Genomic DNA, 56,667 nt, shown 5'->3' with positions numbered 1-56,667 from the left:
CGTGAGGAATATATAGCTGTAAATGATACAGAAGAAGCCGAAGAAGAAGTACCTGTACTGCTAACGGCGCAACGCAGGCGCAGCTACCCGTACCTTAAATATGCAGCCTTGTTTGCCGTTGCTTTAACCGCAGGCGGCGCAGTCTACAAAACATGGTACGAACAGCAGGTGGCTAAAGAAACGCTTTTAGTGCAGCAGCAGGTACAGGAAGAAGTGCAGCAACGCATACAGCAGGCTACCTTTTTTATAGAAAACCCATTGCCTGCGGTACAACTTACCGTAAAAGAAGAAGTAACCGTTATGCCTTACCATATAGTGGCAGGCGCTTACCGCAGCGAAGCTAATGCAGCCACGGCAGTTGCACAGCTTAAAGATAAAGGCTACACAAAAGCACGGGCTTTAGGAATAAACAAATTCGGGCTTTACCCGGTTATTTACGGAAGCTACAGTGATGCTGCCGAAGCGCAGAATGACATGAATGCCATAAGGAGAGGCGAAAACAGCGAAGCCTGGTTACTCATAAAAGAATTATAAAAGCATCCTCCGCCACGGAGGATTTTTTATTTACTGTAGTATCTTTGCCACAAAAATATCAGTATGCAGGTAAAATATCCTTCAGACTCGGTTTGCATAATGACCGATATGGTGCTTCCCGGCGAAACCAACCCACTTAACAACCTTTTTGGCGGCGAGCTACTGGCCCGTATGGACCGTGCCGCAAGCATTGCCGCACGCAGGCATTCGCGCCGAATTGTGGTAACCGCCTCTGTAAACCATGTTGCTTTTAACCGCTCTATACCTTTGGGAAGTGTTGTTACGGTAGAGGCTAAGGTTTCACGTACCTTTAAAACCTCTATGGAAATTTTTATTGATGTGTGGACAGAAGACCGCGAAAGCGGGACAAGGGCCAAAGCAAACGAAGCTATTTATACTTTTGTTGCCGTAGATGAAACAGGACGCCCGGTTGAAGTACCGCCAATAGAACCGCAGACAGAACTTGAAAAGCAGCGTTTTGATGCCGCCCTGCGCCGTAAACAGCTAAGCCTTGTACTTGCCGGCAAAATGAGCCCGCATGATGCTACAGAGCTAAAGGCATTATTTGTATAGGGTTAATCCGAACCAATAATAGTTAAAAATTCCATTTCTTCACTTGTTGCAGCAGAAATGGAATTTTTATTTTAAGTCATTTTATTTTATAATCCACTGTTCAGGGTTAAGCCTGCTGGTGTTGTGGGTTATCATCAGCTTTACCACAGTTTTACCGGTAACCGGATTGGTGTGCACTGTACCAAGATTTTGTTTTACAGAAACCTTTTCGCCAATATTTACACTGGTGCTGCTAAGGTTAAAGTAAATGGATATATAGTCACCATGCTGCACAAAAACAGCTTTTGTACCTGTTCCCTGTATCAATTGGATGTCTATAACCTCTCCGGAGAATATAGAGCGCACAGCAGCGCCTTTCTCGGTGGTTATCTCTATCCAGCTATGGTCTACCTCCACGGTAGAGGCGAACGGACTGCGTTGCAGGCCATAACCCATACTCATATAACCTTTTTCAACAGGCCATGGTAATTTACCTTTGTTAGCTTTAAAGTTATCTGCTATTATTTTACCTTCTTTGGTCAGCACAATCTTGTTAGGCGCTGCCGTAGCGGCAGAACTTTTGCTTGCCGTTGTAGCGCCTGATGCTGCCGCTTTTTTGTTTGCAGCCGCAATAGCATCGCGTATAATTTTGTCAATCTTACGCTCAATATCTTTGGCTTCGCTCTGCTTTTTCTTAATATCGGCAGTGTAGCGCTTTTTATCTTTCTGTATCGCCTTTACCAGTTTCTCCTGTTCCTTTTTCTCTTCCTCAAGCTCTTTTTTAACCTTAAGGTTTTCTGCCAGCAGTTTTTCTTTTTCTTTTTTCTGAACGTTCAGCTTGTCCTGCAATCCTTCAAGTTCGGTTTTGGTAGCCCTTATTTCTTCAGCCTGAATTTTGCGGTAGCTGGCATATTGCTTCATGTACTGCATGCGCTTGTATGCCTGCAAAAAGTTATCTGAAGACAATATAAACATTATCCGGCTTTGCTGCGAACGGTTCTTGTATGCCTTTACCAATGTTTGTGAATAATCATCTTTAAGAACTTTAAGCTCGCGCCCCAGCTTGTTTATCTTTAGCTGGTTAAGGTATATTTCATCTGTAAGTATACGGGTTTGCTTTTGGGTATTGTTTATCAGCTTTTCACTAAGCTGAATTTTTGCCTGGTTATCGGCAATCTGGGTAAGTACCGACTTTTCCTTTTTGTTCTCCTGGCTTAGCAGATTGCGAAACTCTCTGATTTCTTTTTCTATCTGCGCTTTTCGCTGCTCCAGGATTTTTTTCTGGTCCTGGGCAGAAGCCATAGTGGTGCAGGCTATAAGAAGTATGGTAAGGATCTTTTTCATCAGCAAATTTCAGTTAGTTGATAAAAACCTGCTCAAACCCTTCGGGAACATCATAAGGGAAAGAGAAATCTTCGTCAAAGGTAACGCTATTGTAATCAATATTAATATTCACTTTATCATTTTGAACTGCCTCAATTTTTATAGAAGCAGGCATAATCCTGCTGCCAAACTCCCTGTGGGCAGGATATTGTATGTCGAGGCTTCGGGGTTCTTTACCTTCCTGGTATATATTTTCTTTTTTAAGCAGGTAATTCGCACCCTCAAACAAAAACTCTTTATTAACACCGCCTGATTTCGAGAAAAGCCTGTATAAGCCATCTTCTATTTTTGCGGTTAGCTGTTCTTTTTCAAGGTTGTAAAGCGCCTGCGCGGTAAAAAGGTTTTGTACTTTCTTATAATCAAGCTCAGTGCCCAACCACCTGCTCAGCATGGCATAATCTCCCTCAAAATAAGTATTGCCCAGCTTTTCATAATAACTAACCCTGTCGGGTGTTATTAGCGCCTTTGCCATTGTTATTCCTAAAAATTTTATACTAACCAGTATCTTCTCGTCCTTCTTTATACGGATGTCTGCCGATACTTTCTGCGCCAGGTTTTTATCCGTATAACGCGCATCGGCTTTTATGTAGAGGGTTTTAAAGTCTTTGTTGTTGGCATAATGCCCCTTTACAATTTCTTTTGCAGTACGGTCTTCTTCGGCACCCTGCTCGCTCAGCACAGCCTGTTTTGGCTTGCATGAAGCAAGCATTGCCACAGCAAATAATACGGCTGCGATTTTTCTCATCGGGTTCTCTTCTGTTTTAATACTTTCTCTGCCCTTGTTTTGTAATCATTTGATTTTTTTGTGTCGCCAAGTCCTTCATAGGTTTTGGCAAGCTGCGTGTTAAAGCCTGCTTCCAGCTCGGGGTCTTCCACTACAAAGTCGGCCCCGCTTTCTAAAAAGTCCTTTGCTTTTTTAAACTGGCCTGTTGCATTGGCACCCACACCGGCAAAATAGTATAAGCGCGCGTGTGTAGGGAAAAGATCTATATAATCGGCTGCTTTTTTAAGCAGCAATTCATTTTGTGCATTGTTTTCATACGTATAAAGCAAAAGCTCTACAGCCTCTATATCATCATTGTTAGCGGCAAGCGATTTAGTAAAGTAATCGGCTGCCCTCTTGTAGTCTTTTTTATTGAAGAAAAATTTACCTACCTCTTTCGGCACGTTTACATTTTTATCATCTTCAAGATACGTCACAGCCTTATCGAGGTCGTTATTGTATTTCGGGTTGTTGTTTACAAAAATCAGGAACTCATTAAAAGCCCTGTGCTTAATCTTCCCGTCAATTTTTTTACTTTCAAGCACCCTGAATAATGACTGCACGGCTTTATCGCCCTCGTTATTATTAAGATGGAATTTAAAAAGGCTTACCTGTGCCCAGTCCGAACCCGGTATTGCCTTCTCCAGTTTTTTCGCTACCTCCTCAGCCTTTTCTTCCTGATTGCTTTCAGAGTACAGGTAAATAAGGTTAAGGTAATTTGATTCTTCTTTGGGATTGTTACGGATTGCTTCTTCAAGCTCTTCTTTACGTGGCTTACGGTATTGCTCCTCACCCATTATCTGGAGCCTGTACATTTCACGTTTATCCGATTTGCCTACTTTTTCATCAAGCTCGTTCATCAGCGCAATTGCCTTATCAAACTGGTTGGTGTACATATACAGTGAAACGAGGTCTTCCTGGTAGTATTCTTTTCGCCATTCGGTAAGCTTTTGCACTATTGGTATAGCGCGGTTCCAGTCCTGCATGGCATAATAAACATCATATAATCCCTGCCAGTACCACCGGTTTTGAGGGTCCAGTTCTGTAGCTTTTTTAAAAGCGCGTTCGGCCTCCGGGTAATTTTTTAGTGAAAGGTAGTTTTTACCAAGCTCATTATAAGCAGCAGCGCTTTCCGGCTTAAGCCTGATGCACTTTTGAAGTGCCGTTACCGCCTTATCATAGTTTTCGATACCCTTTTGTTTGAGTGCCTCATAAAAACTGTTTTCAAACTCATCATTGGCAAGGGCAATCTGGTCGGGTTCCTCCTGCTGTGCCTGCATAGCTGCGGGGCAAAGCAAAAGGCCCAATAATACCAGAATGCCTAAAAGGGTTCTTTTATTCATATATCTTATTCTAAAACCGAGTAGTCGCCAATGCTTATACTGGTAAATTTACCGTTAAACACGGCATTGCTGCCAATCATCGCATTATCTAACACGGCATTTTTTATAACCGAATTGTTTTGCACAAGGCTATTTTTTATGGTACTGTCTTCTACCCTTGTGCCTTTGCCTAACGAAACATCCGGGCCTACTTTTGCGTTTTTAAGCACTACGCCCTCGCCAATAAAGCAAGGATGTATAATTTCGCTGTTTTCTATAACGGCAGAAGCGTGTACCATGTTTTCGCCATCGGCATGTAAAAAGCCCAGCATGCGGGTGTTGGTTTCTACCGTTACGTTTTTGTTACCGCAGTCCATCCATTCATCCACCTTACCGGGAACAAATTTCATGCCCTTTTGTTTCATGTTCTCAAGGCCATCGGTAAGCTGGTACTCGCCGCCTTTCATAACATTATTATCTAAAAGATATTGCAGTTCTTCCCTTAGCGTTTCGCCGCTCTTAAAGTAGTAGATACCTATAATGGCAAGATCTGATACAAACTCTTTGGGTTTTTCTACAAAATCTACTATCTCATTTTTATCATTAAGCTGCACCACGCCAAACGCGCTTGGGTCATCTACCTGCTTTACCCATATTACGCTGTCGGCTGTAGTATCTAACGTAAAATCAGCACGGAAAAGTGTGTCGGCATACGCCACTACTATCGGCCCCTGAATACTTTCCTTCGCGCTCATTATGGCATGGGCGGTACCCAATGGCTGCTCCTGATAATAAATACTGCCTTTTGCCCCCAGCTTTTCAGCTATGGCTACAAGGTCGGTCTCTACCTGTTTTCCAAAATCTTTATGTATGATAAAGGCTATTTCTTCTATTTCCTGGTTGATAACACCTGCAATATCTTCTACAAGGCGGTGTACAATAGGTTTACCTGCAATAGGTATTAACGGTTTTGGTACGGTTAGCGTGTGCGGGCGAAGGCGTGAGCCGCGGCCTGCCATGGGGACAATAATTCTCATTTTTACGGTTTTGGTTTGTGTTTATTGTATATTGATTCCGTTGTTTTTTGCAGCCTCTTCAAAAATTTCAAATTTCCCTTTCTCTTTAAGATCAGTATAGAATGATGCTAATACTTGTTGGGCATCATTTACATATGGTGATTCTGTCTCTAAATATATTTTATATGCTTTAAACATATTATCTACCCCTTTTGAATAATCACCTGCTAAATAACTTGCGCGTCCTGAGCCAAAATATCCCTCCGGATCTTCAGGGTGAAGCTTAATAAACCTATCATATACTTCTGCTGACTTTTTAAAATCGTTCATTAGTCCGTAGGCAACCGCCATGCTTTGTAAAGGCACAGCGCCGTTAGGATCAATTTCAAGTGACTTTTCATAACATTTAATAGCTTCTTTAAAATTGCCTCTTTTACGATAACTAATACCTAAATTATCCCATGCAAAAGCAAAATCAGGATCTTTTTTTACTGCTTTGTTGTAGCTCACAATAGCGAGATCATACTGCTCACGGGCACTGTAATCCTGTCCTTCCTGATAATATTCTAAAGCTTTTTTATTAGTTGACATTGATTTTTTACCTTTTACATCATAAGCTGACATCAACGTCTTTACAGAAGGGCAGTTTTTAAGCATATATGCTTGTATCTCCTCAAAATTTTGCTTTGCATATATCTTTATTGTCCTTTCTTTTACAGTATCAGATTTAGTTTCAGCACTATCTTCTTCAGCTTTTTGAAGGTTACCTAAAAGCTTAGTCATCTGGTCTTTCATAATTTCAGCAGATATGCATGAATTTATTTGGCTGATTATTGAATCTTTTACCTGAAAAGTACTTATTTCACGTGTACACTCGCACGCGTTGTCACTTAATTTCTTTATAGTGGCTTCGGTACCTGCTTCTGCTGTATCCTGTGCCATGACCAACATCGGCATTAGCATCAAAACAAAAGTTAACCGTAAAATAGCTGGAAATTTCATATGGTTGGTTTATTGGTTTACTTAACCCCTGTACTGCCAAAGCCTCCAGCACCGCGGGTGGTTTCGGTAAGTTCTTCGGCTACTGCCCACTCGGCACGCTCGTGTTTTGCAATTACAAGTTGTGCTATGCGCTCTCCGTCGTTTATGGTGTAAGCCTCATTACTGATGTTTACCAGTATAACACCTATCTCCCCTCTATAGTCGGCATCCACTGTGCCCGGGCTGTTTAATACGGTTATCCCTTTTTTGGCGGCAAGCCCGCTGCGCGGACGCACCTGTGCTTCATACCCTATGGGAAGTTCTATAAACAATCCGGTTTTTATAATGGCACGGCCAAGCGGACTCAATACTACAGGCTCATCAAGGTTAGCCCTTAAATCCATACCGGCACTTGCAATGGTTTCATAAGTTGGTAAATCGTGCTTAGACCGGTTGATAATCTTAATTGTCATTTTGTTTGTTTTATCTCTCAAATATCAAAATACTATCAGTAATAACCAAGACTTTAGCCCGATTATTTGCTATCGGCGCCTTATAATGCGCAGCAGTTTGTCTTTTTCGTTAAAGTAAATAAACACCCCGAAAAACAACAGCATGGCACCACCAACAATATAAGAACCCCTGAACTGGTAAAAGTAAACCAAAGAAAATAATATGGAAATACCCAGATACAGGCTTATCATTTTAATATCATAAGGAATTGGGTAATACCTGCTGCCAAGCATAAAGCTAAGCCCCATCATGGTGCCGTATGCCGCTATGGTGGCAATAGCCGAGCCCATATAGCTGTACTGCGGTATTAAGGCATAGTTAAGGGCAAGCGTTATTACAGCGCCCACAATAGAGATATATGCCCCCATTTTGGTTTTATCGGACAGTTTGTACCAAACTGAAAGGTTGTGGTAGATGCCGAGAAAGAAATTTGCTATAATAATAAGCGGCACCACCTTCATCCCCTCCCAGTAGGCTTCATCGCGAATGATGAGTTCTTTCAGAAAATCTGAAAAGACAACCACCACCAGTAAAATAACTGAACCGAATACTATAAAGTATTTGGTTATCATGGCATAAGTTTGGGGGGCATTCTCATTTTTGGCATGGCTGAAAAAGAATGGTTCTATACCCAGGCGAAAAGCCGTGGCAAAAAGCGTCATAAATATGGCCAGCTTATAACATGCTGAATATATACCTACTTCGGCTTCGGCATAGCTTTCTCCTGATATTGCAGTTAAAACATTTTGCAGAATTATCCTGTCGAATGTTTCGTTTATGGCAAAGGCAATACCGGCAACAAGCACCGGAAGGCTGTAGCGCATCATGCGCTTCCAGAGTTCTTTATCAATATGCCAGGAAATTTTAAAGTAATGCGGAATCAGCACGATAAACGTGAGCAGGCTGGCAATTAAGTTTGCGATAAATATATACCCTATCTGGAAGCCAGGCACATACATGGTTTCTATTATACTGCCCGGATAGGCCTGTGCCAGCTTAGGCAGGTAAACCAGAAAGAACACGTTAAGCCCCAGGTTAACTGCTACATTACCAATTTTGATAGCCGCATAATACATGGGCCTGCCTTCTGCCCGCAGCTTAGAGAATGGTATAATAACCAGCGCATCGAGCACCAGCACCCAAATGGTATAGATAATGTAGTTGACATCAATACCCGAAGCTTCAGCCAAATAATCACGTGCCAGCAGTGCACCACCTAAAAATAATACAGATGACCAGAACAGTGATACTGTAGAAGTAGCCTGAACCTTGTCTTTATCCTCTGCATTGGAGTAAAAACGGAAAAAAGAGGTTTCCATGCCATAGGCAAGGATAACATTAAAAAGTACCATCCACGAAAAGATGATAGAAACCTCTCCGTACTCATCTTTTGGGAGCAGATCAGTATACAGCGGCGTGAGCAAAAAGCTGAACATGCGCGGCACCACCGTGGCTATGCCGTATATGGCTGTCTGCTTAAAAAGGTTTTTGTAGAGGCTCAAAGGTTTACAAGTTACTTTTTATAAGCACAAAAGTAGAGAATATTTCGGGTAGGGATAATATATTTCAGGATTAGGTTTAATCACACTGATAAAAGTATTTAACTTTTTTATCGTGTGCATCATAAAACACATAGAGATACATGTTTCCAACATGCTCAAAAAGAAGTTCCAATTCCAGTTGACAAATAAAATTATATTTATCGCCTAAAGAATTAAATGGTGTCAGGTCATTCTGTAACCAATCCGGCTCTTTTGGTGTTCTTAAAAATTCTAAGATGTCCTTTTTATTGTCTTTTAACTGTCTATATAGTTTCTCAGTTCTCTCAAAGTGAATTCTGTATTGCTCAGTAATTACAAGTGCATTAGTAGAAAAACTTGGCTTGTATAAATTGTCTGGGTTAATATCAAATGTGAAATTACCCATGCTTTCTTCTGGTGGAAAGTTTTCGTCTTCAGGACGTCCATTATAATTAAAGCTGACGTAAATTATATGTATTTTATCCATAATACCCTTGTGTGATAAGTCAAGAGTGACTAAAGGGAAGAAGTTATCAAATCCAGCATAATCAGGACAAAGTACATTTTCTTTTTCCGGGTAAAGCATAAATTTATGATACGCTTTAAAAATTGACATTAATCGCAACATAGTGTTCTATCTATAACAAACGCATATCCCATGTAAAATCTTCTGCACGGAGTAATTTTACTTTTTCCGGAAAATCAGGGTGGTGGGTGTTAATTACATAATTAAATTCCTGCGGCACTATTGCCGAGGGCACTTTAAGCAGCAGGCTTTTTACACCCCAGTACCAAACAGAACCCATATCCTGCAGGTGGGAATAGGCTTCCAGCGCACGCCAGTTTTTGGGTAGTTTTGCAGCAGGTATTTCCTGTATCGTGGCATCGTCGGCAACTTCAATAGCCATTAGCTTATAGGGTTTCTGTGCCATTATGCTGCTACGGTGGGCCACCATCTCTAATGTGGCGAGCGATATACTGCTGCCGGCATACAGCACAAATTCGTCTTTTCGGTTCCAGCGGTTGGCAACGCCCGATGCGGTTAGGCTTTGGGCAAACTTGTCGCGGCAAATTTTATAAACAACCATGTGCCGCCTATACGTTATCCCCGTGCTCTATGGCCGTAAGCCTGTCGTCTATAAACTTGATGCCCGAAATGGTATCAAGAAAATCTGTTGGAGATTTCATATCCAGTGTATAGTTGGGTGTAGTAAGCCACCTGTCGAAGTTGTCCTGCCCTTCAAACACATCAATACCGTGCTTGTAAAGGGCAATAAGCGCCACCACATGCTCTTTTGTGTTGTGTTTAAGGGAAGCGCCCGCTTTTCGGTAATTGCGAAAGGTGCGCGCGTTTATACTCAGCCAGCCCGAAATGATATCATCGCTAAGATTGGTAAGCGCCTTAAGGAAGTTAAGGTAGCGCGCGTTTATATCATGGCTGTTTACATACAGGAAAAGCTTGGTAAGGTCGGTTATTTCGGGTACGCCCTCTATGCCTTTTCGTGTGGCTAAGTCTATCGCTGCATTCATCTTCAAAATTTTATGTAAAGATATGGAATATTTTCCATTCAGCAACGGAAAATATTCTTTAGCGTTTTAAAGTGTATTTATTTTATATTTTACTGAACAGAGCATTACCTTTTTCAAATTCAAGAACTACTGTATTAGTATATACCTCACAAAGAATGTTCGACCTTTTATCATCAAGATCTCTTATAACGACTGCTTCTAATATTATAGGCTCCTTACTATTATGCCCTGTATTTAAAGTGGCTGCTATATCCGGCCAGTCATTTTTAATTGCATGGTATAAATTAAGCTGGTATTTTGTTACAGCCGAATCATAAAGGGTGAAAGTCAGATTAAAATCTCCCAATTCATTTGAAATCTTTCTTGAAGCCACATTTCTTCCTTCTTTGCGTGAAATTATAAATTCACCAAGCTCAGGTATAATTAAAGTTTTCTTTTTACTGAAAATATGGAATATACTCATAGTGATTGTCTTGCTATCAAAATAACTAAGCCTCTACCTTTAAGGTTTGGTTGTATAAATTAAAGTGCTTCTTCATTAATTTCAGTAATTCAGCGTGAGAAATCATTAAAGTATTTGCAGATATATGACTTGGCATTCCTGTCATTCTGTAATTCAGTAACATTAATTTCCGTTTGAATAGACTGGTTTGTGTATTTATATATTTTTCAGGATGCTTTAATTCTACTCCTATAAATTGTTGATTCACGATAGAGTATGAAGTTATTGCTTCTACATCTTTCCATAAGACCTCCCCTAAAGAAGCAGCAGAGGATTTATCTATAAAGCAATTTTTATCTATAACTAATCCGATTTGTCGACTTAGCAATTTCTTGGTAGCGATTATTGCACAAGTTCCAAAAAAAAGCACTGATGAAATACCTGATATAATAATGGCTTCCTTAGAAGCACGCCAGCTTGCATAAGTTGCCGTATTTCTAATAAAATCAATTCCAATAAATACAAACAGCAAAGAACCTAATATTGCTAGTATTATCTTTTTTTTACTTAAAGGAATTTCTATTGTATCCATGGATGATATCAGAATGTTTGCTAAAATTAAACAAAAAAGGCCGCCTAACGGCAGCCTTCCCTTCTTTATGCTTGTTTGTTTGTAACCTTAGTTATTTAAAGCCTCGGCACCACCCACAATTTCTAATATCTCGCCTGTAATAGCAGCCTGGCGGGCTTTGTTATAGGTAAGCTTAAGCTGGTTGCGCAGCTCGGTAGCGTTGTCGGTTGCTTTGTGCATAGCCGTCATACGGGCACCATGCTCTGATGCAAAAGAGTCGCGTATGGCTTTATATAGCTGCGTTTTAAGCGACAGCGGAATAAGGCTTTCTACAATCTCTTCTTTAGAGGGTTCAAAAATATAATCTGTTTCACCCGTAGCGGTATCATCGGTAGCGGCAGGAACCAGCGGCAAAAACTGCTCTGTAAGTACTACCTGTGTTGCTGCATTTTTAAAGTGGTTATATACCAGCTCTATCCTGTCATAACTTCCGGCGGCAAACCTGTCCATAAGGTCCTGTGCCACATCGGCAACATTTTCAAATGTAAGCTCATCAAACAATGCGCTTTGGTTGCCTACAATTGTGCAGGTTTTTTTAAGCACATCGTTACCCTTTTTACCAACGGCAAGCACATCTACCTTTTTGCCGGCATAAGCTGCCTGAAGCAGTTTTACCTGCTTTATAACATTACTGTTAAAGGCACCGCACAAACCCCTGTTAGAGGTAATGGCTACAATAAGCACATTGTTTACAGGGCGCTGCTCAGCAAATGCACCACCGTTATCACCCTCAAGCGTAGCGCTAAGGTTTTGCAGTAGCTCGGTAAGCTTTTCGCTGTACGGCCTCATGGCTGTAATAGCGTCCTGTGCTTTTTTAAGCTTTGCTGCCGACACCATTTTCATGGCGCTGGTAATCTGCATCGTAGATGAAACGGAAGCAATCCTGTTACGTATTTCCTTTAAGTTTGCCATTGTATAATTTGAAAATTAGGCAATTTGAAAATTTGAAAATGCACTTGGCACATCTTCAAATCTTCAAATTATCAAATTAAAATCTTAGTATTTTGCAGCGATTTCGGCAGCGGCTTTTTCAAGCACATCTGTAAGTTCGTCGCTAAATTTACCTGCCTTAAGTGCATCAAGGGTATCCCTGTGCTTGGCGTTAAGGTACTCCAGGTAATCTCTTTCAAATTCTTTTACTTTACTTACAGGCACTCTCCTTAAAAGGTTTTTAGTACCGGCATATATAATAGCAACCTGGTCTTCAACCTTAAATGGGTCGTTAACAGCCTGCTTAAGTATCTCTACGTTCCTGCGGCCTTTTTCAATTACATTAAGCGTAGCAGCATCAAGGTCAGAACCAAACTTGGCGAAAGCCTCAAGCTCGCGGAACTGGGCCTGGTCTAGCTTAAGCGTACCCGCTACTTTTTTCATCGACTTAATCTGAGCGTTACCACCCACACGCGATACCGAGATACCCACGTTAATTGCAGGGCGCACACCAGAGTTGAACAGGTCTGACTCAAGGAATATCTGTCCGTCAGTAATCGAAATAACGTTTGTTGGGATATAAGCCGAAACGTCACCCGCCTGTGTTTCGATGATTGGAAGCGCAGTTAAAGATCCGCCACCTTTCACGATTGGTTTAAGCGACTCAGGAAGGTCGTTCATGTTCTTAGCAATATCATCGTCACCGATTACCTTAGCAGCACGCTCCAGCAGCCTTGAGTGAAGGTAGAATACGTCACCAGGATATGCTTCACGTCCCGGTGGGCGGCGAAGTAGTAACGATACCTCACGATAAGCAACAGCCTGCTTAGAAAGGTCATCATAGATGATAAGCGCAGGACGTCCCGTATCACGGAAGTACTCTCCGATAGCGGCACCGGCCATTGGCGCATATACCTGCATCGGTGCAGGGTCAGACGCGTTAGCGGCAACGATAATGGTATAGGCAAGAGCACCTTTTTCTTCAAGGGTCTTGGCTATACCTGCCACAGTAGATGCCTTTTGGCCTACTGCAACATATATACAGAACACAGGCTTGCCTGCATCATAAAATTCTTTCTGGTTAAGGATGGTATCGATACAAACAGTAGTTTTACCAGTCTGACGGTCACCAATTACAAGCTCACGCTGGCCACGGCCTACCGGAATCATGGCATCGATAGCCTTAATACCTGTCTGTAGCGGCTCGGTTACCGGCTGGCGGTAAATTACACCCGGCGCTTTACGCTCCAGCGGCATCTCATAAAGATCGCCACCAATAGGGCCTTTACCATCAATAGGGTTACCAAGGGTATCTACCACACGGCCAACCATTTCTTCACCTACTCTAAGTGAAGCAATACGCTGGGTACGCTTAACGGTAGAACCTTCCTTAATACCTTTTGAAGGGCCAAGCAATACTACGCCCACATTGTCTTCCTCAAGGTTTAATACAATACCTTCCAACCCGTTATCGAACTCTACCAACTCACCATACTGTGCGTTAGAAAGTCCGTAAACACGGGCAATACCGTCACCTACATTAAGAACGGTACCTACCTCTTCTAATGTAGCACCCGATTCAAAACCGGACAATTGTTTCTTTAATATTGCTGAAATTTCAGCAGGTTTAATTTCTGCCATGTCAAATTATAATTTAAACACTTATGTGTGGTAAATATTAATTACTTAATTCTCTTTTTAAAGCGGTAAGGCTGTGTGCAACAGATGCGTTATACTGCCTGTCTCCCACTTTTAATATAAACCCGCCAATGATAGAAGGGTCTACAATATTTTTTAGCACAAGCTCTTTATCCGAAAGTGTTTTTGCCCTGGCAAGCACTTTGGCTTCAAGCGCTGCACTTAGCGGCACTGCGGTAGTTACAAAAGCATCTTCCCTGCCGTTAAGCTCATCAAACTGTACAGCATACTGCTCTGCAACCTGGCCCAGTATACCAAACCTTTTGTTTTCCTGAAGCAGCCTGAAAAGCCCCTGAGTAATATTTTGCGAATCCGCAAATATTTCTTTAAGCGCCGATTCTTTCATTTCGGCCTTAACGTTAGGGCTTGCTATAAAGTCCTGAAGCTCTTTATTATCCTTAATTGTTTTTGCTATAAGGGCCATATCGCCGTTCACCTGTGCGGCATTGCCTGCACCGTGTGCCATTTCGAGTATTGCCTTTGCATAGCGTATAGCGGCTCTTGAACCTTTCATTACCTTACGGTTTAGTTAAGTTTTACGTCGTCAAGCATTTTATCTACCAGGCTTGCCTGTGCCGCAGCATCAGAAAGCTGGGTTTTAAGTATCTTCTCTGCAATCTCTACAGAAAGAGTTGTAACCTGGTTTTTAAGCTCTGCCATAGCAGCTTTCTTCTCGCTGTCTATAGTAGCTTTTGCCTGCTCTATCATCTTTTCGCCCTGTGCCTGAGCTTCGGCCCTTGCATCAGAAACTATCTTATCTTTAATCTCACGGGCTTCTTTCAGCATGGCATCCCTTTCAGCCCTTGCTTCCTGAAGTATCCTTTGGTTATCAGCCTGCAGGTTCTGCATTTCTTTGCGGGCAGCCTCTGCAGCTGCAAGCGCAGCGGCAATACCGGCCTCTCTTGCAACAATGGCAGTCATAATAGGCCTCCATGCAAATTTAACCAGCAACAGTACAAGTACTATAAAAATAAGTGCCTGCCAAAAAAACAGTCCGAATGAAAAATCATTTACTAACTTTTCCATTATATCTCAGTTATAAGAGTTTTTAATTAATTCAGGATTTTTAAACAATACCTGCAGCCAACCGCTGCAGGTATGTTTGTTCTTGTTATGCTGCGAAAAGCGCTGCGAAAGCAACACCTTCAAGAAGTGCAGCGATAATGATCATCGCAGTCTGGATTTTACCTGCAGCCTCCGGCTGACGGGCAATAGCGTCCATAGCAGAACCACCGATTTTACCAAGGCCAAGACCTGCACCGATTACTACTAAACCTGCTCCAATAATTCCTGGAATTTCCATGCTTAATTTAATTTAAAATGAATAAAAAATTACGTTTTATATTATAATAGGCTCTTCTTCTGTATGGGCATCGTGGTCTTCTTCATGGTGGTGTTCCTGTACCGCCATACCGATAAACAGCGCTGACAGCATGGTGAACACAAATGCCTGAAGGAAGGCAACAAGGATTTCTATTACAGAGATGAACAATGTTAATCCGAAAAATGAAGGGCCTGCAATCCAGTTCTTGAATACGAATATAAGGCCAATAAGGCTCATTACCACTATGTGTCCTGCCGATATGTTAGCATAAAGACGTATCATTAGTGCAAATGGCTTTGTTAGTGTACCCAGTATCTCAATTGGTATAAGTGCTATCTTCATAAGCACAGGTACATCAGGCATCCAGAAAATGTGCTTCCAGTAATCTTTGTTAGCACTAAACTGGGTGATGAAGTATGTTATTAATGCAAGGCATGCTGTAATAGCAATATTACCCGTTACGTTTATGCCAAGTGGTGTTAAACCAAAAAGGTTAAGGATAAGTATAAAGAAGAATACCGTTAGCAGGTAACCCATAAATTTCCTGTATTTTTTCTCGCCTATGTTTGGCAGGGCAACCTCATCTCTTATAAAAACGATAAGCGGCTCAAGCAGCCTGCCCATACCTGTAGGTATTGGGCCTTTTTTGTATGATTTTGCAAGGCCTACAAATAAAAGGAACATAATAACAGATGTAAGAAGCATTGTCATTACGTTTTTAGTTATAGAGAAATCTAACGCTTTTTCGTTAGTAGGGTGGTGGTGCTCGTCAAAGTTAAGTGTTCCCTCTGCATCTGTTTTATATATCTTGTCATGATACATTGCATAATGCTGTCCGTCTTTTTCAACTATTTCTTCTCCGTGACCAAACTCTGAAGCAGAGAAAACTTTAAGACCATTATCTATTAATATTACAGGAAGGGCAAAACCATAATGCTTGCCGGTTTCTTCATCTGAGAAAAAAGTAAAATAATGTGAATCCTGAAGGTGATGGTCTATAAATGCCTTAATCTTGGTTTTCTTGTCTGCCGGCTCATGCGCTTCAGCGTGAGCACCTTCAGCCGCATGGGCTTCGGTTGCCGTGTGTTCCTGCTGTGGTTCTTCAGAAGGATTAGCGAAAGAAAGCAAAGGAAATACAGCGATAAGGGCTGTTAATGTATTCTTGATAAATTTTCCGGAAAACACCATCTTATTCTATATCTTAATTTTACAGTCCTGAAATTTTGTGCAAAGGTACATTTTTAATCGACATTGCAAGATGATTGCAGAAAAAATTTTGGGATTATTTCAGCAAGATTAATTGTTTGTTACTTATTGTTTAATAAACGTGCTGTATAATAAGCTTCTATTGCCAAAAACAGAATGAATACCGCAAAAAAGTTAATCTTCTCGGTTGGGTCATCAATCGTTTTAGTAAGTATGGGGCGGGCCATAAAATAACTTGCCGCCATTTTTAAAGCTGTTAAAAAAAGAAACGCATAACCTACCTGCTCTTTGTTTTTAACGCTTATTTTAAGAAGTACTGCCAGTATTATAACTGTAAAGCCAAAGAAGAAAAGATACACAAGCCAAAGCGGGTAAACAAAGTTATCTGTAGCGGAACTTAGTTGTGGAAACCTGTATAGTAAAGTGTTGGCTATAACAAGTATCAGGGCGGCAATGGTAATGCCTGTAAAAAGTTTAATGCTGTTTTTCATTACAGTTATTTATTGAGCTGGTTTACCTGCCTTATTACATTATACAGGGCTATAAACACCCCAAGCAGCGTAAATATAATGCGGTAAATGTTTTTAGGGTTTGGGTATTCATCATCCAGCCAGCCCCCAAACCAGGAGAACAGGAAAATGATTATACCCATTTGTATAGGGATATTGATAAGTATAATCCATTTGTGGCGGTTATTGTTATCCCGCTTGTTGCTCATTTACTTTAGATATTTGCTTTACCGCATTTTTCATAGAACAGGTAGCGGTAAACTCTGCACCCGGCTCTACCATAAGTTTGCCTGTTATAACCTCTCCCATAATAACGGCAGTGCTTTTAAGGCTAAGTAGTTCTTCTACTTCTATCCTGCCTTTAAAGCGTCCTTCTATATCGGCATTTTTGCATATAATATCACCTGTAACCTTACCGGCAGGGCCAATAACTATTTTACCCCCCGAAGTAAAATTACCGTTCAGTTCTCCGTCAAGCCTAAAGTCAGCTTGCGAGGTTATGTCTCCTGTTATAACGGTGCCTTCTACTATCCTGTTGGTTTTGCCAAGGTCGGGGCTTGTTTTAGGTGTTTTTTCGAACATGGTGTGGTGTTTTATTTTATGGCTGTAAATTCTGTAAAATTTTTCTTTACCTGTACCACCTTATAATCTTCACTTGAAATTACATAAGGGGTTTCGGCAATTTTATAGTCTTTATAGTCTTTCAGTACTGATATGGCATCCTCTGCGGCTACTTTGCTGTTAAAACCGTGCATCACCAAAAAGTCAGATTCCGCCGTAAACACATCCTGTGTAAGGGTAATTTTATTATTAAGCCCTTCCTTAATATACTTCTGTATCTTTTCTTTCAGCGGCTTTATGCGCGGGTCGTTAGGATCATCAAATTTAAAGATTACCTTCCAGGTTCCTGCCGGTGCGCCAAAGGCCAGCTTTTCGAGTGCGGGTATATCTGTTTTTAAAGTAGCCTCGGCTTCTTTGCCTTCCTCGCTGTTAGGGTAAGTGAGCGCAACATAATTAAGCCCCTGCTTGTAAGCCTCTATACCTGCAAGCCTACCGTCGGCACGCGCCTTTAATAATTCAAATTTAGATACTATAGGCTCTCCTGTATAAATATCTACAGCTTCTTCGGTAAGCGGAAGCACTTCGCGCACCTCGCCGTTCTCATATCTTTTAAACAAGGCTGCATAAGCCGCTTCAGGGCTTTTGGTTTTACCGGCACCTAATTCAGGGTTCCTGATAATCTCAGCATACCTGCTGTCAGGATATTCCGCCAGTATCTGGTTTTTGTAAAGCTCGGCCCTTTCAGGGTTTATGATTTCATAAATTTTATACAGGTTGTATTTAGAAGGTAACACAAGCCTTTCTTCCGGGTTGCTTACCAAAAGTTTTTCGAGCTTATCAGCAGCACGCTGGTATTCTTTAAACTTCTCTTTATATATAAGCCCTAACTGGTAGTATGCAAAGTTACGGTCTTTTGCAAGGCTGTCCAGCACGGTTTGCGAAGTCGGCAATTGGCTTATGTAAAATTCAGGTGTAAATCTTGGCTCGGCTAATGCGGCATCATTATCTGCAACGGTAGTAAGCGTGTCTGTATCATCAGTCTGATTATTGCGGGACACATTGCGCAACTCTGACGCCCAGCGCCAGTTATCGGCCTGCGGGCGATTACCCCATTTCTTCTGGAATTCTATTTTACCGTATGAAACGTTTGCTGTATTATAGAAGTAAAATTTACCCCCACCGCCACTTGTGCTGCCTGTTGCGCCGGGCGCAATGCTGCCGGGCTGCCTGCGTGAAAGCTGCCCTTCCCTGCCTGCCTGTTTCTGGCCGCTCATGCTACTGCCTGCATTTAAAGGGACTGTAGAGCCCATCAGCGGGTCGTTACCACCCGGTGTGCCCATAGGCTGAATACCGCCGGAACGCGCTATATTCGCCTGCCTTTGTGCTTCCTCTTCAAGCCTTTTGCGTTCGGCTTCTTCCTTCGCTTTAAGCCTTTCTATATATTCTTCATAATAGGTTACCCTGCCTGCTTCAGACAATGAAACAACATGCAAAATACTGTCATTGCGTTGTGCTATGCCTTCATATTTGATTACATCGGCAAGGTTATCCCTTTTCTTTTTGATGCTCCTGAACTCCCTGCTCATTTTATCGAGGTAGGTCATGGTACTGTCATAATAAAAGCCCGCAACAGGATATTTGGCATTCTCAAAATTTATCTCGGCAATATTCCTGTAGTTGGAAGCCCTCATATAACGGTCCTGCGATGTAGCCCTTAACGACTTGTTGTAGTAATAAACCGCTTTATCATCTATATCCTGCCGGTCGTAAAATAAAGCCACCTGATGGTTTATAATATCAAGGTACGGCCTGTTCTCCCTGTCTTCCAGCAGGTCGCGGTATTTTTCCATAAAGGCAAGGGTATCGCCTGCCTTATAGTCAAACTGGCCTGCCTGCATGGCATGTGCCTGTATTACATACCTTCTCGGCGATTTGCGCTTCATGTCTATCACCTGCTGAAAGTAAGCATAAGCGCTGTCTGGCTTTTTAGTCTTACCATACAACTGGCCTATTATAAAGCGGTAGCGCGCTTTTTCTTCATTCCGGGTAGTATATTCCACTGCTGTTTTAAGCGCTACTATGGCGCTGTCAGGCATTTCTGTTTTAAGGTACCCTTCGGCAAGCATGGCATTTGCGTCTGCAAATACCTGGTCGTCAAACTCTTTATCCTGTGCTAAAAGCTCCCTCAGGTTTTTAATGGCTATTTCATCATTGCCCAGGCGCATGTTAGTCTTTTCACGCCATACTTTGGCAAGGTCTATCTTATCACTGGTGGGGTATTTGTACAGAATGTAGTTAAAAGCCTCTAATGCAGGAACAAAACGGTTATCGTAGTAGCGTGACTGCCCAAGCAAAAGGTGCGCCTCGTCCATTTGCGGGTTTTTTTCGCTGCCGCCAATGTACATAGAGTGCTTTTGTATGGCTTTGGTAGCCTTGGTTTCGGCCCTCTCAAAATTGGCATTCTTTTTACCGTCGGGGCCCATTTCTTCCTTAGTAGGCTGCATGCGCTCTACCGGAAGCACCTCCCAAAAATTATCGTTATAGGTGCCGTTAAGTTCTTTAACGCCTGCATCAAGCGCTATGTTGCCGTTATATAACACATTATATTCTGTAGTAACCGCATGGAAATTACGGTTAACAAAACCATTTTTTTTAGTAGAGCATGCCAAAAAGGCTCCTGCCGCACCAAAAAGGAGAATATATTTATAGGTACTGGTTTTCAATTGTATACAATTTTTATCCTTTTAACTGCCAAAAATGCATTTTAGTATAAAGAGGGGTAAAAATACATTTCTTTTTGATAAGAGGGAAATTGTGAGTGCCAAAATTGCAGAAGGATAAAAAATCCCTGCCGTATGGCAGGGATAACTGTATTTTAAGCGGCAAAGAACGCTTCAAGTTCACGGAGTGTCTCGGCCGATGTTTTTATATCTTTTACCACCTCGCCTTTTTGCAGTGCTACTATGCGGTTGCTTACTTCTATCGTGTGGGCAAGGTCGTGGCTCGATACCAGTATGGTAACTTCAGGGTCGTCTGCGAGTTCCTTAAGTACTTTTTTAAGCCTGAACTGCGTGGTAGGGTCTAAATTGGCAAAAGGCTCATCCAGTATAATTACTTCCGGCTTGCCTATAAGTGCTGCAATAATACCCACTTTCTTCTGGTTACCCTTGCTCAGGTCGCGCAGGTATTTCTTTTTCTGGAGTATCTCGTCATTAAAAAAGTCTTCATATTGGGTAAGGAAAGCATCTACGTCAGCTTTATTAAGCCCGCGAAGGTCTCCTATAAAATAAAAATACTCTTCAGGTGTAAGATACCCTATAAGAAAGGTTTCATCAAGAAAAGCAGATGTAAACGGTTTCCAACCTTCGCTTTCGCTTATTTTGATGTTGTTGGATGTTATATAACCTGCTGATGGCTGAATAAGGTCGAGCAACAGGCTGAAAAAGGTTGTTTTGCCTGCGCCGTTATTACCCACAAGCCCAAAACTTTCTCCTTTAGGTATTTCAAGGCTTGCTATGTTTAAAACTGTTACGCCGTTATATGCTTTTTTAAGATTATGAACCTGTATCATGATTTGCGTGTTTTAATTTTTTTGTTTGTATGAATGCAGCGTGGCATATTTTTCTGCCTTATATACTTTTTCTATCATATAAAATACCTTGTCGCGGAAGGCAAACCCGGCAACACCTGCCAGTATAACCAGTATGCTGCCCCACCATTCGCCAATCAGCTTTTCACCTATTACATACAGCAGCATGGGTACAAGCATTTTAGGAAGCGATATCAGCATGGTTTTTATATTAAATGCTTTTTTGTCGCCAAAAGCCTGCTTGCTCGAAGCAAGGTCTATAGGAGTTTTTATATAAGCACCTCCCAATAGTACAAGGTGCGAGTTTACCCCGATATTAAATACTGCACCCGCAATAATCATTACATAAATTTCCCAACCGAAGTACAGGTAAAAAGAAGCTACAAGCGTAGAAGCAACAGTACCTATTACCACCAGCCACCATTTTGCTGAAATGTACTCGCGGTATTGTATGTTCTGGCTCATCATCAGCGGGTAGTAGGCGCTGTCCCAGCTTGGCACAAACTGCCCGAATGTAAACAGGAATCCCCCCGTTACAAATATGGCAGCAAACATATGCATCATGCTATTGTCATACATTTCTAATGCACCGGTAAAGAACAGCAGCCCGTAAAACAGGAATACCACACTCATTATTACCGTTGTTTTAGAACGCTTGTTGCGCCTTATAAGCCTTATATCGTTTTTAAGGAAGGTACCCAGTGTGCCATAGCGGTTAAGCCAGCTGTAGTTTTCTGTGCGTGCCTCTTCCTCTTTTTTAGAAAGGCCTGTATCAAGGTGCAGGTTACCGTAAAAGTATTTATATGTGAGCACCCACAATACAGCCAACGCAATTACAGGTATAGCAACCATGTAGTAGGTAGAATAGAGCCCGTGGTAAAAAACGCTGGTATAGGTGGTAATATCAAAAACACTGTAATACTGCAGCGCGCCAAAGCCCAGCAACAATACTGTAAATACTGCCAGGAGACTGTCTTTATTGTTTAAAAGTATATTAAGGAAGTTATTACAGTAAATAAGAGCGAGTATACCTGTAAACCACAACATGGCATTTAGCGGATCGTAACCCTCTTTCATCAAAACAATTGTAAACGGCAGCAGGAAAAACAGGTGCGACCAGTTAAAAAAGGAAAGCAAGGTTTTGCCTATTGCAAAGTTTACGATAGTGCTTCGGTTTATGGGCAGCGGCAGGAAGGGCCGGATATTAATTACAGGCAGCTTTTGCAGGAACAGCCTGAACACGAGGTCGAAAACAAGGTAGTACAGCATGTATTTGCTTACTACCGCAAGCGGGTCGGAAGTAATGTCAAGCAGCAGGTAGTACCCCCCAAAGCCAAACGCAAGGAATATGGCTATAAAGTATAGTGCACCAAGAACTTTAAAAACGGTTAGCACCACATTACCTGTAAGCGCTGACGACCTTATAAAAGCTTTCCACTCGAGAGCGATAAATTTTCTGAACATTTTCTGGTGGTTTTATAGTGTTAGTAGCAAAAGGGCACCAAAAGTTACAAAAATTTTCTGCTACAACTGTAAAAGCCTGTATTCAGGGTATGTTTCGGTAAGGTGTTTTGCTGCGTTGCGCGGCAATATGTATAAAGCTGTATATTCAAGAAGCACGACTACCACTATAAAAACAGCAAGCCCCCATTTTATCGGTTCTGAAAGATAATAGCCTTCCATGTGCAGGTTTATTTGCATAGGTAAGTACAGCATAGGGCCAATGCCGCCACAGCTAAAGATAATATCTTCTAAAAGCCAGCGCTTTCCGGTAGACTGCGTCTTCTTGTGGTACATTTTCTTTATCTTAAAAAGCCGTACCACGCTAAAAACCATAATAATAAAAAGTAGTGCGCTGTAAATATATGCTGAGAGCCCAAGCAGTAAATATACCGCCACAACTGCCGCAAGGGTGCCCAGCACCTGCGGAAGCCTGAAAAAGTTTTTAAAGTAACCCCAAAGCAGTTTGTAGTATTTCTTGGTGAGGGCATTCTGGCGTTTCTCCACAATATCAGAGAAACCGAAAACACCAAACTTTTTAAATTCGGCGGCAAGAGCATCTTCAAAGCTCAGTGCTGGCTGCTGCTGCCACCGCTCTTCTATGGCATTTGCAAGATGGTCTGCCAGCTCTGCCTGCAGGTCATAATGCTCTACAAAATGCTGCCTTGTAAACCGGAACAGCCTTTCTACCTCTTCTGCGGATACTTTTCTGTTATCGATTTCCATCATATAAAAGCTTATATTTAGATGCCAGCGTATAATAAGTGTAGATACCCGACAACATAAAAACCGTAAACAATGTATAATAGCCAATGAGCCAGTTGTTATCTGATATTAGCTTATCGGGGCGTATGAGTACAAAAAGTATATAAGCCGTACTTGTTAACGCTGAACCCAGTTTATCTACCACCGAGAATTTAGAATATCCTCCTTTTAAACCAAATTTTGCCAACAGCGCCATTACAAACAGCAAAAACAAATAGACTACTGTAAGCGCGTCTTTTATGGTTTCGGGTTCATATACATCAATTGCAAACTTAAAAATAATCATTAACAGGGCTGTTACAGCAATAAATCTGGGTTTAACCATAGTTTTTAGCAGCGCTTTAAGCGCACGCCGCCTTGCCTGCTTTGCAAAAACAGTATTATTATTAAGCAGGCTTTTTTTGTTCTCCACCATATAGAGGCGGAAGTTCTCCATAAAGTCTCCCTCCTGCTGTTCGAGCGCGGTAGCCACATGGTCAACCATTTCAAAACGGATGTCGGCATACACCACGCCCGAGTTACGGAGGTAGTTGTCAATAAATTCTATATGTTGGTTAGTCAGATTCATTTCTTAGACATATCGGGACTTATAAAGTTTGTACTGCTTTTCAGATGTTGCTATCATAGCAAGCGTAACAGTATTAATGAGTGCGTAATAAAGTGATACGGCAATATCGCCCGTGGCAGCAAGCCAGCCTCCTGCATAAAGGGTTATATATAAAATAGCAAGGCTGAAAATACTGAAGCCTACTGCCCCGGAGTAGCTTCGCCTGGTATAAAATGTGCGTATTAGAAACCTGAACGACAGGTAAGATGATACTATACAAAAAATAAAAAAGCCTATCCTGCCCACATTTTCGGCAGCCATAAACTGTAAGAGCAATTGCATTAAACCAAAGAAAGCAATAAATAAGATAAGGAATCCCGGCCTGGCAAGTGTTTTAAACACTTCTGCATAGGCCCCGGCAGATGTGGCAAAGAACATTTTGCGGTTGGTGCGCCTAAGGCTCTTTTTATTTTCTTTAATGTAACGGGCAAGCTCTGTTTCAAAATCGCCGCCTTCGGCTTCAAGCTGTGTTGCAACGTGGTCGGTAAGCTCGCAGCGAATGTCTAAATAAGCAATACCTATTTTGCCGAGGGCTCTGTCTATTTCAGTAATTTGTTCGGGTGTAAGTTTCATAGCTAAAATTGTAAGTCAGGATTAGGTTTCGTGTTTACAAGCGTTTGCATGTTCCTTATAAACTCTTCAAGCTCCGCCAGACGGTTCACGGTCTCTTTCTCACCATTCTCTGTGAGCTTATAATATTTGCGCACGCGGTTATCTACACGCTCTACCTCAACATCAAGCAGCCCTTCGGCTTCCAGCTTGTGCAGTGCCGGGTAAAGTGCGCCCTCTGTAATACTAAGCTCACCGTTGGTAATCAGTTTTACTTTCTGGGTAATTTCATAGCCATACATGCGGCCGTTCTCTTCCAGCAGCTTCATGATTATCGTGTTAAGGCTTCCTTTATACAGGGGTGAGTTTTTCATTTTTATTATCGATATATCAATACAAATATATACATAATTTTCTTATGCATAATAAAGTTATGTATAAATAATTTTTAAGATATATGCTTTAACTTTAAGTAATGCTTAATTTTGCAGGTAAATTCTATACAATATGTCAGATTTTCATACTTTAAAAATAAAAGATATACGAAGGGAAACGCCCGGGGCAGTAAGCATAGCCTTTGAAGTGCCTGAACACCTTACCAATGATTATAAATTTACCGCAGGACAATACATAAACCTTAAAACCCAGTTTGAGGGGCAGGAGGTCCGTAAGGCATACTCTATATGTTCTTCGCCCAACAGCGGTGAACTACGCGTAGCTATAAAGGCAGTACAAAACGGTGGTTTCTCTGATTATGCAAATGAGAAACTCGCAGCGGGTGACACCATGGAGGTAGGCACACCAGAAGGTAAATTTATATTTGAGCCGAAACCGGAAAGGCAACGCAACTATGCAGCCTTTGCCGCAGGCAGCGGTATAACGCCTGTGCTTGCCATAATACAATCGGTTTTAGAGGGTGAGCCCGAAAGTACCTTTGTACTTGTTTATGGTAACAAGTCGCCCGAAGACACTATTTTCCACCAGTTCCTTCACGACCTGCAGCTACAGTATGTAGGCCGCTTTTTTGTGCATTTTGTTTACAGCAAGGCGCGCGCCGAAGATTCACTTTTTGGCAGGATAGACCGTTCTGTGGTAAACTTTGTAATTAAGAATAAGCATAAAGAAAAAGAGTTCGCTAAATTTTACCTGTGCGGGCCGGAAGAAATGATAATAACGGTTAATGATGTGCTGAGGGAGTCTAACGTACCGGAGAAAAATATAAAGTTTGAATTGTTCTCTACACCGATTGCCGAGAAGAAAATTGATGATAACCTGGAAGGGCATTCTAAAATTACGGTATTGGTTGACGATGAAGAGACAACCTTTGTTATGTCGCAAAAAATGACCATCCTGGATGCAGCCCTTAAACAGGGGTTAGACGCCCCATACTCGTGCCAGGGAGGCATTTGCAGCAGCTGTATGGCGCGCATTACCGGCGGTACAGCCGAGATGAAAAAGAACGCCATACTTACTGACAGCGAGATAGCCGAAGGCCTCATCCTTACCTGCCAGGCGCACCCCACCTCTCCGGAGATTTATGTGGATTATGATGACGTATAATATTTAAGAAAGAAATATTTATCTTACAGAAAGGGCAACATAAAATGTTGCCTTTTTGCATTTTATCAAATTTTTATAATTATTTATGAATTATATTTGGTGAAAAAAGAAAAAGATGAAATCAAAATTATTAATTTCATTAACCATATTGCTATTGGTTAATGAAACCGCATTTTCTCAGGTAACGAGAAAAGTACTTTTTGTAGGGAACAGTTATACCTATGAAAACAATTTACCTTTAATGGTGGAGAACATGGCGGCCAGCGCGGGCGACCAACTTATTCATGACAGTAACACTATTGGAGGTTATACACTTAGCCAACATGCTAACAATGCTGTAACACAATCAAAAATCACTGCACAAGACTGGGACTATATAGTATTGCAAGAGCAAAGCCAGCTACCTTCTTTTCCGGTACCCTCTGCTTTTATGGATGGTTTTTATTTTATGAATAACTATATACATTTAAACAGCCCGTGTGCCCAGACACTTTCTTTTGCCACCTGGGGTTATGAAAACGGCGATGCTGCAAATTGTCCTCAAAATAATGCGGTATGCACCTACCAGGGTATGCAGGATTTAATAACAAGCCGATACCAGGAAGCATCTGAATTATTTGAAGCAGAAATGGCACCCGTAGGCACCGTATGGAGCTACATTAAAAATAACCATCCGGAAATTGATTTGTATTCGCCCGACGGAAGCCACCCTTCTGCCTACGGGACCTACTTGGCTGCCTGTTGTTTTTATACTGCTATTTTCAGGAAAGACCCACAATTAATTTCTTTTACATCGGGGCTGAATACTGAATATACGCAAATAATTAAAGATGCCGTAAACGACATTGTTTATGATAACCAGCAAGACTGGTTTATTGGGCTTTATACTCCTTCTTCTTTTTTCTCTTTTAAAATAGGGGATAATAATAACGAGATAATTGTTAATCAAAATAAAAGCAAATATTATGATACCCTTGCATGGGATTTTGGGGACGGAGCAGAATCAGGCGCAATACTGCCCACACATCAATATGCAGATAACGGTACTTATCTCATAAAGTTAACCGCTTCTAAATGTATTTTCGGTGAGACTGTACAGGTACAATATGAAAAAACTGTAACTTTTTGTGAACATACACCACAGGTTTTTCCTGATTTGTTTCTTTGCCCTGACGAAGAAGGAATTGTATGGACTGAGGAAGCAGACAGTTATCAGTGGTTAGACATATTTGGAAACCCCGTTCCCGGAGCTACAAATCAATCCCATACTGTTTATTATGGTGAAGAGTTTAGCGTAATAACTACAGTTGGGGGATGTTCGGAACGTTCTGCGCAATCTTTTGTTGACGGTCCGATGTCAATAGAAGAATGTGAGCAGCTACGTAACAGAGATTTTGATGACCAGGCTTATATCAGCCTTTTCCCGATTCCTGTTACGGATAAATTAACCATTATTTGCAAAGATAATATTGAGAAAATAAATATTTATTCTGTTACTATGGAACTGGTAGGTACATTTACAAATGTAAACGATATTGATATGTCTGGATTTACCGCTGGAATGTACATTGTTACTATTGAAACAGAAACCATGTCTGTACATAAAAAATTAATAAAGAAATAAGAGGATATTTTTAAATAGATGAAACCATACATGGCATTGTAAAAAAACAGCAACTCTTAGAGTTGCTGTTTTTATTTTATAGCCTGTTATATTTTAAATAACTATTTATTACATTTTGTACCTCTTCGGGTTTTATGGTGCGCATTGCATCTTCATAACCCGGTACTTTTTTATTTCCGTAAACAGATGTAGGCAGTTTTGGGTATTGTTTCCTGTCGGCAGTAAGCGTGTTGGCTTCGGGCTGGTTAAATGGTGCAAAACCTGCAAACGGGTGAGTTGCTCCCCATAGCGTTACCACATTAACGCCATACATGGCCGCAATGTGGGCATTACCGCTATCCATGCTAAGCATCACATCAAGGTTGCTAATCAGTTGCAGTTCCTGCTTAAAGCTCATCTTTCCGGCTACTACCAGTACATTTTCTTTATCCTGTGCAAAGCTTTCCAGCTTATCTGTTTCCTGGCTTCCTGCCCCAAACAAAAATATTTTGTTGCCGGGTTCTTTTGCCAGGCCATCTATAACCTGCTGCATTAAATCTTTAGGATAAATCTTAGAGCGGTGCTTTGCAAAAGGTGCAATGCCAATCCAGTTACCTTTTTGCGGACCTGTTATTGCCAGTACATCAGCAGTAAAATGCTGTTTTTCGGGAAACTCAATTTTGCTTAGGTCAACAGGGTAGCCCAGCTTCTCAAATACTTCAGCATAGCGCCCTACAACCGGCAAAAGAGGTTTAAACACTTTGTTATTTGGCCTTACCAGTGCGGCACGTTGTGCACGGGCTTTATCAAGCGTGGCAACCTGCTTGCCCCGCAGCCTGAACAACATCGAAATAACTTTGCTCCGAAGCACATTATGTAAATCGGCTACGTGCGTTACGTGCAGCTTTTTTAAATCAGAAAACAGCCTTAGCAGGCCACCAAAGCCCTTGTGTTTTCCGTTAGGCTCGGCAGCAAAAAAGTTAACGTTCTTTATACCATTAAAAAACGGCTTAAAAAAACTTCTGGATACTACAGTTACCCTTACTTTTTTATGTTGGGCTGTAAGCGCCCTTAATACAGGCACCATAATGGCAACATCGCCCATGGCAGAAAGCCTGATAACCAGGATATGCTTTTTTTTCGGCATTAAGCAGTATTACTTTTTATTCTGATAAAGCACGGGGTTAAGCTCTTCATCATTATACATCTTCATCTGCTTGTACACCTTCATATACTTATCGCCATTCTCTATATCGGTAAGTAAATCATCAATGGCTGATGAAAGGTCTTTTTTCTGTTCCAGCAATACGTTCAGCTTTTCGGTACACTTCAGCCTGTGCTCCGGCGATGCATCCTGCCTGTTAGCCTCTTCGCTCATGTGGAATATTTTAAGCGCAAGTATGCTTAGCCTGTCTATTGCCCATGCAGGGCTTTCGGTGTTTATGGTAGCTGTTTCCTTTACCTGCACATTACTGTACTGCTGTAAAAAATAGCTGTCTATATATTCTACCATATCGGTACGCTCCTGGTTGCTGGCATCTATACGCCTTTTAAGGGCAAGCGCCTCTACAGGGTTTATCTGCGGGTTGCGTATAATATCTTCCAGGTGCCACTGCACTGTATCTATCCAGTTCTTGGCATACAAAAGATGCTCTATTTTGTCTTTACGGAAAGGATTGTTAATCGGCTGATCTACATTATCATACTGATGATAATCTTTAATGCTCTGTTCAAAAACAGGAAATGCTATTCTGGAAAACATACGATGTATTTTATTTACAAATATAGTTTTAATACTTTTATCCTGCTAAACAAATATTAAAACCCAAATGCAGGTACATTACATCTCTCAGCAAAACAGCATACTTAACCATTTTGTAGGCCAGTTGCGCGATGTGCAGGTGCAAAAAGACAGCATGCGCTTCCGTAAAAACATAGAGCGCATTGGCGAAATTATGGCTTATGAGCTTAGCAAGACACTTGAGTATAAAGATGTAGAGATAACCACGCCGCTTGGCACAAAAAAAACAACGGCGCTTAAAGATGGTGTCGTGCTATGCTCTGTACTTCGGGCAGGTTTGGCATTGCACACAGGGTTCATGAACTTTTTTGACGATGCCGAAAACGGCTTTGTTTCGGCATACCGCCACCACCCTAACAATGACGATTATTTTGAGATACTGGTAGAGTACAGGGCTGCACCTTCTTTTGAGAATAAAAACCTGATACTGGTAGACCCCATGCTGGCCACCGGTCAGTCTTTAGTGGCTGTTTTTAATCAGCTTATGGAAAAAGAAACGCCAAAAGAAATACACATAGCGGTTGTTATTGCCGCGCCCGAGGGTGTTGCATGGCTGGAAGAACACCTGCCTGACAGCTGCCACCTCTGGATAGCCGCGCTTGACGACTGCCTTAATGAAAAGAAATATATTGTACCAGGACTGGGCGATGCAGGCGACCTGGCGTATGGCAGTAAGCTATAACTGCATTAAGAACAGTGCAATAGCTATGGCTGTAATAATAATTGTAACGGTTTCTTTAAACCAGGTATTTTGTTGTGCTTCAAGATAGTTGGCTCCCATTATGGCGAGCGGCGCAAAGGTAAACGCCAAAAAGCTGTTGTTCTTATCATCTGAAAGTACATATATAGCCACACCTATAAGAAATGAGAACAGTATTTTTTTGTGCGATGACTGCAGGTTAAGCGGCTTGCTGCTTATAGAAACGATGTACGGAAACAGAAACAGTACCGATACCGAGGCAAATATAGCCAGTGCGATATTCTGATAAATATTTTCAAAATAGGTAAAATCGAAGCTAACGCTTATTTCGCCCAGCACATGGCTGAAAAAGCCTTTATCTATAATTAACGCTGCCATGAAATAAAGCACCCCCACCGCAAAAAAGGCTATAAAAGGTATTATCCAGTTGCGGTAATCACGCGATACGTGGAATATTATCGAGATAAATACAAGAATGATATAGATTACACTCCAAAAATGGAATACGGCAGCGGCAAATATCCAGAAGGAAGCATCAAAAATCTTTTCCTTTGGCGTTATGAGCGACTGTAATGAGATAAGCCTGCGCAGCGCCAGTAACAGAAAGAAGTTAGAAATGATAATGTTAGTGTTTACCAATATGGTGGGAAACAATATTAAAAACACCATGAAAAGGTACATGGCATAGGTGTTGGTACGGCTAAGGGTGTTTTTATGTGTAACGAAATTTACCAAAAAAAGCGAAAAGGCCAGCAACAGGAACAGACCTGCTTTTTGCAGTGCCAAATAGGTATATTGCGTCCAGTAATCGTCCTTAAAAATATATAAAAGATAAAAGATAACAAGTGTACTGCCTATCAATACATAGTTTATAGGCCTCGATTTATTAAAAACACTTGCTAACATGTAGAAAAATTATATACTTTTGTGGATGTAAATATAATACTTGTTTAAAAATGAGAGCATTTTTTGAAGGAATAGGCTACCTTTTTGAGATATTGTTTATCCCGTTTGACCTTATCCGTAAGCTTGAACTTGATAACTGGTGGATAGCCAACATTATAACCTGGATATTTATCCTTATCTGCTGTGCAGCTACATGGTACTGGATTAAGCAGTTACAGCTGTTTAAAGAAAATAACGACGACGAGCAGGATACTACGGCACACTCATTCCTGTCTTAGTTTTACAGGTCGAAACCGATATCCTTACGATAATACATCTTATCAAAATGTAGCTTTTCTATATTTTGGTAAGATTTTTTTATGGCATCTGCCCAGGTATCCCCGTAAGATGTTACCGCAAGCACACGCCCGCCGCTTGTAACCACATCTTGATTTTGAGTTTTGGTACCGGCATGAAACACAACCGAACCTTCTACATCCGCAAGCCCTGATACCGCTTTTCCTTTTTCATACTCTTCCGGGTAGCCGCCCGATACTACCATTACAGTAGTAGCACTGCGCTCATCAATCTCAAGGGTGGCATCAGTAAGCCTTTCTTCAGCAACAGCTTCAAAAAGTGCTACAAGGTCGGTTTTAAGCCTCGGTATTACTACCTCGGTTTCCGGGTCGCCCATACGCACATTATACTCAATAACATAAGGATCGTTACCTACTTTTATAAGCCCTATAAACACAAAGCCTTTATACTCTATATTATCATTTTTAAGCCCTTGTATGGTGGGTTTTACAATACGCTCCTCTATCTTTTGTAAAAACGCCTCATCTGCAAACGGAACCGGCGAAACGGCACCCATTCCCCCTGTATTAAGCCCGGTATCGCCCTCGCCAATACGTTTGTAGTCTTTAGCCATTGGCAGCAGCTTGTAGCCTTTGCCATCAGTAAGTACAAAACAGCTTAGTTCTATTCCGCTAAGAAATTCTTCTATAACCACTTTAGCACTCGCCTGCCCGAATTTAGCGCCAACAAGCATATTACGCAGTTCCTGCTGTGCCTCGGCAAGGTCGTTCAGTATAAGCACTCCTTTTCCTGCTGCAAGCCCGTCTGCCTTTAGTACGTAAGGCGCTTTAAGCGTTTCTAAAAAGCGGCAGCCTTCTTCTGCTGTTTCTTTACTAAAGCTGCTGTAGGCAGCAGTAGGTATATTGTTTTTAATCAGGAATTTTTTGGCAAACTCCTTACTGCCCTCAAGTTGTGCCCCATTTTGCGAAGGCCCTATAACAGGAATATGTTTAAGCCGGCTGTCGTTTTTAAAATAATCGTATATGCCTTTTACAAGCGGGTCTTCGGGTCCAACCACAACCATATCTATGGCTTTATCAAGAGCCAGTTGCTTAACAGCTTCAAAATTTACAGGGCTAATATCCACATTTGTGGCTATTGCGGCTGTACCGGCATTGCCCGGCGCAACAAAAAGCTTATCGCATTTGGGACTTTGCAGCATCTTCCAAGCCAGTGCGTGTTCCCTTCCTCCCGATCCTAAAAGTAAAATATTCATTTTGTGTTGTGTTGTGTGTTATTAGTATGCTTTTTCATCGCCCGTAATCATGTTTGATACGGTTTGTATTATAATCTTTAAATCGAGCAGCAGCGACCAGTTCTCTATATAAAACACATCATACTTTATACGGTTAATCATGTCTTCATCTGCATTTATTTCCCCTCTTGCACCCCTAACCTGTGCCAGGCCGGTGATGCCGGGCTTAACGCTGTGCCTGAAAAAATATTTCTTTATCCTGCCTGTGTACATGGTATTGATGGAACCGATGTGAGGCCTTGGCCCTACCACCGACATATCTCCAAGCAATACATTAAGGAACTGCGGCATTTCGTCTATGCTTGTTTTCCTGATAAACTTGCCTATGCGGGTAATGCGCGGATCGTTTTTAACGGTTATGCGCTCGGTATTATTATTTACCTGCATCGACCTGAACTTATAGCACGAAAAATGTTCGCCATTTACCCCCGCCCTGCTCTGCTTAAAGAACACCGGGCCTCTCGATTCGAGTTTTATAAGGATTGCCATTAGCGGAACCAGCCACGAAAGCAGCAAAGTTACAACCAAAAGCGAAAATACAATATCAAAAATGCGTTTGATGAGGCTTGCCACCGGGTCATGCAACGGGGTTTTGCGTAATGAGAGTACCGGGAAAACCTCATAATAATCTACCCGCAGGTTCTTAGAGAAGATTTCTTTGGTATCGGGTATAAACTTAATGGTTTTGTTGTTTAGCTCGGCATACTCAACAAGGTCTTTAAGCATGGCATTGTCAAGCTCATTGATAGAGCAGTAAATGTCGTCTATATTATTAAGCGTGGCAAAGTCTTTTATATCATCAAGCCCGCCTACTATCTGTGCATTTTTTTTAGTATCAGAAAAATACCCGAAGAAACGGTAGCCATAATCAACACGCTTATCAAAAAGCTCTTTAAGGTTAATGGCTTCGGGGGTAAAGCCTACAATTATAACGTTGCGGTAATTACTGCCGGTAGTAATACGGTATCTTTTCAGGTAATAAAAAAGCAGGAATTTAAAGATCCCGATTATACTAAAGGCGGCAATCATATATTCAGCTATTTTCTGCCCGCTGAAAATTGTGGTTTTCTGGAACGGGAAAAAAGCAATTACCACAAGCAGGAACAATATCCCCTGGCGCACCAGCTTAGTAAAAATCTGTATTGCGGTACTGTAACGGTAAACTTCGTAAAAACCGGAGAAATAGGATATAACAGACCAGCAGGCTACCTGATAGGCCGTAAAGTGAAGGTTGTTTACACCCAAGTCTTTAAAAAAGTAACGGTACAGCAGGCTTATAACCAGTATATCAAACAATACACTGATAGGCCTTAAATACCTTGAGTACCTGCCCCTGCCGGATAAAATCATTTTAATGTATAAATCCTGAAAAATCTTTATGTTCTTCCTTTAAAAGCTCCTCTTTCGATAACGATTTAAAGTAATCGTAAGTACGCTTCATACCGTCAGCACGCCCTATTTTTGGTTCCCAGCCTAACAGCTCTTTTGCCTTTGTTATGTCCGGCTGGCGTTGCAGCGGGTCGTTTTCGGGCAGCGGCTTGTATACAATTTTCTGCTGTGTGCCGGTAAGCTTTATAATTTCTTCGGCAAAATCTTTTATGGTTATTTCATCCGGGTTACCAATGTTTACCGGATATACATAATCAGAATGCAGGAGCCTGTATATACCCTCTACCTGGTCATCTACATAGCAAAAAGAGCGTGTTTGGTTACCATCACCAAAAACAGTAAGGTCTTCGCCGCGTAGCGCCTGCCCTATAAAAGCAGGAATTACACGCCCGTCGTTTAAGCGCATGCGTGGGCCGTAGGTATTAAATATACGCACAATACGCACATCTACATTATGAAAGGTATGATAAGCCATTGTGATAGACTCCTGGAAGCGCTTTGCCTCGTCATATACACCACGCGGGCCTATGGTGTTTACATTGCCATAATAATCTTCTGTCTGCGGGTGTACCAGCGGGTCTCCATAAACTTCGGACGTTGATGCTATTAATATGCGTGCATTTTTAACCCTTGCCACACCCAAAAGGTTATGCGTGCCTAATGAGCCAACTTTTAAGGTTTGTATCGGAATTTTTAAATAATCTATCGGGCTTGCCGGAGATGCAAAATGCAGTATGTAATCTAAATGCCCCGGGATATTTACAAACTTGGTAACATCGTGATGATAAAACTCAAAATTTTCGAGTTTAAACAAATGCTCTATGTTCTTAAGGTCACCTGTTATAAGGTTATCCATCGCTATTACAAAATAGCCTTCTTTTATAAACCTGTCACAAAGGTGTGAGCCAAGGAAACCTGAGGCTCCGGTAATTAATATTCTTTTCATACTGCTTTTTTTTCTGTAGTTACCGGCAAAAGCCCTGTGTTAAACAGGCAGTAAAACATGGTAAAGAAAACCACTCCCCTTTGCCTCCACAAAAATGACTCTGTCAAAAATAAACTTATCATGAGAACTGCAAAAGCAATATGAATAAATTCTTTGTTTTTTATTGAATTTTTAAGGTTTATCCCTAAAAACAATATAACAATCAACAAGCCAAAAATGCCGAGGTCGGCAAATGCTTCTATATACTGATTATGAAAATTAATTTTATTATAGGTTATACCTTCTTTACCGGTATGGGTCAGGCTATGCTCTATACCTTTTTGTTCAATTTGGGGTGCAGAGGCATTAAGCCCGTAACCGGTAAGGAAAATATTGTCTTCCTTAAGCATCTCGCTAAATATACGTGCTTGGTACAGCCTTAGCGCCGTAGCATTAAAGTAATCATTAGCAGTAAATGTTTCCCTGCTCCAGGCTTCATTAAGAGTAACATGGTGCATCTCTGTATTACCACCCTCCGGACTGCTGTAGTTGAATTCGGCTGTAATGCGTTCATTTATCTCCCCGTAATAGCCAAGTGTGCCTGCCATACCAAGAAATACCAGCAGTGCAATTACCTTGAACCGCCTGTTCATACCCGAATAAAAAATATAGTAAACAATTACCAATGCTACCGATGTGATAATAATTGTTTTAGAAGACAGCAGGAAAAGGAACAGCATTAAGAACAGTAATGTAAGGTATCCCCAAAATGTTTTATTCTTTTTACACAAAAAATGAAAAGCTGCCATAGCTACCATTACAGACAGATATACTGCATTAAGGTAGTTTGTTGCTAAATTGTTATAAAAAAACACTTCGCTGTTGCCCGCATCAGAATACCGGATAATAGCCTTTATGAACAAGTATACAGCAAAAAGAAAGATCATCAGGCTGTAATTATTAAGTACTTTGCGCACGCCCCTTTTTGAAAGCTGCATATTAAGGCAGAAGATAGCCGGTATAAACAACAGTGCCGACTCCCTGCCAAGCGCTTTAAGCGTGGCTTTAACGTCATGAGACCATGTAACCGATATTGCCATTAGTGCAAAGAACAACAGCAGGGGCACTAATACCGGCCTAAGCTTTACGTTTTCTTTATTATAGGCTAAAAGTGTATAAGCTGCAAAAAGTATAAGTGTTATGCTGTTATATACATGCGGAAGCGGTATAGTAAGCAACCCTGTGGAAATAAAAAAAATGAGCAGTTTTTTACTTGGCGGAAGCCCGGCTCTTTTTAACAGTGTATGCCTTGAAAAGTAGTTATATCCCATGTTTAAAACGCGTTACAAAATTTTTGTAATGGTTCTCTAAATTTTGTATTGTGTTTAATATGTTATAATTCTCTGTGAATTTTGCAAAAGACTCTGCACCCATTGCCTCCCTTTTAGTATCGTCATTTAGAAGGGAAATGATCTTTTCAGCATATTGAGCCGGGTCTTCATCATTAATTACATAACCGTTAACACCGTCTTCAACCAAATCGCGGTTACCATCGCAATTACTTACTACACAAGGTTTACCTAATGCTAAACTTTCTATAACGGAATATGGGAGCCCCTCGTATCTGGAGGTTGAAATATATAAAGCAGAATTTTTAATGATAGAAAAAACATCATCACGAGAGGTCCAGTCCAGCAATGTTATGTTACTTTCTAACTTCAGTTCTGCAATAAGTGTTTTTATTGTTTCCAAATCTTCACAGTAGTGCCCCACACCCATAATTACCAAATGAATGTTGTGCTTTTTTTTTACAGATGCGATAACACGTATTAAAAGGCTGGTGTTTTTTTGGTAACTGGGCCTCCCTACTGTACAAATATACTTATCAGGCCACGTTTGTGGTATAGACAAAGGTTTTGCAGATTGTGGTGGCTCAATACTGTTGTTGTAAAGCAATATCCTATCTTTTGTAAAACCTACTTCTAAAGCGCCACGGTTTGCCTCTGAAGGTGATGTAGCTAACAATGCGGAGTTACCACCCCGAAGCAGTTTCTCAATATATATATATATGTTTCGCTTTAACGGATTGTTAGTACTTAAATAAGAAAATGCATTAGGAGTATATAGGGAGGGTATGCCCGCCAGCTTTGCCGCAACGCGACCAACCACTCCGCCTTTAGCACTATGTGCATGAACCAAATCGGGCTTAAGCTTTTTAAGAAGTTTAAAGGTACTGTAAATTGCCCGCAGGTCTTTTAAGGGTGATATTTCTCTATATATTTGGAGTTTATAGTCTTCCAGTATATTTCCCTCCCTATCAGTAAATGGTGTTTTTGCATCATCTGTGCTATGGATGATAATATTCTCAATTTCTTTATTGTTTACATTGGTAAGCAATGACCTTAAGTAAACATCTATCCCGCCAACCGCATTAAGAACATGTATTACCCTCATTTTTGACATTATACGCGTATGGATTTATTGAAATAATTGTGGCAAATATACTAAAAATGTAACAGCCTGCCTGCCGGTACAACACGTTCTCTACCAACAGAAAAAGCATCAAAGCAATTAATATAGCCGTATAAAAAAAGTTTTTATGCACATGTAGCAAAAGGCTTATCAAAAAGCCCGAAAAGAGTAATAAACCAAGTAATCCCTGTGACAGGGCAATGTCTATAAATTGATTGTGAGAATTAAATTTTTCTGAGAGATAATATTCTTTTTTAGACGGATTTTTAATTATGCCTGAATAGCAATTTATATAATTAGTTTCTATCTCTTTGTTTGTTTTAAAGCCAGTCAGCAGGTTATATGAGGTTTTTTGTGCCATGCCTGCGGCACAGGGCCATATAACGAGTCGTGGCTCATAATCTGATGCCACTGCAACAGATTCTTCCCAACTTTCTTCTATAAAAAACCTTTTCGCCATATTATCATTAAAAATAAATAATACTGCTACTATTGCTACAGAACCTGCTATTATAAATCCTCTTAGCTTACTAGGCAGTTTAGAGTAGAAAAGTATATATATACCCAACATAATAATCAGGGTTAAGAATGATATACGGGCAGCTATAAGCAGGACAAATAGTACGGTTATAACTGCACTTGCCATTAAGCAGGTCTTGTAACGGGGATGTTTGTTAATAAGATTAAGTGAAAACAAGAATCCTAACACTGCAAAAAATCCGGCATAGGGCCGCTCCATCACCAAAAGCTGGTTTACCTTCTCTCCATTGGTAAAAGGAAGGCTGCCAGTTGTAAGGTAATTAATTGTTATAACTGCAATACTTACCCATATAACTGACTGAACACAAATAACCATCGATACTTTTATAGTATTGATATTCTTAAGGTTAAGTAGTAATACAGGTATTATAAATACTATTAGATATTTTTTAAAGTGCGACCATTCTATAAAAATATTCTGAACAACTAATCCTTTAATAAAAATGTAAACTAGCAGCACATATAGCAGTGCAAATGGTGGTTTTAACAGCGGCTTAAAGTTTACATTTTTTATATTGAGCAAAAACAGCAGACCTAAAAGAGGCAATAATATATTAGGCAATGCCTTGCTGAATGGCAACCCGATAAGTAGTATTGCAAAAATGTAATCATATATGCCAAGTATTTTTTTCATTTGAAAATTTTGCTTTTTATAAATAAGATTATATCATTTGGCATATAGTATAATACTATATTTCTCAATAAGCCATAGACAGGATAAAAACCAAAGTAAAAATTATGCTTTATTACTTTTATCCGGCTCACTACCTGTTGCTTTCTGCGAGTGGCAGAAATACCATTAGGATTTAATTCTATTTTTACGAGATATTCAGGGATATTGTAAACCTTATAGCCCTTAACAAATTTAAAAAAAAAGGCATAGTCTTCGGCTGACTTATATTCTATTGGATATTTGCCTATTACCGACAGCATGGCCACCCTAAACATAACAGCAGGATGAATAAACATACAGTTTAGATAAAACCGCTTTCGAATTGACGCTGTTGTAACCGGAAATTTAAGGTTATAAAATATATCACCATTGATGGTGACCATTGTGGCAAAAGAGCCTACTAGTTTTACATCAGGATTATCCTGCAAAAATTTTTCTTGTATGGCAAACCTTTTGCCGATATTCTTATCACCGCAGTCTAAACGCGCTATATAAGTATAAGACTTTGACTCAATATAATCCAAACCACGATTAAGAGCGTGCTCTATACCGCGGTTTTGATCCATATAAATAAAAACCAGTTTTCCTTTTGCAGTAAAAGCAGTTACTGCTGCCGCCTCATCCGGCTTTTCACGGCTTCCGTCGTCTACCACAACAACATCAACCACCTCTGATGAGTCAATCGATGTAAGTGAGGCAACCAGCCCTTTAGGATTATTATAATGTGGTATAAGAACTGCTATCCTGTTCATTTGGGTAAATCGGATTTTGAGTTATTTTAATAAGTATTGCTGCCGAAAGCCAAAATCCATATATCCTTAAACTATCTACCTGCATCCAGTTAAGCATAAAGCCAACAAAACTCGTTAGGAGTATTGTGGCTATAACTGTATCAGCAGATAGTTGCTTGGTTTTTAAAATCCTTATGCTACTTCTTATAGCATAAATAAACCATGATATTACTATTATAAAACCAATGATGCCGGTTTCGGCAAGATAACGGGTATAAAGATTAAATACCGGCGGAAATGAAGGTTCCAGATGATTTTTATAATATAATTCGAACTCATAATTATTTTTTGTAGCCCAAAGCGGGTATTTATGCCGGGCATGATAAGATTGCTGACCATAACCAACACCGACTATAGGGTTTTCCGCAAAAACCCGCAATGCGGCAACTTGCATACCAAAACGTGATTTATTCGATACATTTTCAGTTAAGTTATTTTTAAAATCAAGGGAGTCTATCCGTTCTTTGAATGCCTCTATTAACGTTTTACTATTTAATACTAATACTATAAATACCAAAGCAGCACCATATCTAATAGAATTGATTATCAATCGCTTGTAACCAGGCATTTGGTATAAGATTACTACAAATATACCTGCCTGAATGGTTATAGTGATAAGCGCAGTGCGTGAACCGGAAAAAAAAGCAAGCAACAATACCATAACAACAGGTACAAACCGATAAATGCTCTTATGTGTAAGTATATAGCTGAACATCCACCCTGAAATAGTAATCAGGTATATGGCAAAGAAAGGCGGTTCGAAAGCTACCGATGAAATACGGTTATCATGATAATGGGCATTAAACATTGGAAATATATCAAATGTTTCATACAAAATTTTAAAGGCGGAAATATGGAATATAGATATGGCAGCTTCTAATAACCCATAACCTCCAACAAAAATAAATGAATATAAAAAGATTTTCCTTATTTTAATGAGCAGATCTTTATTGCTCATGCGCCATATTGCATTTATAAATAAAACAGGGAAAATGAAGGCAGCAATAAGTAAAGATAGATACTGCCTTATAAACCTTTCTATGCCTCCTGTCATCTTAAAATAATTGGTATGTACTGTATTATAATTTAATACAGTACATATAAAGCACCAGCAGATAAATAACAGTATCAATAAAAACAGCCTGTCTTTATAGGGTAATACAATATATCGGCCGAAAAATAAGAACAAAAAGCCAAGCAGGAAAAAATATGTCCCCAACTCATTACTATACTCCCCTAAAAAGGAGAAGCCCTCAAAATCATTGAAAGGGGAGAAAAATAATCCTAATGTAAAAAGTACATAAGAAAAATTTCTTGCTTTACTTGCCCCTGGCTTATAGTGTCTTTCCATTAATTGTGCATAATATTTCCTGAAAGCTGCTGCTTTTCATAAATTTATAACTGCTGTAAGCAAAGAGAACAAATATAACGGCTTTTTTAAAACTATACGTCTGTCCCGCTAAAGCTCTAACTTAAAGCTGATTTTTTAATTTCACGCTTTGCATACCAATACATACCAATGTCTATAAAAATATGGGTAATAATTAATGCTATCGCTGTCCCAATGTAACTGTACTGATAGGTTAAGTATAAATTCATAGTTAAATTCAATACTGCCGCCATACTAATTACACGAAAGTACAAATTGTCTTTGCCAAGTGTCAGCAGTACCTGTTTGCCAAACATATTATCTATAAAAGCGGCAACAGGTATAAATAATAGTATCCTGAAAATCAGAGATGCATTTTCCATACCCCTGCCAAACAGTATTTCCATGATAAGGTCAGACCATATAAAAGACGGTATCAGTATTACCAAAAACAGCAGTGACCCCATTTTTGTAATTTTAAGTATATCACTATAGGTGCTTGCTTTGTCCTTGTTCATGTTCTTAACCATATAAGGGAAGAGTGCCAAAGTTAAAGGTGTATATATATTTCCTATCGCCCGTGCAACTTTTTCGGCAGAGGCAAAATAAGCAACTGCCGCCTCGCCTGCTATAAATCCTAATAAAAGCGTGTTGGTATTGGTAAACAAAGATATTTTAAGTTCTGATAAAAAAAGGTACCTGCCTATTTTAAGCTGCTCTTTTACCTTTTTGAAAGGTTTTCGCTGAAACGGAATCTTAAACAGTTTTTTAATATAAATTAAAGAAACAATACCCGCAGAAATATAGCCGCACGAAGTAAAAAGCGGCGCAAGCCAGGCATCCTCAGGTCTTTTTACAAAAACAAAAATGGCAGCTGTAAAAATTACTTTGCAGATAAAGTTGAAATAGGTAATGTATTTCATTTTTTGCAGGCCCTGAAAAAACCATACAGGAAAGATAGCCTGCCCTATAACATTGCCGAAGGTAAGCAGGTATATCAACCGCTGTTCTTCGAAAAAGGGTATAGTAAAAATCAGGATACACATTACAACAGAACTGCCTGCAAGCAAAAACATTTTTGTGGTAAACACCTCGTTGAATATAGAGTGCAGCTTATTGGTATCATTTGCATGTACAGACACCTCTTTGGTAGCTGTCATATGAAAGCTATATTCTGTAAGTATCTGAAAATAGTAGGTTATAGCTGCCGCATGCAAAATGGTTCCATATAAGTCCTTACCTAAAACCCTTATCAGGTAAGGGTAGGTTACAAGCGGCAGCAACAGGTTAAGCCCCTGTAGTATTGAGAGCGAAAACATGTTTTTTACAACGGTTCTTCTTTCTGCCGACTTGAATAGTTTATGGAACAGTTTTTTAATCATGAGCAGGTGTTTTAAAGCTCGTTATACGATTTTAAAACAGCAGCAAGGCTTTCCTGCCAGCCTTTTATACTCAGCCCGAAAACTTCTTTTATTTTGCTTTTGCCCATCACGCTGTACACCGGCCTTTTAGCAGGCGTAGGATAAGCCGATGCAGGTATCGGTTGTAAGTCTATTAAAACATTATTTATCCTGAATATCTCTCCGGCAAACTCATACCATGTTGCAACTCCCTCATTACTGTAATGATAAATGCCGTAAGCCTTTTTACCACGTGTTATTATCTGTAGCAGGGCTTCTGCAAGGTCATTGGCATTGGTAGGTGTGCCGGTCTGGTCATTAACAACGCCCAGTTTATCGCACTCTGCGGCAAGGCGCAGCATCGTCTTCATAAAATTATTACCGTATTCAGAGTACAGCCATGATGTGCGTATAATATAATGCTGCGGCAATATCTTTTCTATTTCCTGCTCGCCTTCTCTTTTGGTTTTACCATAAACACCCTGCGGATTGGTTGCATCATCCTCGGTATAAGGGGTGTCTTTATTTCCGTCAAACACAAAATCGGTAGAAATATGCAGCAAGGTTGTATTAAACTGCAGGCAAACTTCAGCAAGGTTTTTAGCCCCGGTAACATTTATGGCATAAGCTCTTTCCGTCTCGCTTTCTGCCTTATCTACTGCGGTATAGGCCGCGGCATTAATACAAAAGCCGGGCTTTACTTCATTAAAAACCTGTTCAAGCTGCTGCCTGTCGGTTATATCCGCTTCCGCAGATGTCTTAAAAACAAAAGTAAGATTATCATACCGGTTCGCCTGCGCTTTAAGCGCCTGACCCAACTGACCTGATGCGCCTGTAACAAGTACTACCATACCGGCCTTGCATTTTCGAGGTTTGGTAAAACAGTATCTTTAGATGATATGATATAATCATCACTATCCATCCCCCAGTCGATATTTATGGATGGGTCGTTGTAGATAATACCACCCTCCGACTCTTTATTGTAGTAGTTGTCGCATTTGTAAAAGAAAACAACTGTCTCACTGAATACCAAAAAGCCGTGTGCAAATCCGCGTGGCACAAAAAGCTGCCTGTGGTTCTCAGCCGATAGCTTTACTGCCACATGCTGCCCAAAGGTGGGCGAACCGGGGCGCACATCTACAGCCACATCAAGCACCTCGCCGTGTATAACCCGCACCAGTTTTGCCTGGGCATGCTCTCCTGTCTGGTAGTGCAGCCCGCGCAGCACCCCCCGCACAGAATAAGACTGGTTATCCTGCACAAAATGCACCGGCTGCCCGGTTATATCGGCAAAGCGTTTTTCGTTATAGCTCTCCATAAAATACCCGCGTTCATCGGGTATAACGTTAGGCTCTATAATAAAGCAGCCTTTAAGGCTGGTTTCTTTAACTGTCATATTATGCTATTAAACTCATCAGGTGCCTGCCATACCCGCTCTTTAAAAGCGGCTCTGCAAGCGCCGTTAATTCTTTTTCGGATATATATCCCATTTTATAGGCTGCCTCCTCTATAGCGCCTATTTTAAGCCCCTGGCGCTCTTCTATTACCTGCACGAATTGTCCTGCCTGCATAAGCGAATTAAACGTGCCCGTATCAAGCCACGCCGTCCCCCTGTCGAGAATGCTTACTTTAAGCCTGCCGCGCCTGAGGTATTCTTTATTAACATCTGTAATTTCGAGTTCGCCCCGGTGGCTGGGTTGTATATTTGCTGCAATATCCAGCACCTCGTTATCATAAAAATAAATGCCCGGTACCGCAAAGTTAGATTTTGGCTTTTCGGGTTTTTCTTCAATAGACAATACTTTACCGTCTTTATCAAAATCTACCACGCCATAACGCTCAGGGTCGTGCACGTGGTAGGCATATATAATGCCCCCTTCGGGATTATTGTTGCTTTGCAGGAGGCCGGCAAGCCCGGTACCGTAAAAAATGTTATCGCCCAGTATAAGCGCTACTTTATCATTACCTACAAACTCTTTCCCTATTATAAAAGCCTCTGCAAGCCCATTGGGGTGTTCCTGCACGGCATATTCAAATTTACAGCCCAGTTTGCTACCGTCGCCCAACAGGTGGCGAAACAGCGGCAGGTCGTGCGGAGTGGAAATGATAAGTATTTCCCTTATGCCTGCCCACATAAGCGTGCTTAACGGGTAGTATATCATAGGTTTATCATAAATTGGCATCAGTTGCTTGCTCACTGCCAGCGTAAGCGGATGCAGCCTGGTGCCCGACCCTCCGGCTAATATTATTCCTTTCATGCTTTTTTATATTTTGCAAGGTACCATTCTATGGTCTTAACAATACCCGATTCAAAATTTTCATCAGCTTTCCAGCCAAGCTCACTTTCTATCTTATTGGCGTCTATTGCATAACGCAGGTCGTGCCCCGGCCTGTCGGTAACAAAAGTTATCTGCTCTTTATAGCTGCCGCTTTCTTTCGGAGCCATGCTATCAAGCAGTTCGCAAATCTTGTTGGCGATGTATAAGTTGTTACGCTCGTTCCTTCCGCCAATATTATAGGTTTCGCCCCCGTTACCATTTTTATATACCAGCTCTATGCCTTTGCAATGGTCCAGCACATAAAGCCAATCGCGTATATTCATTCCGTTTCCGTAAATAGGGATATTTTGTCCTGATATGGCTTTGCGTATAATGGTGGGTATCAGCTTTTCGTCGTGCTGCTTTGGCCCGTAATTGTTGGAGCAGTTGGTGGTAACCACATCCATACCGTAGGTATGGTAGTAGCTGCGCACTATCATGTCGCTGCCTGCCTTGCTTGCGCTATACGGGCTGTTGGGTGCATAGGCTGTTTCTTCTGTAAAGAGTCCTTCTTCACCCAGCGTGCCATATACCTCATCTGTAGAGATATGATGAAAACGGCAGCCTTTGTAATCTTCTTTATATTGATGCGGAGCATCCATCCAATACTTCCTTGCTGTTTCCAGCAGGTTGAATGTACCCAGCACATTGGTTTTTATAAATGCCTCAGGGCCCGAGATAGAGTTATCGACATGCGATTCTGCCGCAAAATGAATTACCCCCCTTATATCGTGCTCTTTAAACAGCGACTCCAGGAACGGCCTGTCGCAGATATCACCCTGAACAAACAGATAATCTGCATTGCCCTCAACTTCTTTCAGATTATCCTTATCACCGGCATAGGTTAGCAGGTCAAGGTTTATAACCTTACAGCCCTGATTAGCGGCTAAAAAATGTACTATAAAATTTGAGCCAATAAACCCTGCTCCTCCTGTTATTAATATATTATTCATTACCGGCAATCTTTTTTCTTTTGTTCATCTGTTTTTTATAGTAGGCCATAAATAAAGATATAAAAACAAACAGCATGATAAATATGAAAGGAACTATATATTTCATCTTGCCGGATGTAAAAGATTTTTTCTTAATATTAAGCATGGTACTGCTTGGCTTAATTATATTTTCATAATTAACCTTTTTTATCATGTTGTTACCCTGCTCTTCTACCAGCTCTGCCTTGGTTTTTATCAGTTCGTTAAACTGCGTATTGGTGTTGTAATACACAAGGTTTTCGCCTGCCGCTCTTGCATCTTTATTAAATGTATTGATTATGGCATCTATCTGGGCAATTATACTGTCTTTAGCTTTAATCTCGGCATTAAGGTTTCTTTGCCATTGTTGCTTTATTTCACCAAAATATTTATCTGCATTCAGATAGGCAAGTATGGGGTTAACCACCTCATCCGCATCAGCTTTGCCGGAAGTGGTAATAGTGACAAGGTGCTGCGGATAGTTACGGGCAGTGGCCATATCTTTCAGGGTTTCCTCAACACTTGCATTTTCAGCCATAATCCTGAATAGTTGCAAATTGCGTTCATGATCTTTTTCAGATTCAATGAAATCATAAACTTCCACAATCGGCTCAACTTCCATTTCTATAAATATACCAGGATCTTTAATGCCAATGCCCTGCAAAAACTTTTCATCCCGCGTTTGAGATTTAGACGTTAAAAGCTCAGCCGTTTCATACAGGTAATCTACGCTTTTAAAATTAGGTATTACTATTAGTTTCTGCTCGTAGACTTTTTTACCCTTATCAAAATAATAGCCAAGCGCTCCACCGGCAATAAATAAAACTGCTAATACAATTATATTGCGCTTAAGGAACAATATACCGTCGAAAAAATAATCGTTAGCGCGGGATGCATATCCTCTTAATCGGTCTGATACCCTAGCTATGTCTATTTCCTGATCCCTGTTGTGCTGATAGTTTTCCATTACTGTTATTTGCAGTTAAAAATTTGTTCCAGTATTTTTATTGTTATCAGGTATGTAGGCTTAACTCCTGTAGTACCCAGGCCACCTGATGCCAGCGTGCTGCCGGTTTCCAGCGGATTATCCGATGCATAATAGGCATAGCGCACTTTTACATCCGGATTAATACTTTTCCTGATTTTTGAGGCCGACTGTATGGCTTTCTGGTAATAGGCGCCTTCCATTTCAAGCCCGATAACGCCCCAGGTAGAGCGGTTAAAGAACTTAAGCAGGTCGCGGTTTTGTAACGATGTACCCAAAACAGTTACCATAGGGCCACTGTAAACCGGTATGCCCTGCCCTTCAAACATATATGCCTTTAACTCATTCTCAAATGGGTAATTATCACCCGTACCTTCGTTAATGTGTGCCGACGGTATCATTATATCGCCCTTATTCCCTTCCAGTATCCCTGCCTTACCCATTATAGAAACCGATACCACATTCAGGAATGTTTTGGTATCATATTCTTTATAAGGTTTTAAAAGCTCATCGATGGTTTCATAGGCCTGCTCGCCAAAAGCATAATCCATTACTATAATAACGGGCATATCTTCTTGTGCCTGCGCATTAGGGAATGCCGTCAGCGAAAAATCAATTTTGGCAGCATCAAATATCTGCACATCTATATTGGTGCCCGATGTATCTGGCATGGCTATCATACCGTTTTGCAGGGCAAATTCCTCTACCTTGTTACGTAGTTCTGCATTGCCTGATTTGCTGAGTTCTTCATAAACATAAAAATCAGGCTTACCCTTAAACTTACCTTTATGTACATCGGTGGCAAATATAGAGTTCATTACACTGTGCATGTTGGCGCTGATGATATGTATCGGCCTTTGCAGCAGCCCGTTTTGTTTCAGCACCGCTTTAATGTTATCAGCCCATATCTCGCCGTGTATGTGGTGTCCAAGCCTTTCCCTTAATATCGGGCTGAAGGTAATAGCACGTTTTGCGCCGCCAAGTGCCTCGTCTATAGCGAGTTTTCCCAGCCAGTATATTACATGCAGGAACCTGTCAGGTGTTTCGGCATTGCCAAAAGCGTCATAAATATCGGTAACTTCGGCAAATGTGCGCCCCAGTATGTTTGAAACGTGCGATATTGCTGTTTCGCGCTCCTCAAGGTTCAGTTTTTTATTCTGCAAAATAACCTGCTCCAGCTTTTGCCAGTCGCGCGTCATCTCACCATTCTCATCAATAAGTACTCTGTTGCGTATCTTGTGCGACTCTATAAACACAAAAGTAAGGTGGGTAAGGATATCATAAATATCCGACCTCCCCCTTGTTATCTCAACATTCATCTGTTCCTCATCAATTCGGTAGCAGTTACGCCTCCTTTTTGGCGGTACAATAGCCTTGAAATGTGATTTGGAATATCCTTCGTCTGATGTCAGATTTATAAAACGGCACTGCTCTATGCCTACAGGTAAACGTTCTATAACATACAGTAGCCCGTTAAGCTCTGCTTTTTCTTCGGCGATAGAGCCGTATATTTCCGGGCGAAGGTCTAAGAGCGCCTCGCGCAGTGTTTCACCCGATATACCCATAGGCTTGTAAAAGCCGCGGTTAAACAGGTGGCGCATGGTTATGTATAAACGCTCTATGGCAGCAGAAGATTCCTGTGCCCTGTTGCGTGATATATTTTTTAATTTCTGCATTCTCATTTGTGTTTTGTGAGCAAATGTAGGATTTTTATTTTTAGCTATAATTTATGACATGTAAACCAAAACACGCTTTGATTAACATATTTAAAAAATGTGTTAGCTAAACCATGTTTTCGTTAACATGTTATTGCTACAATTTATAATTATATTGCGTAAACAATTTCATTAATCCGTTGTTTACATAAAAGTTATCTCTTCCTATTTTTACTTTACTTAAAAGGTTATTTTTATCTTCAGCAATTGTGTCTAAATACTTGGCTGCAGTTTGTCTTGAAATATTTAAATCTCCTTGTAAAAACTCTATTTTGGTATAAGGATGCTTAAATATATTATTTATTAAATCCTGAGAATAAAATTTATAATTTGTTCTTATTACCGATTTGTAGTGCATCATTAACTGTTTAATTTCTTTTATGAGTTCAGTACTTTGCTTACTGACACTTATAACTGCATCTAAGATGTAATGAATCCATTGATTCCAACTCTCTTCATCACGAACCTGCTGTAATAATAAATAGTATTCTTCTTTGTTTTGAATTATAAACCGACTCAGATATAACGTAGGATAGTCCAAAAGCCCTTTACAAATAAGATAGAGAATGTTAATTATCCTGCCCAGCCTTCCATTGCCATCATAAAAGGGGTGTATGCTTTCAAACTGATGGTGTATAATTGCAAGCTTTATAAGATAATCTGAATCGTCAATAGAGTCGTCATTAATATAGTCTATAAGATTAGACATATATGACTGAATCTCCGTTAACGACTGAGGTGGTGTATAAATTACTTCTCCAGTTCTCTCATTCTTAAGATCTGTACCGGGAACTTTCCTGTATCCGGCATTATTTTGTTCTAATTCCTTATGGATTTCTAAAATAATTGTATTTGTAATTATTTTGTTATCTTTTATAAGCTCAAAGCCTTTTCTTAATGCAAATGAATAACGCTGAACTTCTTTGGCTGCAAGATTTTGTATTAATCCTAAGTTTAGCTCTGCCTTAAAAAGTTCATCATGGGTGGTTATAATATTCTCTATAGCCGAACTGTCTTTAGCTTCCTGCAGAGCCAAAGTACTAAGTAATATTCCAACATTAGGAACGGTTGCATGAGTACCCTTAAGCTCTGCTAAGGCAGCGCGGGCTTCTGCTACTTTCTTTAAAATATCCTTAGACTCTAAGTCAATTGGCAATGGTAAGTAAGGAATTTTATATTTTGCTGCCATAATCTTTTTTAGTCAATTTTGATAATACATCTGCAATTTTCCTGTCATTACTAAGCCTTGGCAGCTTGTTTTGCCCGCCCAGTTTGCCGATGGACTTCATATACTCCTGGAAACCGTTTTTTGCAACAGGGGTTATTACTACTGTGCGGAGTATGTTACCTTTTATCAGGTCGTCATAATACACATTCTGTTTGCGCATGGCGCTGTCTATCTTCAGGGCGAAAGCATCCATATTCTGCGGTTCGTTTTCAAACTCGATGAACCATTCGTGGTACGGCAATCCAGTTTCGGGGTTAATTTGCGGGGCTACGGTAAACTCGTTAACCCTTACATTAGTTCCTTCCATAGCTTCATTAAGGGCGCTTTCTACCTCTTTGCCAATTACGTGCTCGCCAAACGCAGATATAAAGTGCTTTATCCTGCCGGTAACAATTACCCTGTAGGGCTTTAAGGATGTAAACTGTACCGTGTCGCCTGTATTGTACGCCCAAAGCCCGGCGTTAGTGGATATGATGAGCACATAGTTTATGGCCTGTTCCACCTCGCCGATTGTGTAACGTTTCGGTTTATCGGTAAAGAACTCATCCGACTTTATAAACTCGTAAAAAATACCTGAATTCAGCAACAAAAGCATCCCCCTGTCGCCCTGCCTGTCCTGGTAGGCAAAAAATCCTTCGGAAGCAGGAAACAGCTCTATACTGTCAACCCTCCGCCCGATAAGGTTTTCAAATTTGGCCCGGTAGGGTTCATAATTAACCCCGCCATAAATAAACAAGCTGAAGTTTTTAAAGATGTCGCCTACTTTTTTATTGCCCTTTTGCTGCAGCCTTTCAAAATACATTTGCACCCATGAGGGTATGCCCGAAATAACGGTCATATCTTCTTTATAAGTTTCCTCTACAATGGCATCAACCTTGGTTTCCCAGTCGTCTATAGTATTGGTTTCCCAGCCCGGCATACGGTTGCGTTGCAGGTAGCCCGGCACATAGTGCGCTACTATACCGCTGAGGCGGCCAAACTTTATCCCATTTTTTTCTTCGAGTACGGGGCTGCCCTGCAAAAATATCATCTTACCATTTACAAAAGCCGAATTACCTGTTTCGTGGATGTACATCAGTATAGCGTTGCGTGCTGCCTGTATGTGGTAGGGCATTGATGCTGCCGTAAGCGGAATGTATTTTGCCCCGGAGGTAGTGCCCGATGTCTTGGCAAAATACAGTGGCCTGCCGGGCCATAGTATATCAGGTTCGCCCTTAACTACCCGCTCTACATAGGGTTTCAGGTCTTCATAATCCCTAACGGGTACATTTTCCTGAAAGTCTTTATAGCTTTTTATACTGCTAAAGTTATGGTCTTTGCCAAATGCCGTGCTGCGGGCATTTAAAATCAGTTTACTGAATACCTGCTGTTGTACCCCAACGGGTTTAGAGGCCCATTTTTGGGTATCGTTATATACTTTTAAGGCAAACAGCTTGGCAGCAAATGATTTTAAAGACATAAGCAGTAATCAGTTGTTAGTTAATCAGGAAATTTTGTTTTAAGCGCTTTCTCGGTAGCATAAAATATATAAACTGCCGCTACTATCATCAGCGACAGCATTACGATTACCGCATACTCTTCGGGTATGTTTATCAAATTCAGCAGCCCGCCGAAAGCTAACAGGGCAAGGCCCGATCCTATCAATCTCTTACTTGAAAAACGCTGTGAAAAATCCCATGCGGACTGCGACTTCGCCGAGCGGCTGGTGCGGTATCCGTATAACAGGTTTCTTCTCTTCGGAGGGAATATGTACATTACAATCCCGCTAAGGAATAATGCTATGCCCCCGAAATAATAAATTGTAAACAGGCTGTTTATAATCTCCATTATTCAAAATTTATGTACTGTGTCGGGTTTATCGGGTAGCCATCCTTCCACAATTCGAAATGCAGGTGCACACCGGTTGACTGCGAACCCGTGCTGCCGGCCAGCGCAATCGCTTCGCCAGAACGCACTACATCGCCCTGCTCTTTGGTTAATGCCGCACAATGTTTGTAAACCGATATTATACCGTCTTTATGGCGCACAATTATTACGTGGCCGTTTGTAGGTGTCCAGTCGGCAAACAGTACCGTTCCTGCCGCAACCGATTTAATGGGGGTATCTTTAGCCAGTGCAATATCTACTGCAAAATGCTTGTTCTTGCTGCTGTAAGGCTCTGTAATGTGGCCTTTAACCGGAGCAAAAAGCACCAGGCCAACACGCGGCTGGGCTTCTTCAAACAGGTTATATTTATCCTCCAGCGCCACTTCTTCGCGTAGTTTAAGGTCGGCTTCAGATGGTTTAATGTCTATAACCGGCTGCTCTTTCTGCTCTGGCACATAAATAGAGTCACGGCTCAGCTTACCGCTTTCAAGGTCGCCCGTAAGTACTTTTTTTATCGAGGCCATATAAGCTTTCTCTGCCTCCAGCTCCCGCAATAGCGAATCTGATTTTATAGCATTCTGGGTAGCCTCGCGCTTTAGCTGCGTAGAAGAATATCCTGGGATGTATTCGCGCAGCGGGGTACCTGCAATAATGTAGGTGGTAAGGGCAATCATGATGATGCTTACCACGGTAATTACCACAAAAACATTCATGAGGTTAAGCCTGAGCGAAAATTTCTCCTCAAAGTTTTCCTCATCAAGTAGTACCAGCCGTATTTTGTTGAACAGCTTTTTTTTGATTACCTGCCTTTTAAGCCTTTTCTTCGACATAGTAACTGTTTAATTCGCAAATATACTAATACTGCATTATAAAGAGATTTAATGCCTTATAAACCTTACTCGCAATTTTGTTTTATTTAACGCAAACCACAATCAAATAATTGTCGTAAATAATTGTAGTGTTTTAATTTATGGTTAACTTTGTATCGTTTGAAATTGTTGTTTCAATATTAATTTAATTCTTATTTATCATGTTTCAGAAATTCGGAGCCTTTGAAATAATTTTGATTGTTGTGGTTATACTGCTTCTTTTCGGGGGCAAGAAAATACCGGAATTAATGAAGGGGCTTGGCTCCGGAATTAAGGAATTTAAAAATGCCGCTAAAGATGAGCCTAAGGCTGAAGCAGCCAAAAAGCAGCAGGCACAGGAAGAGAATAAACTTTAGTTTAAAACTAATATCATAATACACCCCCGCAATATTGCGGGGGTTTTTGTTTCAGCCATTTCGACTGCGCTCAATGTGACAGGTAAAATAAAAATTCAGAAAGTTGAATTCAGAATTTATTCTCCGAAACACGAAACACGGAATAATTAACATCCGACCCCGGACATCTAACTTCGGACAGGCGGCACCCCTAAATAACCATACTCAACGCTACCCTTTTGCGGGCTTCATCCACTTCAAGGACCTTTACCTGAACGTGCTGGTGCAGCTTTACCACTTCATTCACATCGCTCACAAAGCCTTCTTTAAGCTGCGATATATGTACCAGCCCGCTTTCCTTTATGCCCACATCCACAAAGCAGCCAAAGGCCGTAATATTGTTTACAATGCCGGGCAAAACTTTTTTATGTGTAAATCAAAATTATTTACTTGTTACCTTTACAATACCCTGGCGGGTGGCCAAATATAAATTTCCGAAACTATCGAAACACATATCTCCAATGTATGATGTAGGAATATCCGAATTAAGATTATGATAGTTTTCCCAGCCACCATTTAAATCATATCTTATCAGTCCTGCCCTGTCGGTAGAAATCCAAAGGATTTTTTCTTTTTTGTCATATAAAACACATGTAGTGTGATTGAATGGCATTCCAGAATTTTCAGTTGTAAAATGTTCCCATGATCCGGATTTACTGCATATCGCAATACCTTCATTCCTATTGACAATTTTACGGTCAGCCGGATTAAACTCATAAAGTCCAAAATATAGATTGCCTTCTTCATCCTCAGCCATAGAGGTTATACAATAATCCTTTAAAATGTGATTGGTATCTTTAAAGCTAATTACTTTCCCATCGTTATCAATCATAACCGAGCCATCATACGTACCTATCCAAAGCCTGTTTCGTGAATCACGCATTGCAAAACTAACACGATTTGAAGGGAGTTCTTTTATTTTAGATTTATCAAGCATTTCAAAATGATTTGATTTGCTAATTATTAAGCCATCTTTTGAACATATAAATAATTCACCTGTTACTGAATTATATTCAAACCCATATGCGTTATCAACACCTAATTCATCCGTACTGTAAGCTTTCCAATTATTATTATCAAGACTAAAAATTGATGAAAGGCCATCTAACCATATCTTGTCCTGAGCATCTACACCTAATGCGAAATATTTACGCTTCTTGGCTTCCTCTATCGTTGGGTTAGGAGGAGGTAATTTAATTACATTTTTATTAAGCACTATTAATTCAGAATCTGAAATAGCTATAATATTGCCCTTAGAATCCGCAACAATATGGTTAACACTGTTATTGGGTAATTCAGAATTAGAGGAGTTCCATATTGTAAATTGATAGCGGCTTAAATTTTGATTTGAGTAAGTGTAATTTTTATTAAAAATTTCAGGGTCTTTAGGATGATCAAAAGATTTCGCAAACGCTTCCATATCCACCCGCTCTATTTTACCATCAAGAATTCCGTTTTTAATTGTAAATATTAAATTAACAGAATTTCTATCTACAGGCTTACCCTCGCTATATGCAGGCTTCCAGTCTTTAAATTTATTAAGCTCTTTAACAATTTCATCAGTTATACCAGCCTTACTCCTGTCAGTATGGCTTAATACACAACCCCTGCCATTTGCTTCAATTAGTACCTGAACTTTAAGAGTACCCTCAATCTTACCTAAATTTAATTTCTTGTTTAATCTTCCCAGTAGCTTATCAAATTTTTCTTCATCATAAGAAGATTTAATTTCGCCGCAATCAAGGCAAAAACTTTCAGTATTACAGTTTTCCAGTTTTACCGGAAATAAATTTTGTGCAGATGCAACACTGGCTGCAAAAACTAAAAAACAGAAAAAAAGGTTTTTCATTTATAAATACTTTAATTGTTAACTATCATACTCAACGCTACCCTTTTGCGTGCTTCATCCACTTCAAGTACTTTTACCTGAACGTGCTGGTGCAGCTTTACCACTTCATTCACATCGCTTACAAAGCCTTCTTTAAGTTGCGATATATGTACCAGCCCGCTTTCCTTAATGCCCACATCTACAAAACAGCCAAAGGCCGTAATATTGTTTACAATGCCCGGCAGCACCATTCCGATATGTAAATCGGAGATAGTCTTCACATTCGGGTCGAATTCAAAAACCTTTGCCGACTTTCGCGGGTCGAGCCCCGGCTTTTCAAGCTCTTTTAAAATATCTTTCAGCGCCAGCACGCCCACATCTTCGGTGGCATAGGCTTCGGGGTTTATTTTGGCAATAGCCTCTTTGTTAGAGATAAGCTCCTGCGTTTTCAGCTTCAGGTCTTTAGCCATTTTTTCGACAATGCTATACGCCTCGGGGTGTACCGCACTGTTATCCAGCGGATTTTTAGCATTGGGTATGCGCACAAATGCCACCGCCTGCTGGTAAGCCTTCTCCCCGAGCCTGGCTACTTTTTTGAGTTGTTTGCGGTCTTCAAACGGGCCGTTCTCACTTCGGTAAGCCACAATGTTCTCGGCAAGCTTTTCGCCTATGCCCGACACATACCCCAACAGCGACTTACTTGCCGTGTTAAGGTTTACGCCCACGCTGTTCACGCAGCGCATAACGACCGTGTCAAGCTCTGCTTTTAGCTGACTTTGGTCTACATCGTGCTGGTACTGCCCCACTCCAATTGCTTTTGGCTCTATTTTAACCAGTTCGGCAAGCGGGTCGCTCAGCCTGCGGCCTATAGACACCGCACCGCGCACGGTAACATCATAATTCGGGAATTCATCACGGGCAATTTTAGAAGCGGAATATACCGAAGCCCCCGCCTCGCTTACCACAAACACCTGCAAAGGCTTATCAAAGGCTATTTTTTTAATAAACTGCTCGGTTTCGCGGCTGGCAGTTCCGTTGCCTATCGATATAGCATCTATCTTATAGGCGTTGACCATAGAGCGTATTTTTTTCATGGCCTGGGCAGTTTCCCGCTGCGGCGCATGGGGGAAAATGGTTTCGTTATACAGCAGGCCACCCTGCTCGTCAAGGCACACAATTTTGCAGCCGGTGCGGTAACCGGGGTCTATCGCCAGTATGCGTTTTTCGCCCAATGGTGGCGCTAACAGCAATTGTTGCAGGTTGGCGGCAAATACCTGAATGGCTACGGCATCGGCTTTGGTTTTGGCTTCCTGCAATACCTCGTTGCTTATGGCGGGAGCCAACAGGCGTTTGTAACTGTCGGCGATGGCTTTTTGCAGGTGGGCTGCCGTTTCCTTTTTCGGGTTTTTTATAACCGACTCCTCCATAAAGGCAAGTGCTTCGGTGTCGTCTATTTCTATTTTGAATTTGATAATGCCCTCAGCCTCGGCGCGGAGCATGGCCAGGAGGCGGTGCGATGGGGCCTTAGCCAGGTTCTCGCTCCAGTCGAGGTACTGCTCAAACTTCTGGGCTTTCTCCGGGTCGGCACCTTTAACGGGTTTAGTGGTAATGGCCGCTTTGCGGCCAAAAATGCGACGCAGCGTTTTCCTGATATACACGTTTTCGTTTACCCATTCGGCTATTATGTCGCGCGCGCCCTGCAGGGCTTCGTCTTCGTTGGGTACGTTTCCGTTAAGGTATCTGGATGCGATGTACTCTATATCGTCGGCGTTTTGCGCCATGATTATCTTGGCAAGCGGCTCCAGACCGTTCTCACGGGCGGTGTCGGCTTTGGTTTTGCGGCGTTTTTTGTAAGGCAGGTACAGGTCTTCCAGCTCGGTAAGGTTAAAGCTGCCCTCAATTTTTGCCGAAAGCTCGGGCGTTAGCGCTCCCTGCTCCTCAATGCTTTTGGCAATGGCTTCCTTGCGTTTTACAATGGCTTCATAATCACGGCTGCCTTTGGCTATCTGCTCTATGGCTACCTCATCAAGGTTGCAGGTGCGGTCTTTACGGTAACGGGCTATAAAGGGTATGGTGCAGTCTTCCTGAAGGAGCTGCAATACGGCTTCTATGCTTTTGGCGGGAGCGTTTACCTGCGCCGCTATATATTGGGTAATGGTCATGCTTTGCGTTTAGGGTGCAAAGATAACGGGATATTTTATGAGGATATTTAAAAAATAGTTTTAAGATAATTTTTGTAAGGCAATATTTTGTATGTTAGTAGTCTAACTTTAAAATTTCTATAGAATGTCCTCAAAGAAAGTAATTAAATTTGGATTAAATAATTCAAATAGCCTTCATATAATGC

General features: G+C 41.0%; 60 protein-coding genes (1 of these 60 only partly in view). 7 read left to right on the top strand and 53 right to left on the bottom strand.

Going from position 1 to position 56,667, the window contains the following annotated elements:
• Positions 1 to 534, top strand: the 3' portion of a protein-coding gene (locus Q0K96_RS04490; RefSeq protein ID WP_297332810.1) for an SPOR domain-containing protein. The gene continues 417 nt to the left of window position 1, outside the view; only the last 534 of its 951 coding nucleotides appear in the window; its start codon lies off the left edge, out of view; its stop codon occupies positions 532 to 534.
• A 63-nt stretch (positions 535 to 597) separates the two neighbouring features.
• A complete protein-coding gene (locus Q0K96_RS04485) occupies positions 598 to 1,107 on the top strand; it encodes an acyl-CoA thioesterase (protein ID WP_297332809.1) in 510 nt (169 codons plus the stop codon).
• 81 nt (positions 1,108 to 1,188) lie between these two features.
• Here the strand turns inward: Q0K96_RS04485 and Q0K96_RS04480 are convergent, their stop codons facing one another.
• The 28 genes from Q0K96_RS04480 to Q0K96_RS04345 all read right to left on the bottom strand — a co-directional run bounded on the left by Q0K96_RS04480 (position 1,189) and on the right by Q0K96_RS04345 (position 24,799).
• Positions 1,189 to 2,430 (bottom strand): peptidoglycan DD-metalloendopeptidase family protein, encoded by a 1,242-nt coding sequence (locus Q0K96_RS04480; RefSeq protein ID WP_363317232.1) that lies wholly within the window; start codon positions 2,428 to 2,430, stop codon positions 1,189 to 1,191.
• A gap of 13 nt (positions 2,431 to 2,443) precedes the next feature.
• Entirely contained in the window at positions 2,444 to 3,214 is a 771-nt protein-coding gene (locus Q0K96_RS04475) for a DUF4292 domain-containing protein (protein ID WP_297332808.1), read from the bottom strand.
• Positions 3,211 to 4,575, bottom strand: coding sequence for a tetratricopeptide repeat protein (locus tag Q0K96_RS04470; protein WP_297332807.1), 1,365 nt, complete (start codon positions 4,573 to 4,575; stop codon positions 3,211 to 3,213). Before Q0K96_RS04470 ends, Q0K96_RS04475 begins: the two co-directional genes overlap by 4 nt.
• Before the next feature lie 5 nt (positions 4,576 to 4,580).
• Positions 4,581 to 5,591 carry a sugar phosphate nucleotidyltransferase gene (locus tag Q0K96_RS04465; RefSeq protein ID WP_297332806.1) on the bottom strand — a complete coding sequence of 337 codons (1,011 nt, stop codon included), beginning with the start codon at positions 5,589 to 5,591 and terminating at the stop codon, positions 4,581 to 4,583.
• 21 nt (positions 5,592 to 5,612) lie between these two features.
• Positions 5,613 to 6,572 carry a tetratricopeptide repeat protein gene (locus tag Q0K96_RS04460; RefSeq protein WP_297332805.1) on the bottom strand — a complete coding sequence of 320 codons (960 nt, stop codon included), beginning with the start codon at positions 6,570 to 6,572 and terminating at the stop codon, positions 5,613 to 5,615.
• A gap of 17 nt (positions 6,573 to 6,589) precedes the next feature.
• A complete protein-coding gene (gene dut / locus Q0K96_RS04455) occupies positions 6,590 to 7,024 on the bottom strand; it encodes a dUTP diphosphatase (RefSeq protein WP_223053949.1) in 435 nt (144 codons plus the stop codon).
• A 69-nt stretch (positions 7,025 to 7,093) separates the two neighbouring features.
• Positions 7,094 to 8,566 (bottom strand): oligosaccharide flippase family protein, encoded by a 1,473-nt coding sequence (locus tag Q0K96_RS04450; protein WP_297332804.1) that lies wholly within the window; start codon positions 8,564 to 8,566, stop codon positions 7,094 to 7,096.
• Positions 8,567 to 8,642: 76 nt separating this feature from the next.
• Positions 8,643 to 9,200, bottom strand: a complete 558-nt coding sequence (locus Q0K96_RS04445) for a hypothetical protein (RefSeq protein ID WP_297332803.1) — start codon at positions 9,198 to 9,200, stop codon at positions 8,643 to 8,645.
• 22 nt (positions 9,201 to 9,222) lie between these two features.
• Positions 9,223 to 9,672, bottom strand: coding sequence for an RES family NAD+ phosphorylase (locus Q0K96_RS04440; RefSeq protein WP_297332802.1), 450 nt, complete (start codon positions 9,670 to 9,672; stop codon positions 9,223 to 9,225).
• Between the two features lie 7 nt (positions 9,673 to 9,679).
• Positions 9,680 to 10,114: an antitoxin Xre/MbcA/ParS toxin-binding domain-containing protein gene (locus Q0K96_RS04435; RefSeq protein ID WP_223053952.1), complete on the bottom strand. Its 435-nt coding sequence runs from the start codon at positions 10,112 to 10,114 to the stop codon at positions 9,680 to 9,682.
• 82 nt (positions 10,115 to 10,196) lie between these two features.
• Positions 10,197 to 10,577 (bottom strand): hypothetical protein, encoded by a 381-nt coding sequence (locus Q0K96_RS04430; RefSeq protein WP_297332801.1) that lies wholly within the window; start codon positions 10,575 to 10,577, stop codon positions 10,197 to 10,199.
• Positions 10,578 to 10,602: 25 nt separating this feature from the next.
• A complete protein-coding gene (locus Q0K96_RS04425) occupies positions 10,603 to 11,148 on the bottom strand; it encodes an STM3941 family protein (RefSeq protein ID WP_297332800.1) in 546 nt (181 codons plus the stop codon).
• 87 nt (positions 11,149 to 11,235) lie between these two features.
• Positions 11,236 to 12,099, bottom strand: coding sequence for an ATP synthase F1 subunit gamma (gene atpG, locus Q0K96_RS04420; protein ID WP_297332799.1), 864 nt, complete (start codon positions 12,097 to 12,099; stop codon positions 11,236 to 11,238).
• Between the two features lie 84 nt (positions 12,100 to 12,183).
• A complete protein-coding gene (atpA, locus tag Q0K96_RS04415) occupies positions 12,184 to 13,758 on the bottom strand; it encodes a F0F1 ATP synthase subunit alpha (RefSeq protein WP_297332798.1) in 1,575 nt (524 codons plus the stop codon).
• A 37-nt stretch (positions 13,759 to 13,795) separates the two neighbouring features.
• The gene (atpH, locus tag Q0K96_RS04410; RefSeq protein ID WP_297332797.1) at positions 13,796 to 14,329 is read right to left on the bottom strand and encodes an ATP synthase F1 subunit delta; all 534 of its coding nucleotides are present in this window, start codon (positions 14,327 to 14,329) and stop codon (positions 13,796 to 13,798) included.
• A gap of 11 nt (positions 14,330 to 14,340) precedes the next feature.
• Positions 14,341 to 14,841, bottom strand: coding sequence for a F0F1 ATP synthase subunit B (locus Q0K96_RS04405; protein WP_297332796.1), 501 nt, complete (start codon positions 14,839 to 14,841; stop codon positions 14,341 to 14,343).
• Positions 14,842 to 14,926: 85 nt separating this feature from the next.
• Positions 14,927 to 15,118 carry an ATP synthase F0 subunit C gene (gene atpE / locus Q0K96_RS04400; protein ID WP_135218669.1) on the bottom strand — a complete coding sequence of 64 codons (192 nt, stop codon included), beginning with the start codon at positions 15,116 to 15,118 and terminating at the stop codon, positions 14,927 to 14,929.
• Between the two features lie 36 nt (positions 15,119 to 15,154).
• Entirely contained in the window at positions 15,155 to 16,327 is a 1,173-nt protein-coding gene (gene atpB / locus Q0K96_RS04395) for a F0F1 ATP synthase subunit A (protein WP_297332795.1), read from the bottom strand.
• 119 nt (positions 16,328 to 16,446) lie between these two features.
• Positions 16,447 to 16,836, bottom strand: coding sequence for a DUF6168 family protein (locus Q0K96_RS04390; RefSeq protein ID WP_297332794.1), 390 nt, complete (start codon positions 16,834 to 16,836; stop codon positions 16,447 to 16,449).
• Positions 16,837 to 16,841: 5 nt separating this feature from the next.
• A complete protein-coding gene (locus tag Q0K96_RS04385) occupies positions 16,842 to 17,063 on the bottom strand; it encodes an AtpZ/AtpI family protein (protein WP_223053961.1) in 222 nt (73 codons plus the stop codon).
• Positions 17,044 to 17,436, bottom strand: a complete 393-nt coding sequence (locus tag Q0K96_RS04380; RefSeq protein WP_297332793.1) for a polymer-forming cytoskeletal protein — start codon at positions 17,434 to 17,436, stop codon at positions 17,044 to 17,046. The genes Q0K96_RS04385 and Q0K96_RS04380 overlap by 20 nt, the downstream gene beginning before the upstream one ends.
• Before the next feature lie 11 nt (positions 17,437 to 17,447).
• Positions 17,448 to 20,138, bottom strand: coding sequence for a tetratricopeptide repeat protein (locus Q0K96_RS04375; protein WP_297332792.1), 2,691 nt, complete (start codon positions 20,136 to 20,138; stop codon positions 17,448 to 17,450).
• 152 nt (positions 20,139 to 20,290) lie between these two features.
• Entirely contained in the window at positions 20,291 to 20,986 is a 696-nt protein-coding gene (locus Q0K96_RS04370) for an ABC transporter ATP-binding protein (RefSeq protein ID WP_297332791.1), read from the bottom strand.
• Positions 20,987 to 20,998: 12 nt separating this feature from the next.
• Positions 20,999 to 22,468: a DUF5687 family protein gene (locus tag Q0K96_RS04365; protein ID WP_297332790.1), complete on the bottom strand. Its 1,470-nt coding sequence runs from the start codon at positions 22,466 to 22,468 to the stop codon at positions 20,999 to 21,001.
• Between the two features lie 60 nt (positions 22,469 to 22,528).
• Entirely contained in the window at positions 22,529 to 23,233 is a 705-nt protein-coding gene (locus Q0K96_RS04360; protein ID WP_297332789.1) for a hypothetical protein, read from the bottom strand.
• The gene (locus Q0K96_RS04355; protein WP_297332788.1) at positions 23,217 to 23,837 is read right to left on the bottom strand and encodes a hypothetical protein; all 621 of its coding nucleotides are present in this window, start codon (positions 23,835 to 23,837) and stop codon (positions 23,217 to 23,219) included. Before Q0K96_RS04355 ends, Q0K96_RS04360 begins: the two co-directional genes overlap by 17 nt.
• A 3-nt stretch (positions 23,838 to 23,840) precedes the next feature.
• Positions 23,841 to 24,449, bottom strand: a complete 609-nt coding sequence (locus tag Q0K96_RS04350; protein ID WP_297332787.1) for a hypothetical protein — start codon at positions 24,447 to 24,449, stop codon at positions 23,841 to 23,843.
• 2 nt (positions 24,450 to 24,451) lie between these two features.
• Positions 24,452 to 24,799 carry a helix-turn-helix transcriptional regulator gene (locus Q0K96_RS04345; RefSeq protein ID WP_297332786.1) on the bottom strand — a complete coding sequence of 116 codons (348 nt, stop codon included), beginning with the start codon at positions 24,797 to 24,799 and terminating at the stop codon, positions 24,452 to 24,454.
• Between the two features lie 133 nt (positions 24,800 to 24,932).
• Between Q0K96_RS04345 and Q0K96_RS04340 the strand changes: the two genes are divergently transcribed.
• Together Q0K96_RS04340 and Q0K96_RS04335 are read left to right on the top strand one after the other, a co-directional pair.
• Entirely contained in the window at positions 24,933 to 25,985 is a 1,053-nt protein-coding gene (locus Q0K96_RS04340) for a ferredoxin--NADP reductase (RefSeq protein ID WP_297332785.1), read from the top strand.
• Positions 25,986 to 26,100: 115 nt separating this feature from the next.
• Positions 26,101 to 27,609, top strand: a complete 1,509-nt coding sequence (locus Q0K96_RS04335) for a DUF4886 domain-containing protein (protein WP_297332784.1) — start codon at positions 26,101 to 26,103, stop codon at positions 27,607 to 27,609.
• A gap of 76 nt (positions 27,610 to 27,685) precedes the next feature.
• On the opposite strand, the gene Q0K96_RS04330 is transcribed toward Q0K96_RS04335, so the two are convergent.
• Both Q0K96_RS04330 and Q0K96_RS04325 read right to left on the bottom strand, forming a co-directional pair.
• Positions 27,686 to 28,735 carry a glycosyltransferase family 9 protein gene (locus Q0K96_RS04330; RefSeq protein WP_297332783.1) on the bottom strand — a complete coding sequence of 350 codons (1,050 nt, stop codon included), beginning with the start codon at positions 28,733 to 28,735 and terminating at the stop codon, positions 27,686 to 27,688.
• A 9-nt stretch (positions 28,736 to 28,744) separates the two neighbouring features.
• Positions 28,745 to 29,350: a DUF4254 domain-containing protein gene (locus Q0K96_RS04325; protein ID WP_297332782.1), complete on the bottom strand. Its 606-nt coding sequence runs from the start codon at positions 29,348 to 29,350 to the stop codon at positions 28,745 to 28,747.
• A 67-nt stretch (positions 29,351 to 29,417) separates the two neighbouring features.
• On the opposite strand from Q0K96_RS04325, the gene upp reads away from it, so the two are divergent.
• Positions 29,418 to 30,071 (top strand): uracil phosphoribosyltransferase, encoded by a 654-nt coding sequence (gene upp, locus Q0K96_RS04320; RefSeq protein ID WP_297332781.1) that lies wholly within the window; start codon positions 29,418 to 29,420, stop codon positions 30,069 to 30,071.
• On the opposite strand, the gene Q0K96_RS04315 is transcribed toward upp, so the two are convergent.
• A complete protein-coding gene (locus tag Q0K96_RS04315) occupies positions 30,066 to 30,995 on the bottom strand; it encodes a DUF6427 family protein (protein ID WP_297332780.1) in 930 nt (309 codons plus the stop codon). The two genes, upp and Q0K96_RS04315, sit on opposite strands and share 6 nt — an antisense overlap.
• 50 nt (positions 30,996 to 31,045) lie before the next feature.
• On the opposite strand from Q0K96_RS04315, the gene Q0K96_RS04310 reads away from it, so the two are divergent.
• The gene (locus Q0K96_RS04310; RefSeq protein ID WP_297332779.1) at positions 31,046 to 31,273 is read left to right on the top strand and encodes a uracil phosphoribosyltransferase; all 228 of its coding nucleotides are present in this window, start codon (positions 31,046 to 31,048) and stop codon (positions 31,271 to 31,273) included.
• 2 nt (positions 31,274 to 31,275) lie between these two features.
• On the opposite strand, the gene purD is transcribed toward Q0K96_RS04310, so the two are convergent.
• The 19 genes from purD to Q0K96_RS04215 all read right to left on the bottom strand — a co-directional run bounded on the left by purD (position 31,276) and on the right by Q0K96_RS04215 (position 52,058).
• On the bottom strand, positions 31,276 to 32,547 hold the full coding sequence (gene purD, locus Q0K96_RS04305) for a phosphoribosylamine--glycine ligase (RefSeq protein ID WP_297332778.1): 1,272 nt from the start codon (positions 32,545 to 32,547) through the stop codon (positions 31,276 to 31,278).
• 21 nt (positions 32,548 to 32,568) lie between these two features.
• Positions 32,569 to 33,936, bottom strand: a complete 1,368-nt coding sequence (locus Q0K96_RS04300) for an undecaprenyl-phosphate glucose phosphotransferase (protein WP_297332777.1) — start codon at positions 33,934 to 33,936, stop codon at positions 32,569 to 32,571.
• A gap of 1 nt (position 33,937) precedes the next feature.
• Positions 33,938 to 34,921 (bottom strand): UDP-glucuronic acid decarboxylase family protein, encoded by a 984-nt coding sequence (locus Q0K96_RS04295; protein ID WP_297332776.1) that lies wholly within the window; start codon positions 34,919 to 34,921, stop codon positions 33,938 to 33,940.
• Positions 34,918 to 36,231: an O-antigen ligase family protein gene (locus Q0K96_RS04290; RefSeq protein ID WP_297332775.1), complete on the bottom strand. Its 1,314-nt coding sequence runs from the start codon at positions 36,229 to 36,231 to the stop codon at positions 34,918 to 34,920. The genes Q0K96_RS04295 and Q0K96_RS04290 overlap by 4 nt, the downstream gene beginning before the upstream one ends.
• Positions 36,221 to 37,354, bottom strand: coding sequence for a glycosyltransferase (locus tag Q0K96_RS04285; RefSeq protein ID WP_297332774.1), 1,134 nt, complete (start codon positions 37,352 to 37,354; stop codon positions 36,221 to 36,223). Before Q0K96_RS04285 ends, Q0K96_RS04290 begins: the two co-directional genes overlap by 11 nt.
• The gene (locus tag Q0K96_RS04280; protein ID WP_297332773.1) at positions 37,332 to 38,546 is read right to left on the bottom strand and encodes an O-antigen ligase family protein; all 1,215 of its coding nucleotides are present in this window, start codon (positions 38,544 to 38,546) and stop codon (positions 37,332 to 37,334) included. Before Q0K96_RS04280 ends, Q0K96_RS04285 begins: the two co-directional genes overlap by 23 nt.
• Complete coding sequence (locus Q0K96_RS04275) at positions 38,543 to 39,337, bottom strand: glycosyltransferase (RefSeq protein WP_297332772.1); 795 nt, start codon at positions 39,335 to 39,337, stop codon at positions 38,543 to 38,545. Before Q0K96_RS04275 ends, Q0K96_RS04280 begins: the two co-directional genes overlap by 4 nt.
• Positions 39,303 to 40,727 (bottom strand): O-antigen ligase family protein, encoded by a 1,425-nt coding sequence (locus tag Q0K96_RS04270; protein ID WP_297332771.1) that lies wholly within the window; start codon positions 40,725 to 40,727, stop codon positions 39,303 to 39,305. The genes Q0K96_RS04275 and Q0K96_RS04270 overlap by 35 nt, the downstream gene beginning before the upstream one ends.
• A 116-nt stretch (positions 40,728 to 40,843) precedes the next feature.
• The gene (locus Q0K96_RS04265) at positions 40,844 to 42,127 is read right to left on the bottom strand and encodes a flippase (RefSeq protein WP_297332770.1); all 1,284 of its coding nucleotides are present in this window, start codon (positions 42,125 to 42,127) and stop codon (positions 40,844 to 40,846) included.
• An 11-nt stretch (positions 42,128 to 42,138) separates the two neighbouring features.
• Positions 42,139 to 42,996 (bottom strand): dTDP-4-dehydrorhamnose reductase, encoded by an 858-nt coding sequence (gene rfbD / locus Q0K96_RS04260; RefSeq protein ID WP_297332769.1) that lies wholly within the window; start codon positions 42,994 to 42,996, stop codon positions 42,139 to 42,141.
• Positions 42,990 to 43,541 carry a dTDP-4-dehydrorhamnose 3,5-epimerase gene (rfbC, locus tag Q0K96_RS04255; protein WP_297332768.1) on the bottom strand — a complete coding sequence of 184 codons (552 nt, stop codon included), beginning with the start codon at positions 43,539 to 43,541 and terminating at the stop codon, positions 42,990 to 42,992. Before rfbC ends, rfbD begins: the two co-directional genes overlap by 7 nt.
• 1 nt (position 43,542) lies before the next feature.
• On the bottom strand, positions 43,543 to 44,403 hold the full coding sequence (rfbA, locus tag Q0K96_RS04250; protein WP_297332767.1) for a glucose-1-phosphate thymidylyltransferase RfbA: 861 nt from the start codon (positions 44,401 to 44,403) through the stop codon (positions 43,543 to 43,545).
• Positions 44,400 to 45,416: a dTDP-glucose 4,6-dehydratase gene (gene rfbB, locus Q0K96_RS04245; RefSeq protein WP_297332766.1), complete on the bottom strand. Its 1,017-nt coding sequence runs from the start codon at positions 45,414 to 45,416 to the stop codon at positions 44,400 to 44,402. The genes rfbA and rfbB overlap by 4 nt, the downstream gene beginning before the upstream one ends.
• Entirely contained in the window at positions 45,409 to 46,401 is a 993-nt protein-coding gene (locus Q0K96_RS04240) for a hypothetical protein (protein WP_297332765.1), read from the bottom strand. The genes rfbB and Q0K96_RS04240 overlap by 8 nt, the downstream gene beginning before the upstream one ends.
• 5 nt (positions 46,402 to 46,406) lie before the next feature.
• Positions 46,407 to 48,095, bottom strand: coding sequence for a hypothetical protein (locus tag Q0K96_RS04235; protein WP_297332764.1), 1,689 nt, complete (start codon positions 48,093 to 48,095; stop codon positions 46,407 to 46,409).
• A gap of 136 nt (positions 48,096 to 48,231) precedes the next feature.
• The gene (locus tag Q0K96_RS04230; protein ID WP_297332763.1) at positions 48,232 to 49,323 is read right to left on the bottom strand and encodes a Fic/DOC family N-terminal domain-containing protein; all 1,092 of its coding nucleotides are present in this window, start codon (positions 49,321 to 49,323) and stop codon (positions 48,232 to 48,234) included.
• The gene (locus tag Q0K96_RS04225; protein WP_297332762.1) at positions 49,307 to 50,821 is read right to left on the bottom strand and encodes a GH3 auxin-responsive promoter family protein; all 1,515 of its coding nucleotides are present in this window, start codon (positions 50,819 to 50,821) and stop codon (positions 49,307 to 49,309) included. The genes Q0K96_RS04230 and Q0K96_RS04225 overlap by 17 nt, the downstream gene beginning before the upstream one ends.
• A gap of 20 nt (positions 50,822 to 50,841) precedes the next feature.
• Positions 50,842 to 51,189, bottom strand: coding sequence for an SdpI family protein (locus Q0K96_RS04220; protein WP_297332761.1), 348 nt, complete (start codon positions 51,187 to 51,189; stop codon positions 50,842 to 50,844).
• Positions 51,189 to 52,058 carry a M23 family metallopeptidase gene (locus tag Q0K96_RS04215; RefSeq protein WP_297332760.1) on the bottom strand — a complete coding sequence of 290 codons (870 nt, stop codon included), beginning with the start codon at positions 52,056 to 52,058 and terminating at the stop codon, positions 51,189 to 51,191. The genes Q0K96_RS04220 and Q0K96_RS04215 overlap by 1 nt, the downstream gene beginning before the upstream one ends.
• A 200-nt stretch (positions 52,059 to 52,258) precedes the next feature.
• Here Q0K96_RS04215 and tatA point away from each other — a divergent pair, with 200 nt between their 5' ends.
• Positions 52,259 to 52,453 (top strand): twin-arginine translocase TatA/TatE family subunit, encoded by a 195-nt coding sequence (gene tatA, locus Q0K96_RS04210; protein ID WP_297332759.1) that lies wholly within the window; start codon positions 52,259 to 52,261, stop codon positions 52,451 to 52,453.
• Between the two features lie 190 nt (positions 52,454 to 52,643).
• Here tatA and Q0K96_RS04205 read toward each other — a convergent pair whose 3' ends face one another.
• From Q0K96_RS04205 to Q0K96_RS04195, 3 genes are read right to left on the bottom strand one after another with little or no spacing between them, the layout of a single operon-like run.
• Positions 52,644 to 52,850, bottom strand: coding sequence for a S1 RNA-binding domain-containing protein (locus Q0K96_RS04205; RefSeq protein WP_297332758.1), 207 nt, complete (start codon positions 52,848 to 52,850; stop codon positions 52,644 to 52,646).
• A gap of 24 nt (positions 52,851 to 52,874) precedes the next feature.
• Positions 52,875 to 54,341, bottom strand: a complete 1,467-nt coding sequence (locus Q0K96_RS04200) for a two-component regulator propeller domain-containing protein (protein WP_297332757.1) — start codon at positions 54,339 to 54,341, stop codon at positions 52,875 to 52,877.
• 11 nt (positions 54,342 to 54,352) lie between these two features.
• Entirely contained in the window at positions 54,353 to 56,482 is a 2,130-nt protein-coding gene (locus Q0K96_RS04195) for a Tex family protein (RefSeq protein ID WP_297332756.1), read from the bottom strand.
• Positions 56,483 to 56,667: the final 185 nt, after the last annotated feature.

Source organism: Flavobacterium sp. (assembly GCF_024305175.1).
Classification (GTDB): Bacteria; Bacteroidota; Bacteroidia; order Flavobacteriales; family Flavobacteriaceae; genus Flavobacterium.
This window is presented reverse-complemented; position numbering and strand designations above follow the sequence as displayed.

What these genes read in the sequence shown, in the direction of transcription:
- Q0K96_RS04485 (WP_297332809.1), top strand. Translation starts at nt 598, where the DNA reads ATGCAGGTAAAATATCCTTCAGACTCGGTTTGCATAATGACCGATATG.
- Q0K96_RS04480 (WP_363317232.1), bottom strand. Translation starts at nt 2,430, where the DNA reads ATGAAAAAGATCCTTACCATACTTCTTATAGCCTGCACCACTATGGCT.
- Q0K96_RS04475 (WP_297332808.1), bottom strand. Translation starts at nt 3,214, where the DNA reads ATGAGAAAAATCGCAGCCGTATTATTTGCTGTGGCAATGCTTGCTTCA.
- Q0K96_RS04470 (WP_297332807.1), bottom strand. Translation starts at nt 4,575, where the DNA reads ATGAATAAAAGAACCCTTTTAGGCATTCTGGTATTATTGGGCCTTTTG.
- Q0K96_RS04465 (WP_297332806.1), bottom strand. Translation starts at nt 5,591, where the DNA reads ATGAGAATTATTGTCCCCATGGCAGGCCGCGGCTCACGCCTTCGCCCG.
- Q0K96_RS04460 (WP_297332805.1), bottom strand. Translation starts at nt 6,572, where the DNA reads ATGAAATTTCCAGCTATTTTACGGTTAACTTTTGTTTTGATGCTAATG.
- dut (WP_223053949.1), bottom strand. Translation starts at nt 7,024, where the DNA reads ATGACAATTAAGATTATCAACCGGTCTAAGCACGATTTACCAACTTAT.
- Q0K96_RS04445 (WP_297332803.1), bottom strand. Translation starts at nt 9,200, where the DNA reads ATGTCAATTTTTAAAGCGTATCATAAATTTATGCTTTACCCGGAAAAA.
- Q0K96_RS04440 (WP_297332802.1), bottom strand. Translation starts at nt 9,672, where the DNA reads ATGGTTGTTTATAAAATTTGCCGCGACAAGTTTGCCCAAAGCCTAACC.
- Q0K96_RS04435 (WP_223053952.1), bottom strand. Translation starts at nt 10,114, where the DNA reads ATGAATGCAGCGATAGACTTAGCCACACGAAAAGGCATAGAGGGCGTA.
- Q0K96_RS04430 (WP_297332801.1), bottom strand. Translation starts at nt 10,577, where the DNA reads ATGAGTATATTCCATATTTTCAGTAAAAAGAAAACTTTAATTATACCT.
- Q0K96_RS04425 (WP_297332800.1), bottom strand. Translation starts at nt 11,148, where the DNA reads ATGGATACAATAGAAATTCCTTTAAGTAAAAAAAAGATAATACTAGCA.
- atpG (WP_297332799.1), bottom strand. Translation starts at nt 12,099, where the DNA reads ATGGCAAACTTAAAGGAAATACGTAACAGGATTGCTTCCGTTTCATCT.
- atpA (WP_297332798.1), bottom strand. Translation starts at nt 13,758, where the DNA reads ATGGCAGAAATTAAACCTGCTGAAATTTCAGCAATATTAAAGAAACAA.
- atpH (WP_297332797.1), bottom strand. Translation starts at nt 14,329, where the DNA reads ATGAAAGGTTCAAGAGCCGCTATACGCTATGCAAAGGCAATACTCGAA.
- Q0K96_RS04405 (WP_297332796.1), bottom strand. Translation starts at nt 14,841, where the DNA reads ATGGAAAAGTTAGTAAATGATTTTTCATTCGGACTGTTTTTTTGGCAG.
- atpE (WP_135218669.1), bottom strand. Translation starts at nt 15,118, where the DNA reads ATGGAAATTCCAGGAATTATTGGAGCAGGTTTAGTAGTAATCGGTGCA.
- atpB (WP_297332795.1), bottom strand. Translation starts at nt 16,327, where the DNA reads ATGGTGTTTTCCGGAAAATTTATCAAGAATACATTAACAGCCCTTATC.
- Q0K96_RS04390 (WP_297332794.1), bottom strand. Translation starts at nt 16,836, where the DNA reads ATGAAAAACAGCATTAAACTTTTTACAGGCATTACCATTGCCGCCCTG.
- Q0K96_RS04385 (WP_223053961.1), bottom strand. Translation starts at nt 17,063, where the DNA reads ATGAGCAACAAGCGGGATAACAATAACCGCCACAAATGGATTATACTT.
- Q0K96_RS04380 (WP_297332793.1), bottom strand. Translation starts at nt 17,436, where the DNA reads ATGTTCGAAAAAACACCTAAAACAAGCCCCGACCTTGGCAAAACCAAC.
- Q0K96_RS04370 (WP_297332791.1), bottom strand. Translation starts at nt 20,986, where the DNA reads ATGATACAGGTTCATAATCTTAAAAAAGCATATAACGGCGTAACAGTT.
- Q0K96_RS04365 (WP_297332790.1), bottom strand. Translation starts at nt 22,468, where the DNA reads ATGTTCAGAAAATTTATCGCTCTCGAGTGGAAAGCTTTTATAAGGTCG.
- Q0K96_RS04360 (WP_297332789.1), bottom strand. Translation starts at nt 23,233, where the DNA reads ATGATGGAAATCGATAACAGAAAAGTATCCGCAGAAGAGGTAGAAAGG.
- Q0K96_RS04355 (WP_297332788.1), bottom strand. Translation starts at nt 23,837, where the DNA reads ATGAATCTGACTAACCAACATATAGAATTTATTGACAACTACCTCCGT.
- Q0K96_RS04350 (WP_297332787.1), bottom strand. Translation starts at nt 24,449, where the DNA reads ATGAAACTTACACCCGAACAAATTACTGAAATAGACAGAGCCCTCGGC.
- Q0K96_RS04345 (WP_297332786.1), bottom strand. Translation starts at nt 24,799, where the DNA reads ATGAAAAACTCACCCCTGTATAAAGGAAGCCTTAACACGATAATCATG.
- Q0K96_RS04340 (WP_297332785.1), top strand. Translation starts at nt 24,933, where the DNA reads ATGTCAGATTTTCATACTTTAAAAATAAAAGATATACGAAGGGAAACG.
- Q0K96_RS04335 (WP_297332784.1), top strand. Translation starts at nt 26,101, where the DNA reads ATGAAATCAAAATTATTAATTTCATTAACCATATTGCTATTGGTTAAT.
- Q0K96_RS04330 (WP_297332783.1), bottom strand. Translation starts at nt 28,735, where the DNA reads ATGCCGAAAAAAAAGCATATCCTGGTTATCAGGCTTTCTGCCATGGGC.
- Q0K96_RS04325 (WP_297332782.1), bottom strand. Translation starts at nt 29,350, where the DNA reads ATGTTTTCCAGAATAGCATTTCCTGTTTTTGAACAGAGCATTAAAGAT.
- upp (WP_297332781.1), top strand. Translation starts at nt 29,418, where the DNA reads ATGCAGGTACATTACATCTCTCAGCAAAACAGCATACTTAACCATTTT.
- Q0K96_RS04315 (WP_297332780.1), bottom strand. Translation starts at nt 30,995, where the DNA reads ATGTTAGCAAGTGTTTTTAATAAATCGAGGCCTATAAACTATGTATTG.
- Q0K96_RS04310 (WP_297332779.1), top strand. Translation starts at nt 31,046, where the DNA reads ATGAGAGCATTTTTTGAAGGAATAGGCTACCTTTTTGAGATATTGTTT.
- purD (WP_297332778.1), bottom strand. Translation starts at nt 32,547, where the DNA reads ATGAATATTTTACTTTTAGGATCGGGAGGAAGGGAACACGCACTGGCT.
- Q0K96_RS04300 (WP_297332777.1), bottom strand. Translation starts at nt 33,936, where the DNA reads ATGATTTTATCCGGCAGGGGCAGGTACTCAAGGTATTTAAGGCCTATC.
- Q0K96_RS04295 (WP_297332776.1), bottom strand. Translation starts at nt 34,921, where the DNA reads ATGAAAAGAATATTAATTACCGGAGCCTCAGGTTTCCTTGGCTCACAC.
- Q0K96_RS04290 (WP_297332775.1), bottom strand. Translation starts at nt 36,231, where the DNA reads ATGGGATATAACTACTTTTCAAGGCATACACTGTTAAAAAGAGCCGGG.
- Q0K96_RS04285 (WP_297332774.1), bottom strand. Translation starts at nt 37,354, where the DNA reads ATGAGGGTAATACATGTTCTTAATGCGGTTGGCGGGATAGATGTTTAC.
- Q0K96_RS04280 (WP_297332773.1), bottom strand. Translation starts at nt 38,546, where the DNA reads ATGAAAAAAATACTTGGCATATATGATTACATTTTTGCAATACTACTT.
- Q0K96_RS04275 (WP_297332772.1), bottom strand. Translation starts at nt 39,337, where the DNA reads ATGAACAGGATAGCAGTTCTTATACCACATTATAATAATCCTAAAGGG.
- Q0K96_RS04270 (WP_297332771.1), bottom strand. Translation starts at nt 40,727, where the DNA reads ATGGAAAGACACTATAAGCCAGGGGCAAGTAAAGCAAGAAATTTTTCT.
- Q0K96_RS04265 (WP_297332770.1), bottom strand. Translation starts at nt 42,127, where the DNA reads ATGATTAAAAAACTGTTCCATAAACTATTCAAGTCGGCAGAAAGAAGA.
- rfbD (WP_297332769.1), bottom strand. Translation starts at nt 42,996, where the DNA reads ATGGTAGTACTTGTTACAGGCGCATCAGGTCAGTTGGGTCAGGCGCTT.
- rfbC (WP_297332768.1), bottom strand. Translation starts at nt 43,541, where the DNA reads ATGACAGTTAAAGAAACCAGCCTTAAAGGCTGCTTTATTATAGAGCCT.
- rfbA (WP_297332767.1), bottom strand. Translation starts at nt 44,403, where the DNA reads ATGAAAGGAATAATATTAGCCGGAGGGTCGGGCACCAGGCTGCATCCG.
- rfbB (WP_297332766.1), bottom strand. Translation starts at nt 45,416, where the DNA reads ATGAATAATATATTAATAACAGGAGGAGCAGGGTTTATTGGCTCAAAT.
- Q0K96_RS04240 (WP_297332765.1), bottom strand. Translation starts at nt 46,401, where the DNA reads ATGGAAAACTATCAGCACAACAGGGATCAGGAAATAGACATAGCTAGG.
- Q0K96_RS04235 (WP_297332764.1), bottom strand. Translation starts at nt 48,095, where the DNA reads ATGCAGAAATTAAAAAATATATCACGCAACAGGGCACAGGAATCTTCT.
- Q0K96_RS04230 (WP_297332763.1), bottom strand. Translation starts at nt 49,323, where the DNA reads ATGGCAGCAAAATATAAAATTCCTTACTTACCATTGCCAATTGACTTA.
- Q0K96_RS04225 (WP_297332762.1), bottom strand. Translation starts at nt 50,821, where the DNA reads ATGTCTTTAAAATCATTTGCTGCCAAGCTGTTTGCCTTAAAAGTATAT.
- Q0K96_RS04220 (WP_297332761.1), bottom strand. Translation starts at nt 51,189, where the DNA reads ATGGAGATTATAAACAGCCTGTTTACAATTTATTATTTCGGGGGCATA.
- Q0K96_RS04215 (WP_297332760.1), bottom strand. Translation starts at nt 52,058, where the DNA reads ATGTCGAAGAAAAGGCTTAAAAGGCAGGTAATCAAAAAAAAGCTGTTC.
- tatA (WP_297332759.1), top strand. Translation starts at nt 52,259, where the DNA reads ATGTTTCAGAAATTCGGAGCCTTTGAAATAATTTTGATTGTTGTGGTT.
- Q0K96_RS04200 (WP_297332757.1), bottom strand. Translation starts at nt 54,341, where the DNA reads ATGAAAAACCTTTTTTTCTGTTTTTTAGTTTTTGCAGCCAGTGTTGCA.
- Q0K96_RS04195 (WP_297332756.1), bottom strand. Translation starts at nt 56,482, where the DNA reads ATGACCATTACCCAATATATAGCGGCGCAGGTAAACGCTCCCGCCAAA.